We start from the raw sequence: 57671 nt of genomic DNA on the forward strand, positions 1-57671 counted from the left end.
GCTGGTCCGGCTGCCGCTGGAGCGCGGTCTGTGGATCGACAGCGGCCGGACCGCGTCGTCCGACGGTTCGCTCACCGACGCGCACGCCATGCGGCGTCTGGCCATGGAGACGGCGGTCGCGCACGCGGCCCGGCTCCTCGCCGTGTACCCGGCGGGTGAGTTCACCGTCCACGTCATCGACCCGGCCGGTTCGGGAGCGCAGCCGCTGGTTCCCCTCGTCCAGACCGGTGTTCTCGCGTCCCCGCCCGCGCTCGGCGCCGCAGGGGTGGCCGATGTGCTGGCCCGGCTCACCCAGCGGGTCGACCTGGTGCAGATGGCGGTGCGGGGCGGCGCCGCCGACTCCCTCCCGCCGGGCTTCGACACCTCGCAGCAACTGCTGATCGTCAACGACTTCCCGCACGGCTTCGACGACCGGGCCGTGAACCAGCTGCGCTACCTCGCCGACGAGGGCCCCGCCTTCGGCGTCCACCTGATGATGGTGGCCGACCGGGAGGAGTCCTCAGCCTACGGGCCGTTGCTCGACCCGCTGTGGCGTTCGCTGCTGCGACTGACCCCGGTGGCCGACGACCACCTCGCCGACCCTTGGGTCGGTCACGCCTGGACGTACGAGCCCTCGCTCGTGCCGCCGGGCAGCCAGGTCCTCCAGCAGGTGCTCACCCAGGTCGCGGCGGCCCGCACCAAGTACACGTAAAGCGCTATGACCAGGGATTTTGGCCTTTCTTTTGCCAAGCACTTTACCTGTTCTTGGTGATTGCGGTACTGTTGTCGGCACGGAGGGGAGTACTCCCTGTCTGCTGCGGCGTACCCGTCAATACGGATCAGGCCAGATCCCGGGGCGTCGGCCCATCCTTGGGTGGAAGAGACCTCCGGCAGCGACGACGCTGACATTTGCCGTTAACGACTGCCGGAGGCGCAGTGGATGTTTCCGTGACCCTATGGGTCCTGACGATCGTGGGCCTCGCCGCCCTGATCGCGGTCGATTTCTTCATCGGCCGCAAGCCGCACGACGTGTCGATCAAGGAAGCCGGGATCTGGACGATCGTCTGGATCGTCCTGGCCGCGCTCTTCGGACTCGGCCTGCTCTTCTTCGCCGGTGGCCAGCCCGCCGGTGAGTTCTTCGCGGGCTTCATCACCGAGAAGTCACTCAGCGTCGACAACCTCTTCGTCTTCGTCCTGATCATGGCGAAGTTCGCGGTGCCGTCGCAGTACCAGCAGCGGGTGCTGCTGATCGGTGTCCTCATCGCCCTGGTCCTGCGGGCCATCTTCATCGCCGCCGGCGCCGCGATCCTCGCCAGCTTCGCGTGGGTGTTCTACATCTTCGGCGCCTTCCTCATCTGGACCGCCTGGAAGCTCATCCAGGAGGCCCGCGCGGACGAGGACGACGAGGAGTGGGAGGAGAACAAGCTCCTCAAGGCCGCCGAGCGCCGCTTCGGTGTGGCCGACCGCTACCACGGCACCAAGCTGTGGATCCAGGAGAACGGCAAGCGGGTCATGACCCCGATGCTGGTCGTGATGCTCGCGATCGGCACCACCGACGTCCTGTTCGCCCTCGACTCCATCCCCGCGATCTTCGGCCTGACGCAGGACCCGTACATCGTCTTCACCGCCAACGCGTTCGCGCTGATGGGTCTGCGCCAGCTGTACTTCCTCATCGGCGGCCTGCTGAAGAAGCTGGTCCACCTCAGCTACGGCCTGTCGATCATCCTGGGCTTCATCGGCGTGAAGCTGGTGCTCCACGCGCTGCACGAGTCCGGGGTGCACGTCCCCGAGATCAGTATCCCGGTCTCGCTCGGCGTGATCTGCGCCGTCCTGATCGTCACCACGATCACCAGCCTGCGGGCCTCCAAGAAGCAGGCGGCGGCCGAGGCGGCTCAGGAGCAGAGCGGAAGCGCTCCGAAGGACAACATCGACGTCTGACCATGTCGGACGTAGGAACAACCCTCACCGGGACCGGTGCGCGGCGCATGCCGCCCACCGGTCCCGGTGCTTGCTGTGCGCACCAGCGAGGATCCCGAGACCGGCAGGACGGCGGAGCAACCGGGCGTGCTCTGCGTCGGCGGACGGGTGTACACCAACTGCGACCTCGTGGACGCGCGCGAACTCACGTAGCCCCGCAGTCCGCTCGACGGCCCCGGCCGAAGGGGGTGCGGGCCCGTCGAGCGTCTGCGACGATCACCTCATGACCGCTCGGCGCAGGCCGCTCACGGCGCAGTGGACGACCCTGGTGCCGTTGCTCGCGGTCGTGCTGCTGGTCCTCACCTGGGGGCGCGACCTGCCCGGCGTGATCGTCGCGCTGGTGACCCTCGTCCTCGCGGGAGCCGTCCTGGCCGCCGTGCACCATGCCGAGGTGGTGGCGCACCGGGTCGGCGAACCCTTCGGCTCCCTCGTGCTCGCCATCGCGGTCACGATCATCGAGGTCGCCCTCATCGTCACCCTGATGGCCGACGGTGGCGACAAGACCTCGACGCTCGCCCGCGACACGGTCTTCGCGGCCGTGATGATCACCTGCAACGGCATCGTCGGCCTCTGCCTCATGGTCGCCTCCCTGCGACACGGCACGGCCGTCTTCAATCCCGAGGGCACCGGCGCCGCGCTCGCGACCGTCGCGACCCTGGCGACGCTCAGCCTGGTCCTGCCGACGTTCACCACGAGCAAGCCCGGCCCGGAGTTCTCCACCGTCCAGCTGACCTTCGCCGCGCTCTCCTCCCTGGTTCTGTACGGCCTCTTCGTCGCGACGCAGACCGTGCGGCACCGGGACTACTTCCTGCCGATCACCCGGCACGGCGAAGTGATCACCTCCGAGGAACACGCCGAGGCACCGACCGCCCGCACCGCGCTGATCAGTCTCGGCCTGCTGGGCCTGGCGCTGATCGGCGTGGTGGGACTGGCCAAGGGGGTGTCGCCCACCATCGAGTCCGGGGTGGAGGCCGCCGGTCTGCACCAGGCCGTCGTCGGTGTGATCATCGCGTTGCTGGTGCTGCTTCCGGAGACCATCGCCGCGCTGCGCTCCGCCCGTCGCGACCGGGTGCAGACCAGCCTGAACCTCGCCCTCGGCTCGGCCATGGCCAGCATCGGACTGACCATTCCCGCGGTCGCGCTCGCGTCCGTGTGGCTCTCCGGCCCGCTGGTGCTCGGCCTCGGCGCCACGCACATGGTGCTGCTCGCCCTGACCGTGGTGGTGGCCTCGCTGACCGTCGTGCCGGGCCGGGCCACGCCCCTCCAGGGCGGGGTCCATCTGGTGCTGTTCGCGGCGTATCTGGAGCTGGCCGTCAACCCGTAGCCGCCTCCGCCCCCGCCGCCGCCGGAACCGGGCGGGTCTCCGGCAGCAGCGCGAAGCACCCCAGGCTGAGCAGCGCGATCGCCGTCAGATAGGCGGCCACGCCCCAGGGGACCCGCCCGCCCTGCTCGGCCAGCGCCGTCGCCACGATCGGGGTGAGCGCGCCTCCGATCACCCCGCCGAGGTTGTAGCCGACGGCGGCGCCCGTGCAGCGCACCCGCGGCGCGTACAGCTCGGGCAGATACGCCGCGATCACGGCGAACATCGTGATGAAGGAGAGCATCGCCCCGAGGAAGCCGAGGAACATCGGCAGCGGATCGCCGGTGGCGAGGAGCGCGACCATCGGGAACATCCACAGGGCGGCGGCCGCGCACCCGGCGAGGCACAGCGGGCGCCGGCCGTAGCGATCCCCGAGCACCGCCGCCAGCGGCGTGAGCGCGCCCTTCACCACCACCGCGGCCATGATGCAGGTCAGCATGACGCTGCGGCTCACGCCGAGCTTTTCCGTGCCGTAGGCGAGCGACCAGGTCGTCACGGCGTAGAAGATCGCGTAGCCGATCGCGAGGGCCCCGCCGGTCAGCAGGAGCAGGCGCCAGTGGTCCCGCAGGACCTCGGCGAGCGGCACGCGCGCGTGGTCGTCGATCTCGAGGAAGCGAGGGCTCTCGGCGAGCGAGGAGCGCAGCCACAGCCCGACGAGGGCCAGCACCCCCGCCGCCCAGAACGGCACGCGCCACCCCCACGCCGCGAACTGCGCCTCGGACAGCGTCGACGACAGCCCCAGCACCACACCGTTGGCGAGCAGGAAACCCAGCGCCGGCCCGACCTGAGGGAAGCTCGACCACAGCCCGCGCCGGCCGGCGGGCGCGTGTTCCACCGTCAGCAGCACCGCCCCGCCCCACTCCCCGCCGAGCCCGAGCCCCTGGAGGAAGCGCAGGACCAGGAGCAGCAGGGGAGCGGCCACACCGATCGTCCCGTACGTCGGCACACAGCCCACCGCGACCGTGGAGGCGCCGGTGAGCAGCAGGGAGGCCACCAGGACCGGCCGCCGCCCCCGCCGGTCCCCGATGTGCCCGAACAGCACCGACCCCAGCGGCCGTGCCACGAAGCCCACGCCGAAGGTGGCGAAGGCGGCCAGCGTCCCCGCCACCGGCGAGAAGGTCGGGAAGAACAGCGGCCCCAGGATCAGGGCCGCCGCCGTCCCGTAGACGAAGAAGTCGTAGAACTCGATGGCCGTGCCGGCGAGCGAGGCGGCCGCGAGGCGCGGCATGGAGGGTGCCCTCACGGTGCGTACGTCGTGCATACCGCGTCAACTACCCACGGTGACGGCGGGTTACGGGGGCGCGTGGAGGGCTTGGGGGGTCCTCAGTACGTGACCGTGATGCGCCGGGCCGGGCCGTCCACCCGCACGGTGCCCCCGTCGGGATCACCGTGATAGACCGGCTGTGAGCAGCGGTCCGCCACGGGCCGCGCGACCCCGAACGGACCGGAGGAACCGTGCCCCGCACCCTGGCCAACGCCCCGATCATGATCCTCAACGGCCCCAACCTGAATCTGCTCGGCCAGCGCCAGCCGGAGATCTACGGCTCCGACACCCTCGCCGACGTCGAGGCCTTGTGCGCCAAGGCGGCGGCCGCGCACGGCGGTACGGTCGACTTCCGCCAGTCCAACCACGAGGGCGAACTGGTCGACTGGATCCACGAGGCGCGGCTGAACCACTGCGGGATCGTCATCAACCCCGGCGCCTACTCGCACACCTCCGTCGCCATCCTGGATGCGCTCAACACCTGCGACGGCATGCCGGTGTTGGAGGTCCACATCTCCAACATCCACAAGCGTGAGTCGTTCCGGCACCACTCCTACGTGTCGCTGCGCGCCGACGGGGTCATCGCGGGCTGCGGGGTGCAGGGGTACGTGTTCGGCGTGGAGCGTGTCGCCGCGCTGGCGGGCGTGGGCAAGGCCGACACATGAGCCGCTGCCGGTAAGCCCCGCTCGCCCTGGCGGTCACCCCTTACAGCCGCCCCGCCTCCACGACCCGCCGCAGGAAGCGCCGAGTGCGCTCCCGGCGCGGCTCCCCGAAGACCTGCTCGGCCGTGCCGCGTTCATGCACCACACCGCCCTCCAGGAAGCAGACCTGGTCGGCGACCTCCCGCGCGAAGCCCATCTCGTGCGTGGCCAGCACCATGGTCATCCCCTCGTCCTTCAGCCCGCGGACGACGGTGAGGACCTCGCCCACCAACTCGGGGTCGAGGGCGGCGGTGATCTCGTCGAGCAGCAGCAGCCGGGGCCGGACGGCCAGGGCGCGGACGATCGCCGCCCGCTGCTGCTGGCCGCCGCTCAGCCGGTCCGGGTACTCTCCCGCCTTCCCACCGAGCCCGAGCCGCTCCAGCAGCTCACGCGCGCGTGCCTCGGCCTCGGCACGGGGCACGCCGTGCACCCGGCGCGGAGCGAGTGTGATGTTCTCCAGGACCGTCATGTGAGGGAACAGGTTGTACGCCTGGAACACCACGCCGATCCGGCGGCGCACGGTGTCCTGGTCGACGCGGGGGTCGGTGATCTCCTCGTCGTCCAGCCAGATCGCCCCGTCGTCGATCTCCTCCAGCAGGTTCGCGCATCGCAGCAGCGTGGACTTGCCGGAGCCGGAGGCGCCGATCAGCGCGGTGACCGTGTGCGGCGCGACCTCCAGGTCGACGTCCCGCAACACGACCGAGCCACCGAAGGTCTTGCGGACGGACTCCATCCGCAGCACGGGCGTCTCGCTCATGTGGCTCCTCCCTGAGCACGACGGCGGTCCATCCGTGCGGTCACCCAGTCCGTGAAACGGGTCATCGGGATGGTCAGCGCGACGAACACCAGACCGGCGACGATGTACGGCGTGTAGTTGAGGCTGCGGCCGACGATGATGTCGGCGGCCCGTACGGCGTCCACCGCCCCGCCGATCGACACCAGCCCGGTGTCCTTCTGCAACGACACCAGGTCGTTCAGCAGCGGCGGCACCTGGCGGCGCACGGCCTGAGGCAGCACCACGTACCGCAGGGCCTGCCGGTTGCTCAGCCCGAGCGAGCGGGCCGCGGCGCGCTGCGAGGGATGCACGGACTCGATCCCGGCCCGGAACACCTCGGCGACGTACGCCGAGTACGTGAGGGTGAGCGCCGTGCCGCCGAGGAGCACCGGGTCGACGGTCACCCCCTGGAGCCGCAGCGCCGGGACACCGAGGACCACGATCATCAGGTTGATGATCAGCGGGAGTCCCCGGAAGAAGTCGGTGTACGCGGCGGCCAGGGCCCGCAGCGGGAAGAACACCGGCCCGCGCAGGGTACGCGCGACGGCGATCAGCATGCCGAGGACGAGCACCGCGGCCCCGCAGACGAGCAGCAGCCGGACGTTCAGCCACAGCCCTTCGAGGACCTTCGGGAAGGCCTCGCGCGCGTACCCCCAGTCGAAGAAGGTCTCCCTGGTGCGCGGCCAGCCCGGGGCGTTGACCACGACCAGGTAGAGGACGGCTCCGGTGACGAGGGTCGAGAGGGCGGCGACCGCCGTGGCGCGGCGAGCCCGGGCGCGCTTGTACCGCTCGCGCTCGATCCGCCGCTGCGACGGGGCGTACGCGTCGCGCACGCCTTCCTTGCCGGAGTCCGCCCCGGGCTCCTCTTCGGTGACCGTCACTTGAGGACCGGAGCGTCGACGGCGTCCGACAGCCACTGCTTCTCGATCTTCGCGAGCGTGCCGTCCTTCCGGAGCGCGTCCACGGCGCCCGTCACGCACGAGGTGAGGGCGCTGCCCTTGTCGAGCACCAGACCGAACTGCTCCGGTGTGCCGCCCTGGTTCTCGAACTGGCCGACGATCGTCGCGTTCGTGACCTCGGCGCCGGTGATGTAGAAGGCGGTCGGCAGGTCGACCACGATGGCGTCGACCTGGCGGTTCTTCAGCGCGGACTTGGCCTGGTCGTTCTTGGCGAAGGCGGCGGCCTCCTGGGCCGGTTTCACCACGTCCTCGATGTAGTCGAGGCTGGTGGTGCCGACCTGGGCGCCCAGCTTGAGGCCCTTGAGACCGGCGATGCTCGTGGCCTTCGAGGCCTTGGTGCCCTTGAGCGCGACGACGGCCTGGCGCACGTCGTAGTAGCCGGACGAGAAGTCCACCGCCTTCTTCCGCTCGGCGCTGACGGACACCTGGTTGATGTCGAAGTCGAAGGTCTTCTCGCCGGGCGCGAAGGCCTTGTTGAACGGGACGGTCTGCCAGACGACCTTGTCCTTGCCGTAGCCGAGCTGCCGGGCGACGGCGTACGCGACCGCCGACTCGAACCCCTTGCCGTTCGCGGGGTCGTCGTCCTTGAACCAGGGTTCGTAGGCGGGTTCGTCGGTGGCGATGGTCAGCCTGCCCGAGGCGTGGGTGGCCAACTCGCCCTTCTCGCACGTGTGTGCGCCGGACGCCGACGGCCGGTCCGAGGCCTCCGGCTGCGGCGCACAGCTCACGGCGGCGGCGAGGAGGACGACGGCCGGGGCAGCGCGGCGCAGGGCACGCGGGGCAGGATGCATGGCGGGAGATTGGCAGGTCACGGCCCCGTTTGTCGAGGTCACGGCAACAGATGTCCGGATGGTGGGAACGGGTGTTTCATTGATGTGAACACCCCCGGCGCACCGCCGTGTTCGGGAGGTGCCGGGGCCGCCGGCCGAGGGCGGGGATCGACAGGCCGGCGGCCCATCCGCCCAGGAGCCGTCATCCTGCGCGGGGCTCCTTCCAGTTGACCGCTCAACCGGGGGAGAGGGGAGCGCATGTGCGACCCCGGCGTGTGCGAACGATTCACACGGGGCGCGTTGCGCGGCTCACCGCTCGACGCGCACGCGCCCCGCGCAGTCCTTCACCACCCGCGTGCGTGCCATTCCGGAAGCTGCGGGCGCTCCGCGCCCAGCGAGGTGTCGTTGCCGTGCCCCGGGTAGACCCACGTCTCGTCCGGCAGCACGTCGAAGATCTTCGTCTCCACATCGTGGATGAGCCTGGCGAACGCCTTGGGATCCTTGTGGGTGTTGCCCACACCGCCCGGGAAGAGACAGTCCCCGGTGAACACATGGGGATGCCCGTGCGGGTCGTCGTAGACGAGAGCGATCGAGCCGGGTGTGTGCCCGACCAGATGGCGCGCGGTGAGTTCCACGCGCCCCACCCGGATGGTGTCCCCGTCGTCGACCGGCACATCGGTCCGTACGGGGATGCCCTCGGCGTCCTCGCGGCCCGCGTACGTGCGGGCACCGGTGGCCGCCACGACCTCGGCGAGCGCCTGCCAGTGGTCGCCGTGCCGGTGGGTCGTGACGACGGACGCGATGCCGTCGTCGCCGATCATGCCCAGCAGGGTGTGCGCCTCGTTCGCGGCGTCGATCAGCAACTGCTCGTCCGTCGCCCGGCAGCGCAGCAGATAGGCGTTGTTGTTCATCGGACCCACCGCGATCTTGGTGATCATCAGGTCCTTGAGCTCGTGCACGTCGGCAGGTCCGCCGACCGTCACCTCGCCGCTGTACGTCATGTCCGCCAGCCTATAGCGGGGGCAGCGCCGGAAGCGGGCCGCCGTCCACCGTCAGCGCGGACCCGTCGCGACGTCCGGCCAGCCAGCCGAGCAGCTCCGCCGGCGAGCCGGTGACGATCACCTCGGTCCCGTCCCCCGCCTCCCGTCCGGTGCTCCACGCGCGCGTGCCGTCCGTGACGCGGGTGTGCGGCACGTCGGGGTGCCCGGCGAACCGGTCGGCCAGGAAGCCGATCTCCCGCTCGGTGAAGTCCTTCGGCAGATCCTCCAGCTCGTACCCGATCCCCAGGTCCACGTGGTGCAGCTCCACCTCCACCCACCGCCGGAACGGCACCCGGGACGCGGAGTCCGTGACGCCGTTGCGCAGCTCCACCGTCCGCGACCAGTCCGCCGGAGCGGCCCCGATCTCCTGGAAGCGGGCCGCGCTCTCGCGCAGGTCGGTGAGCTGGGTGTCGAGGGGGCGCGGGGCGTCCCGCTCGATGTCGCTGTCCCGGGCCTCGGCGGAGACGTACATGGGACGGCCGGCGAGGACGTTCACGAGGGCGTCGGCGTTGCGGGCGAGGTGGGCCAGGACATGGCCGCGGGTCCAGCCGGGCAGGCGTGACGGCTCCGTCACAGACGCGTTGTCCAGTTTGCCGACTGCGAGGAGCAGCCGCTCGGTCGCGTCACGTACAGACTCCAGGTCATGCGCGTGATCAATCATGGTGCTGACCCTAGCCCCGCCACACCTTCGGGTGAAGGTGGTGAACGAGTGCCGTAAATCGAATGCGCGTGCTATATGGTCGGACGTGGCGTCGGGCATGCTGGAGAGCCGGGGTTTGTTGGCAACCCGTGAATCCGACCGGCGTTGTCAGTGGCTCCCCCTAGTCTGAGAAAGACGGGGGCCCCGCCCCTGTCACTTCTCTCAAGAAAGGTGCGGACCGGCGTGGCCGACCGTCTCATCGTTCGTGGAGCGCGCGAGCACAACCTCAAGAACGTCTCGCTCGACCTCCCGCGCGACTCGCTCATCGTCTTCACGGGCCTGTCGGGGTCGGGCAAGTCCTCGCTGGCCTTCGACACCATCTTCGCCGAGGGGCAGCGGCGCTACGTGGAGTCGCTCTCCTCGTACGCCCGGCAGTTCCTCGGCCAGATGGACAAGCCGGACGTCGACTTCATCGAGGGCCTCTCCCCGGCCGTCTCCATCGACCAGAAGTCGACCTCGCGCAATCCGCGCTCCACGGTCGGCACCATCACCGAGGTCTACGACTACCTGCGCCTGCTCTTCGCGCGCATCGGCAAGCCGCACTGCCCCGAGTGCGGCCGCCCGATCTCGCGCCAGTCGCCCCAGGCCATCGTCGACAAGGTCCTGGAGCTGCCCGAGGGCAGCCGCTTCCAGGTGCTGTCGCCGCTGGTGCGCGAGCGCAAGGGCGAGTTCGTGGACCTCTTCGCCGACCTCCAGACCAAGGGCTACTCCCGCGCGCGCGTGGACGGCGAGACCATCCAGCTGTCGAACCCGCCGACGCTGAAGAAGCAGGAGAAGCACACCATCGAGGTGGTGGTCGACCGCCTCACGGTCAAGGAGGGCGCCAAGCGCCGCCTCACCGACTCCGTCGAGACCGCCCTCGGCCTGTCCGGCGGCATGGTCGTGCTCGACTTCGTCGACCTCCCCGAGGACGACCCCGAGCGCGAGCGCATGTACTCGGAGCACCTGTACTGCCCGTACGACGACCTCTCCTTCGAGGAGCTGGAGCCCCGCTCCTTCTCCTTCAACTCGCCCTTCGGCGCCTGCCCGGACTGCTCCGGCATCGGCACGCGCATGGAGGTCGACCCGGAGCTGATCGTCCCGGACGAGGACAAGAGCCTCGACGACGGCGCCATCCACCCCTGGTCGCACGGCCACACCAAGGACTACTTCGGCCGCCTCATCGGCGCCCTCGCCGACGCCCTGGGCTTCCGGACGGACATCCCCTTCGCGGGCCTGCCGCAGCGCGCCAAGAAGGCCCTGCTGAACGGCCACAAGACCCAGGTCGAGGTCCGCTACCGCAACCGGTACGGGCGCGAGCGCCGCTACACCACGGCCTTCGAGGGTGCCATCCCCTTCGTCAAGCGCCGGCACAGCGAGGCCGAGAGCGACGCCAGCCGCGAGCGCTTCGAGGGCTACATGCGCGAGGTGCCCTGCCCGACCTGTGAGGGCACGCGACTGAAGCCGATCGTCCTCGCGGTCACGATCATGGACAAGTCCATCGCGGAGGTCTCCGCGATGTCCATCAGCGACTGCGCGGACTTCCTGGGCGAGCTGAAGCTCACCGCCCGCGACAAGAAGATCGCCGAGCGCGTCCTGAAGGAGGTCAACGAGCGGCTGCGGTTCCTGGTCGACGTCGGCCTGGACTACCTCTCGCTGAACCGCGCGGCGGGCACCCTCTCCGGCGGCGAGGCCCAGCGCATCCGCCTGGCCACCCAGATCGGATCCGGCCTGGTCGGCGTCCTGTACGTCCTCGACGAGCCGTCCATCGGTCTGCACCAGCGCGACAACCACCGCCTGATCGAGACCCTGGTCCGGCTGCGCGACATGGGCAACACGCTCATCGTCGTCGAGCACGACGAGGACACCATCAAGACCGCCGACTGGATCGTCGACATCGGCCCCGGCGCCGGTGAGCACGGCGGCAAGGTCGTGCACAGCGGCTCCCTGAAGGAGCTGCTCGCCAACGCCGAGTCGCAGACCGGTCAGTACCTGTCCGGCAAGAAGGCCATCCCGCTGCCCGACATCCGGCGCCCGCTGGACCCGTCCCGGCAGCTCACGGTGCACGGTGCCCGGGAGAACAACCTCCAGGACATCGACGTCTCGTTCCCGCTGGGCGTCTTCACCGCCGTCACCGGTGTCTCCGGCTCCGGCAAGTCGACCCTGGTCAACGACATCCTGTACACGCACCTGGCCCGCGAGCTGAACGGCGCGAGGAGCGTGCCCGGACGGCACACGCGCGTGGACGGGGACGACCTCGTCGACAAGGTCGTGCACGTCGACCAGTCGCCCATCGGCCGCACCCCGCGCTCCAACCCGGCCACGTACACCGGCGTCTTCGACCACATCCGCAAGCTGTTCGCCGAGACCACCGAGGCGAAGGTCCGCGGCTACCTGCCCGGCCGCTTCTCCTTCAACGTCAAGGGCGGCCGCTGCGAGAACTGCTCGGGCGACGGCACCATCAAGATCGAGATGAACTTCCTCCCGGACGTCTACGTCCCGTGCGAGGTCTGCCACGGCGCCCGGTACAACCGGGAGACCCTGGAGGTCCACTACAAGGGCAAGTCCATCGCCGACGTCCTCAACATGCCGATCGAGGAGGCCACCGACTTCTTCGAGGCCGTTCCCTCGATCTCCCGCCACATGAAGACCCTGAAGGACGTCGGCCTCGGCTACGTCCGGCTCGGCCAGTCCGCGACCACCCTGTCCGGCGGCGAGGCCCAGCGCGTCAAGCTCGCCAGCGAACTCCAGCGCCGCTCCACCGGCCGCACGGTCTACGTCCTGGACGAGCCGACCACCGGTCTGCACTTCGAGGACATCAGCAAGCTGCTGACGGTCCTGTCCGGACTGGTCGACAAGGGCAACACGGTCATCGTCATCGAGCACAACCTCGACGTGATCAAGACCGCCGACTGGATCGTCGACATGGGCCCCGAGGGCGGTGCCGGCGGCGGTCTGGTCGTCGCCGAGGGCACACCCGAGCAGGTGGCGGGGGTCCCGGCCAGCCACACCGGCAAGTTCCTGCGCGAGGTCCTCGGCGCCGACCGGGTCAGCGACGCGTCCTCGGTGAAGGCCCCGCGCAAGAGGACGGCGAAGAAGACCGTCCCGGCACAGAAGACCGCCGGCACTACGGTCAACAGCACCGCCGGCAAGAAGGCGGCGGCCAAGACCACGAAGACGGCCGCGAAGAAGACGACGCGGGCGGCCAAGGGCTGAGAGCACCGGCGACGCGCCGGGTCCCCCAGGTGACCACCTGGGGGACCCGGCGCGTCGGCGTGTGTCCGTCAGCCGTTCTTAGGCTCCACGAACTGCATGTCGAGCTGGATCTTCACCACTTCGCCGAGCAGACCCGGGGCGAAGTCGAGCCCGAACTCGCTGCGGCGGATCTCGCCCGTCGCCTCGAACCCGGCGTGCCGGCTGCCGTCCATGGGCACCTCGACCAGCCCGCCGAACTCCACGGCGAGCGTCACCGGCCGGGTGACCTCGCCGATCGTGAGCTCGCCCTCCATCGTCCAGTCCTCACCCGCGCCCGACACCCGCGTCGAGCGGTACGTCATCGTCGGGCGCTTCGCCACGTCGAGCAGGTCGGGGGCGAGCACATGCGCGTCCCGGTCGGCGTTGCCGGTGTCGATCGAGGCCAGGTCGACGGTCGCGGAGATCCGCACGTCCTCGATCCGTTCCCCGACGAACAGTTCTGCCTCCAGCCGCTCGAAGCGCCCCCGCACCTTGGCGATGCCCAGGTGGCGGACGGTGAAGTTCACGGAGGAGTGGAACGGGTCGAGGGCCCACTCGCCCGGGGCCAGCGGCAGGGCGGTGGCGGAAGCGGCGGTGGCGGTGTCATTCGTCATGCCCTCCACCCTGAGGCCCGCGCGGCCCGTGAGGGAGACCGGCCGGAGCCTGGTAGTGGCAGGGCCACGATCCGTGTCCGCGCCCGATGTACGTTCGCCGGGTGAGCGACAACGAGTTGGGCACGTTCCTGCGCACCTGGCGTGAAGCCGTCAGCCCCGCCGAAGTGGGCCTGCCCACCGGAGCACGGCGCCGCACCCCGGGGCTGCGGCGCTCCGAACTGGCCACGCTCGCCGGCATCAGCGTCGAGTACCTCACCCGGCTGGAACAGGGCCGCGACCGCAACCCGTCCGCCCAGGTGCTCGGTGCCCTGGCCGACGCCCTGAACCTGTCCCTGACCGACCGGGTGCTGCTGCGCCGCCTGACCAAGGAAGCGGACGGCGGCGATCCGCTGATCTGCGCTGCGGCCCCGTCCCTCAGCCACACGGCGCGCCCCACCGTACGGGCCGTACTGGACCGCCTGGAGCCGGCCCCGGCCGTGGTGGTCAACTGGATCGGCGACGTCCTCGCGCACACGGCCGGCTACGAACGGCTGGTCGGTCCCGTCGGCCTGCTCGACGACGAGCGGCCCAACCTGCTCCGGTACCTGTTCACCGACGCACGGGCCCGAGACGCCTACCGCGACTGGGACCGGGTGGCCGACGACCTCGTCGCCCGGCTCCGGCACGGAGTCCCCCTGCGCGACCCCTACCTCGCCGAGCTGGCCGACGAGCTGACGGTGACAGCGGGGGCGGACTTCGCCGACCGCTTCGCCGACCTGGCCCTGACGCCGCGGCGGACGGGCACCCAGCATCTCGAACACCCGGAGGCCGGCTCGCTGAGGCTGCTCCACGAGACGCTCTCGCTGCCCGACGAGGGACAGACCGTCGTCGTCCACCTGCCGGCGGACGAGGCCACGGCCGCCGCCCTGGACCGCCTCGACGGCCGCCGCCCCGGCGCGCTGAGGGCGGTGGGCGAGACGGGCTGAGCGACGCGGGCCAGGGCGGACCATTGCCCGGACCCGGCTCGCGTCAGCCGTCCAGCTCGTGGGCGTACGGAGGTTCCGCGCCCGCCCGGGAGCAGGTGATCGCCGCCGCTCGGGCCGCGAAGCCCAGCAGTTCCGGCCAGCCGTCGGACCCCAGCGCGGCCAGGGCCTGCCGGCTGAGAGCGTCCCGCACGGCCAGCCCGTGCAGCAGCGCGGCGTTGACGGTGTCACCGGCCCCGATCGTGTCCACGACCTCCACCCGCTCGCCCGGCACGGTGTACTCACCGCCGTCGGCGGTGTAGGCGGTCAGGCCCTCACCGCCCCGGGTGATCACGACCGCCGCCGGGCCGGCCGCCAGCCACTCCTGCGGCGTGCCGCCGAGCCACTCGGCGTCCTCCGCCGACAGCTTCAGCAGCGACACCGACGGCAGCCAGCTCTTGAACCGCGCCCGATAGGCGTCCGCGTCCGGGATCAGCCCGGCCCTGATGTTCGGGTCGAGCGCGGTGAACACGCCCTGCCCGGCCGCCGTGCGCATCAGCTCCTCATACGCGCTCGCCCCCGGTTCCAGCACCAGCGAACAGGTGCCGAAGGAGACCGCCCGGGTTCCGGGCGGCAGCGCGGAGGGCGCCGTGAACTCCCGGTCCGCCGTCCCGTCGACGTAGAAGGAGTACGCCGCCGAGCCGTCCTCGCCGACCGTGGCGACGGCGAGTGTCGTGGGCTCGGAGCCCCGCTGCACCGACGACACGTCCACTCCGGTCCCGCGCAGCCGGTCCAGCAGAGCCTCCCCGAAGGCGTCGTGGGACACCCGGGAGCAGAAGGCGGCGGGGGAGCCGAGGCGGCCCAGCGCCACCGCCGTGTTGTAGGGGCCGCCGCCGAGCGCCGGCTGGAGCGCCGCCAGGGCCCCCGTGCCCCGCGGTACCAGGTCGATCAGTGCCTCACCGGCGACGACGATCACGACAGGGTTCCTTCCTCGGAGGGTTCGGGGCAGCCGCACGAGGTGCGGTGGACGAAGGTGCAGGGCAGCCGCACGGTCCGCGCGGGCCGGTCCGGCTCGGCGAGGCGCTCCAGGAGCACGCGTACGGCCCGGGCGCCGATCTCCTTGCTGGGCTGCCCGATCGCGGTGAGCCGGGGCGAGAAGAGGTCCGCCCAGGCGAAGTCGTCGAAGCAGCACAGCGCGATGTCGCCGGGCACGGAGAGGCCGTGGGAGCGCAGGGCACGCAGCACGCCGATGGTCATCGCGTTGTTGCCGGTGACCAGCGCGGTCGGCGGCACGGCGAGGGACAGCAGGGCGGCGGTGGCCTGTTCGGCGCCGGCCGACTCCGAGTCGCCGTGCACCAGGAGCCGCTCCTCGTAGGGGAGCCCCGCGAAGGCGAGGCCGCTCCGGTATCCGGTGATCCGCTCACTCGTGGTGCTGAGCCCGGGCAGCCCCGCCACCAGCCCGATCCGCCGGTGGCCGAGCCCCGCGAGGTGGGTGACCAGCCGGGACGTCGGTTCGGTGTTGTCGGCGCAGACCTGGTCGAAGCGCGGGCCGCCGTCCGTCTCCGGGGTGCCCACGAGCCGGTCGAGGAACACGGCGGGCACGTCGTGCCGCCCCAGGTAGGCGAGCAGCCCGCGCGGTTCCGCGGAGGGCGCCACGATCATGCCGTCCACCCGGCGCTCGTGCAGCAGCTGGACGACCTTGCGTTCGTGCTCCGGGTCGTCGTGCGGATCGGCGATGAGCAGGCTGTAGCCGGCCTCCAGCGCGGCGGCCTCGACGCCCTGGAGGATCTCCGTGAAGTACGGGTTGCTGATGGCCGACACCGCCAGCCCGATGGAGCGGGTGCGGGACGTCACCAGGGAACGGGCCAGCGTGTTCGTGGTGTAGCCGAGCTCCTCCACGGCGTCCAGGACCGCCTGGCGGGTGTGCGGCAGCACCGGCCGTGTGCCGTTCAGCACGTGCGACACGGTGGCCACCGAGACACCGGCGCTCCGTGCGACGTCGGCCATGGTCGCCATGGCGTTCCCTTCCTCGCTTCCCGGCGAGGAACGTACCGCATCCCCGACCGGACGTAAACGTTTGCGCAAGCGTTTACGTCCGGCAGATCCCCCGGGGCCGGGGGAGACCCTGAGGTGACCGTGGGGAGACCCGGGGGGAGGGAGACCCCCCGGGGGTGAGGGAGACCCGGGGAGGGGGCACAGATGCCGACCCCGGCCCCGGCCGGCTACTCCCAGTCCCAGCCGATCCCCACGAACCCGGCCCGCACCCGCGGCTCGACCAGGTGCACCGACCGATGCCGCCCGCTCAGCGGCAGCTCGTGGCACCCCGTGCGCGGGGCCGCCGTCGTCTGCTGGGCGAACCGGTGGCAGCGCAGCGGGACGGCGGCCGCGTCGAAGCACACCTGGAGCGCGTACTGGCCGCCGGGGGAGTCGAAGCCGCGGACGTACTCGCGTGACACGCCCGCCGTGCCGTCCTCGACCCCGAAGCGGAACAGGAACGTGTCCCCGGCCCGCAGACGGGTGTCGAAGAGCAGCTCGGCCGCGAGCAGACCGGTGTCGTCGTGCCAACGGACACGTCCCGTCCGGCAGTTCTCCAGGGAGTGCACCCGCATGCGCTCCGGCACGGCTCCGCGGTCGCCGTGGTGGACGGCCACGAAGCGGTCGACGCCGTCCCGGTGGGCGCGCACGATGTGGTGCGACTCGCGCTCGGCCAGCTCGCGCCGTGCGCCGATCCGGAGCCGCTCGTGGTGCCCGAGGGTGTGCAGGCCGCCGTCCGGCGGGCAGTCCAGCTCGGCCAGCAGCTGGTCCAGGACCCCCGAGGCCTCGACGAGGGAGCGGTAGGACCGGGCCGACGACCGCTGCCCGGACGGGCTCTCGCCGGACTCGGCGAGCAGCCGGAGCAGCGACTCCTCGGGCAGCTCCAGGATCTCCTCCAGCGCCCGTACGGCCCGCAGCGACTCGGGGCGCTGCGGGCGCCTGGCGCCCTGCTGCCAGTAACTCAGGCTGGTGACGCCGACCTTCACGCCGTGGCGGGACAGATGGTGCTGCACGCGTTGCAGTGGCAGCCCGCGGGCGGCTATCGCGGCACGCAGGGCGACGTGGAAGGGGCCACCTCGCAGGGCCGAGTCCAGTTCCGTGGTGGCGACGTCCGCGTGCTGGGGGGCGAGCGGCATGCAGGGGCCTCTTCTCTGAGTCGGCAACGGCTGGTCAGACCGTTCACGCGGGGCGGTCCCAGCGGCGCAGGGCAGGCCTTCACATCCGTACGCCGTCGTTCAGCGCCCCGAGTTCCCCCGCATTGAAGCGTGTTGACCTGATCCCGACAACACCTGATGCCGGACAGTGACGTACTCCCGGCCGGGCCGCCCGGGCATGCGAAACGCCCGGGGCGGGCACCCCGGGCGTTTCGCGGCAGACCGGTGAGCTTCTAGGAGGGGTCGTTTCCGCCCTGGTCCCGGAGGGCCAGACGCTTGGCCCGCGCGATGTCGGGATCGCGCGGGTCCAGGGCGTCGCGCAGCGCCAACGGCTCGTCCGTGTACCGGCGGGCACGGGCCGTCCGCCGGGTTTTCTCGATCCGCATCCGCTTCATCCGCGCAGCCCTCCGACCCGTGGCCCGCCCGTTCCGCACCGGGAACGGCGGTCCGCACCGACAACCTGTGCCTGCACCGGGACGGGCTCTGTCCGCCGGACGTCGCCGTGTCCCGTGGGTGAGCCACATTCCCGCTCCCGGCGGGCCGTAACCCCGAGGCGGGGCATGCCGTTGGAAACTGCCGCGCCACGGGGCCCGTGATCGTGTCCCGCGGCCCCGCCGGACTGTCGGTGCTCGCCAGTAGGGTGTGAGACATGGCCGACCCCTCCAGCTACCGCCCCAAACCGGGTGAGATCCCCGACTCACCGGGGGTCTACAGGTTCCGCGACGAGCACCGCCGGGTGATCTACGTCGGGAAGGCGAAGAGCCTGCGCCAGCGCCTGGCGAACTACTTCCAGGACCTGGCGGGCCTGCACCCCCGCACTCGCTCCATGGTCACCACGGCCGCGTCCGTGGAGTGGACGGTGGTGTCCACGGAGGTCGAGGCGCTCCAGCTGGAGTACTCGTGGATCAAGGAGTACGACCCCCGGTTCAACGTCAAGTACCGCGACGACAAGAGCTACCCGTACCTCGCGGTGACGATGAACGAGGAGTACCCGCGCGTTCAGGTGATGCGCGGTCACAAGAAGAAGGGCGTCCGGTACTTCGGTCCGTACGCGCACGCCTGGGCGATCCGGGACACCGTCGACCTGCTGCTGCGCGTCTTCCCCGTGCGCACGTGCTCGGCCGGCGTCTTCAAGAACGCCGCCCGCACCGGCCGCCCCTGCCTCCTCGGGTACATCGGCAAGTGCTCGGCCCCTTGCGTGGACCGGGTCTCCGCGGAGGAGCACCGCGAACTGGCCGACGAGTTCTGCGACTTCATGACCGGCCGGACGAACACGTACATCCGCCGCCTGGAGAAGCAGATGGGCGAGGCGGCCGAGGAGATGGAGTACGAGCGCGCGGCTCGGCTGCGCGACGACATAGAGGCCCTGAAGAAGGCCATGGAGAAGAACGCGGTCGTGCTGGCCGACGCGACCGACGCCGACCTGATCGCGGTCGCCGAGGACGAGCTGGAGGCGGCCGTCCAGATCTTCCACGTACGCGGCGGGCGGGTCCGCGGCCAGCGCGGCTGGGTCACCGACAAGGTGGAGGAGATCACCACCGGCGCCCTCGTGGAACACGCGCTCCAGCAGCTGTACGGCGAGGAGACCGGCGACGCCGTCCCCAAGGAGGTCCTGGTCCCCGCCCTGCCCGACCCCGTGGAGCCCGTCCAGGAGTGGCTCGCCGGGCGGCGCGGCTCCGGAGTCTCCCTGCGCGTCCCGCAGCGCGGCGACAAGAAGGCCCTCATGGAGACGGTGCAGCGCAACGCGCAGCAGGCGCTCGTGCTGCACAAGACCAAGCGCGCCTCCGACCTGACCACGCGCTCGCGCGCCCTGGAGGAGATCGCCGACGCGCTCGACCTGGACAGCGCCCCGCTCCGGATCGAGTGCTACGACATCTCCCACCTCCAGGGCGACGACGTCGTGGCCTCCATGGTCGTCTTCGAGGACGGCCTCGCCCGCAAGAGCGAGTACCGCCGCTTCCAGATCAAGGGCTTCGCCGGTCAGGACGACGTCCGCTCCATGCACGAGGTGATCACCCGGCGCTTCCGGCGCTATCTCGCCGAGAAGGAGAAGACGGGCGAGTGGACGGACGGCGAGAACGCCGAGACCACCCCCGGAAACGGCGAGAGCCCCCTCACCGGCACGGACCTCGCCGGCCCCACGAACACCCTCACCGAGGACGACGGCCGCCCCAAGAAGTTCGCCTACCCGCCCCAGCTCGTGGTCGTCGACGGCGGCGCACCCCAGGTCGCGGCCGCCCGCCGGGCCCTGGACGACCTCGGCATCGACGACATCGCCGTGTGCGGCCTCGCCAAGCGCCTGGAGGAGGTCTGGCTGCCCGGCGACGACGACCCGGTGGTCCTGCCCCGCACCAGCGAGGGCCTGTACCTGCTCCAGCGCGTCCGTGACGAGGCCCACCGTTTCGCGATCACCTACCAGCGCACCAAGCGGTCCAAGCGCTTCCGGTCCAGCCCCCTGGACGACGTCCCGGGCCTCGGGGACACCCGCAAGCAGGCACTTCTGAAGCACTTCGGTTCGTTGAAGAAACTGCGATCCGCCACCATCGACCAGATCTGCGAGGTCCCCGGCATAGGCCGCAAGACCGCCGAGACGATCGCGGCGGCCCTCGCCCAGGCGGCTCCGGCCGCACCCGCCGTCAACACGGCGACTGGGGAGATCATGGAAGAGGAACCCGGCACGATGGGTTCCAGTGGGGAACCCGTGAGGACAGGAGCCCCGGACGAACGACGGGGGCAGGAGACATGAATGTGAACGAGCAAGACGGCCGCACAGAGCAAGCCGGAGACGGAGCACAGGTGAGTACGGGCACGCCCAATGAGAAGGCCACGGTCCCGGACGCGGCCATCCCCGAGCTGGTGATCATCTCCGGCATGTCCGGGGCGGGCCGCTCGACGGCCGCGAAGTGCCTGGAGGACCTCGGCTGGTTCGTCGTCGACAACCTGCCGCCCGCGCTGATCCCCACCATGGTGGAGCTCGGCGCCCGCTCCCAGGGCAACGTGGCCCGCATCGCCGTCGTCGTCGACGTCCGAGGCCGCCGCTTCTTCGACAACCTCCGCGAGTCCCTCGCCGACCTGGAAGCGAAGAACGTCACCCGGAGGATCGTCTTCCTGGAGTCCTCCGACGAGGCCCTGGTGCGCCGCTTCGAGTCGGTGCGCCGCCCGCACCCCCTCCAGGGCGACGGCCGCATCGTCGACGGCATCGCCGCCGAGCGCGAGCTCCTGCGGGAGCTGCGCGGCGACGCCGACCTGGTGATCGACACCTCCAGCCTGAACGTGCACGAGCTGCGCGCCAAGATGGACGCCCAGTTCGCCGGCGAGGAGGAGCCGGAGCTGCGGGCCACGGTCATGTCCTTCGGCTACAAGTACGGCCTGCCGGTCGACGCCGACCTGGTCGTCGACTGCCGCTTCCTGCCGAACCCGCACTGGGTCCCGGAGCTGCGCCCCTTCACGGGCCTCAACGAGGAGGTCTCCGGGTACGTCTTCAACCAGCCCGGCGCCAAGGAGTTCCTCGACCGCTACACGGAGCTCCTCCAGCTCGTCGCCACCGGCTACCGCCGTGAGGGCAAGCGCTACGTGACCATCGCCGTGGGCTGCACGGGTGGCAAGCACCGCTCGGTCGCCATGTCGGAGAAGCTGGCGGCCCGGCTCGCGGCCGAGGGCGTGGAGACGGTGGTCGTCCACCGGGACATGGGACGCGAATGACACGACGTACTCCCCGGCTGAGCCGGCTGCGCCGGGTGATGCCCGAGGGCAACACCTCAGGCAAGGGCAGCCGGCCCGCCGAGGCCCGGGGCGGCAGACCGCGCCGCCGGGGCGCCCAGCCCAAGGTCGTCGCCCTCGGCGGCGGCATGGGCCTGTCCGCCTCGCTCGCCGCGCTGCGCCGGATCACCGGCGACCTCACCGCCGTCGTCACCGTGGCCGACGACGGCGGCTCCAGCGGCCGGCTCCGTGACGAGCTGGGCGTGCTGCCGCCCGGCGACCTGCGCAAGGCACTGGCCGCGCTGTGCGGCGACGACGACTGGGGCCAGACCTGGGCCCGCGTCATCCAGCACCGCTTCCAGTCCCAGGGCGCCCTGCACGAGCACGCGGTGGGCAACCTGCTGATCGTCGCCCTGTGGGAGCAGCTCGGCGACCACGTCCAGGCCCTCGACCTGGTCGGACGCCTGCTGGGCGCCCAGGGGCGCGTGCTGCCCATGTCCGCCGTGCCGCTGGAGCTCCAGGCCCTGGTCAAGGGCCACGACCCGGACCGCCCGGACGAGGTCGACACCGTCCGCGGCCAGGCCACCGTCGCCCTCACCCCGGGCGAGGTGCAGTCCGTGCACCTGGTGCCGAACGACCCGCCGGCCGTGCCCGAGGCGGTCGACGCCGTCCTGGACGCGGACTGGGTGGTGCTGGGACCCGGCTCCTGGTTCTCCTCGGTCATCCCGCACCTGCTGGTGCCCGAGCTGCTGGACGCGCTCACGCAGACCAAGGCCCGCCGGGTACTCTCCCTGAACCTCGCCCCGCAGCCCGGAGAAACCGAGGGCTTCTCCCCGCAGCGTCATTTGGAGGTTTTGGGACGACACGCCCCTAAACTCGCCCTGGACGTGGTGCTGGCCGACGAGGCCGCCGTGCCCGACCGTGACTCCCTGACCGATGCCGCCAAGCGGTTCGGGGCCGCGGTCGAGCTGGCGCCGGTGGCCCGGCCCGACGGCACCCCGAGGCACGACCCGGAGCTGTTGGCCGCCGCGTACGACCGTATTTTTCGGATGCATGGAAGGATCGGCCCATGGCGATGACGGCAGCGGTGAAGGACGAGATCTCCCGGCTCCCCGTCACCCGGACCTGCTGCAGAAAGGCGGAGGTCTCCGCCATCCTGCGGTTCGCCGGCGGCCTCCACCTGGTGAGCGGTCGGATCGTGATCGAGGCGGAGCTGGACACCGCCATGGCGGCCCGCCGCCTCAAGCGGGACATCCTGGAGATCTTCGGACACAGCTCCGAGCTGATCGTGATGGCACCGGGCGGACTGCGCCGCGGCTCGCGCTACGTGGTGCGGGTCGTCGCGGGTGGTGATCAGCTGGCCCGCCAGACCGGCCTGGTCGACGGGCGGGGCCGCCCGATCCGCGGCCTGCCCCCGCAGGTGGTCTCGGGGGCCACCTGCGACGCCGAGGCCGCCTGGCGCGGAGCCTTCCTGGCGCACGGCTCGCTCACCGAGCCCGGCCGCTCCTCCTCCCTCGAGGTGACCTGCCCGGGCCCCGAGGCCGCGCTCGCCCTGGTGGGCGCGGCCCGCCGCCTGTCGATCGCCGCCAAGGCCCGCGAGGTGCGCGGCGTGGACCGGGTCGTCGTCCGCGACGGCGACGCGATCGGGGCCCTGCTCACCCGCCTCGGTGCCCACGAGTCGGTGCTGGCCTGGGAGGAGCGCCGGATGCGCCGCGAGGTGCGCGCCACGGCGAACCGGCTTGCCAACTTCGACGACGCCAACCTGCGGCGTTCGGCCCGCGCGGCCGTCGCCGCCGGTGCCCGCGTCCAGCGCGCCCTGGAGATCCTCGCCGACGACGTCCCCGAGCACCTCGCCGCCGCCGGCCGGCTGCGCATGGAGCACAAGCAGGCCTCCCTGGAGGAGCTGGGCGCGCTCGCCGACCCGCCGCTGACCAAGGACGCCGTCGCCGGCCGGATCCGCCGCCTGCTCGCCATGGCCGACAAGCGCGCCTCCGACCTCGGCATCCCGGGCACGGAGGCCAACCTCGCCGACGAGGAGCTCGCCGACAACCTCGTGGGCTGATCCCACGGCCCGTCAAAAAGCCGGGGTCGACGCCCACTTGGGTGATCGGCGCCGGCTTTTGCGTGTCGTTCGGGCGCTCTTGACTCGATCATGGACTGTCATGAGCCTGGCATCTGTTCGCTGCTGTGGCGGACCCAGGCTAGGGGGGTTCATGAGACGAAGAGCGAGATCGATCCTCGCTGTCGGCGCGCTCCTGATCGGCGGAGCGAGCATCGCACCCATCGCCCAGGCACAACCGGACAGCACAGCCCCGTCCGACCCGGACGAAGTCAAGGTCTTCCGCGCCGACGTCACCCGGCAGCAGGTACCCCTGCTGCTCGCCGCCGGCCAGGACGGCCACGAACTCAGCGAGCGGGTACCCGCCAAAGGCACCGCCACCGTCGAGGTCTACCTGACCGACCGGCAGGCGAAGAAGCTGGAGCAGCAGGGCGTCGACCTCACCGAGCACGACCTCTCCAGCAGGGCCAAGGCCCGCGTCGGGAACGCCGCCGAAGGCGTGTTCCGCCCCTACAGCGGCAAGGGCGGCCTGAAGGAGGAGATCCTCGCGGCCGCTCAGGACAACCCCGGCCTCACCAAGGTCGTCTCCATCGGCAAGACCGTCAAGGGCCAGGACATCCTTGCGTTGAAGCTCACCCGGGGCGCGAAGAAGGCGAAGGACGGCTCCAAGCCGTCCGTCCTCTACATGTCCAACCAGCATGCGCGCGAGTGGATCACGCCGGAGATGACCCGGCGGCTGATGCACCACTACCTGGACAACTACAAGAAGGACCGGCGGATCAAGAAGATCGTCGACTCCACCGAACTGTGGTTCGTCCTCTCGGCCAACCCGGACGGCTACGACTACACCTTCGCCGACGACGACAACCGCATGTGGCGCAAGAACCTGCGCGACATGAACGGTGACGGCGTCATCGGCACCGGCGACGGCGTCGACCTCAACCGCAACTTCTCCTACAAGTGGGGCTACGACGACGAGGGCTCGTCCCCCAACGCCACCAGCGAGACCTACCGCGGCCCGGGCCCGGCCTCCGAGCCGGAGACCCAGGCCCTGCACGCCTTCGAGAAGCGGATCGGCTTCACGTACGGCATCAACTACCACTCCGCCGCCGAACTGCTGCTGTACGGAGTCGGCTGGCAGGTGGCCACGCCGACCCCGGACGACGCCCTGTACGAGGCGCTCGCCGGCACGCCCGAGAACTCCGCGATCCCGGGTTACCACCCGCAGCTCTCCTCCGAGCTGTACACCACCAACGGCGAGGCGGACGGCCACGCGGCCAACGTCAACGGCATCGCGATGTTCACCCCCGAGATGTCGACCTGTCAGTCGGCCTCGAACGCCGACCCGAACGACGAGTGGAAGGCGGCCGACTGCCGGTCGGTCTTCACCTTCCCGGACGACGAGAAGCTGATCCAGCAGGAGTTCGCCAGGAACATCCCGTTCGCGCTCTCCGTCGCCGAGTCCGCGTCCCACCCCGACCGGCCGTCCTCGTCCGTGGGACTGAGCGCCGCCGACTTCACCCCGGCCGCGTTCCCGACGTCGTACGCCCGCGGCGGTGACCAGGAGGTCTCCGTCGTCGCGCGGAAGTCGCTGCGCGACAAGGAACTGAGGTACCGCGTCAACGGCGGCCGCACCGAGGACATGGCGCTCCGGCCCTGGAAGGGCGGCGAGACCTACGGCGGTGAGGACAACCTCTACTTCGACGAGTACCGGGCCAAGGTCAAGGACGCCGATCCCGGCGACCGGGTCGAGGTGTGGTTCACCGCGAAGACGAGGAACGGCAAGAAGGTCTCCAGCGAGCGCTTCGCCTACTCCGTCGCCGAGCGGCCCCGGGCGAACACCCTCGTCGTCGCCGAGGAGGGCGCGACCGCCACACAGGCGCAGAAGTACGTCGACGCGCTCAAGGCCAACGGCCGCAAGGCGGTCGTCTGGGACGTCGCCCGGCAGGGCGCACCCGACGCGCTCGGCGTGCTGAGCCACTTCGACACCGTCGTCCACTACACGGGCGCGAGCGTCCCCGGCAACGCCACCCAGCTGCAACTGCGCGCCTTCCTCAACGCGGGCGGCAGGCTGATCGAGGCCGGTGAGCAGGCCGGCGGCAGCGTCGACCTCGGCGGTGGCGCCCTGTCCAACGACTTCAGCCAGTACTACCTGGGCGCCTACAGCCGCACCACGGCCGCCGGAGCCACCGGCTTCACCGGCTCCGGAGAGCTCAGCGGCTTCACGGGCCCGCTCGCCGACGCGCCCGGCAACCCGCTGGACAAGGCGGGCCGGTACAACGTCACCTCCGACGAACTGCCGGCCGAGCAGTACCCGCGGTTCGCGAGCAAGGGCGCCGGACAGTTCGCCGGGGCGGTCAACCCGTACGGCCCGTACGCGGGCTCCTCGATGGCCGCCGCCGTCCACACCGACGACGCCTACAAGCGCCTCACCCGCACCGTGGACCTCACGGGTGTCACCGCGGCCGACCAGCCGACCCTGCGCACCCAGCTGATGTGGAACACCGAGTCCGGCTACGACAACGTCCTGGTCGAGGCCCACACCACGGGCGCCGACGACTGGACGACCCTGCCCGAGAAGGGCGGCGCCACCAAGGCCACCGTGCCGACGGAGTGCGAGGGCGGCTTCTACGTCCGCGAGCACCCCTGGCTGAAGCACTACCTGACCCAGTCGGACAGCGGCTGCACCGCGACCGGCAGCACCGGGCAGTGGCACAGCATCACCGGCTCCTCCGGCGGCTGGCAGCAGGTGACCTTCGACCTGAGCGCGTACGCCGGCAAGTCGGTCGAGCTCTCGATCAGCTATGTCACCGACCCGGGCACCGGCGGCTACGGCGTCCTCGCCGACGAGGCCTCGCTCGTCGTCGGAGGCACGGCGAAGGAGACCGAGGGCTTCGAGACCTCGCTCGGCGCCTGGGAGGCGTCCGGACCGCCCGCGGGCAGCCCGGCCGTCCTCAAGGGCTGGGCCCGCACCGGGGCCCTGTTCCAGACGTACGGCGCGGTCACCACGGACGACACCGTGCTGCTGGGCTTCGGCCTGGAGCACGTCGTCACCGCGGCCGACCGCGCGGCACTGATGAGGAAGGCACTCGCCTCCCTCGACGTGTGACCCTCCGTCCCTCGACGTGTGACCTCCCGGGACCAGGGAACTCTCGGTCAACAGGCACCACGCCGGGTAGCGAAATCGAGTGATCTTGCTCTCGGTGGCGGGCGGTCCGTACCCCTACTGGCCGGTACGGACCGCCCTGCCGTGTATGGGGCATCTGGATGTCACCACCTGGGCCTCAGGGAGGTAGGGTCGGAGGCGGTCGGGGACATCCCAAACAGAGCTCGCCGGCACCTCATGGCCGGCGTACCAACGAGGAGATCGGTTCGTGACGATCCGCGTAGGCATCAACGGCTTCGGCCGCATCGGGCGTAACTACTTCCGCGCGCTCCTGGAGCAGGGTGCAGACATCGAGATCGTGGCTGTCAACGACCTGGGTGACACCGCGACCACCGCTCACCTGCTGAAGTACGACACCATCCTGGGCCGCCTCAAGCAGGAGGTCTCGCACACCGAGGACACCATCACCGTCGGCGACAAGACCATCAAGGTCCTCGCCGAGCGCAACCCCGCGGACATCCCGTGGGGCGAGCTGGGCGTCGACATCGTCATCGAGTCGACCGGCATCTTCACCAAGAAGGCCGACGCCGAGAAGCACATCGCGGGCGGCGCCAAGAAGGTCCTCATCTCGGCTCCGGCCAAGGACGAGGACGTCACCATCGTGATGGGCGTCAACCAGGACACGTACGACGCGGCCAACCACCACGTCATCTCCAACGCCTCCTGCACCACCAACTGTGTGGCGCCCATGGCGAAGGTCCTCGACGAGAACTTCGGCATCGTCAAGGGCCTGATGACGACGGTGCACGCGTACACCAACGACCAGCGCATCCTGGACTTCCCGCACAAGGACCTGCGTCGCGCGCGTGCCGCCGCCGAGAACATCATTCCGACCACGACCGGTGCCGCCAAGGCCACCGCGCTGGTCCTGCCGCAGCTCAAGGGCAAACTGGACGGCATCGCGATGCGCGTCCCGGTCCCCACCGGCTCGGTCACCGACCTCGTCCTGGAACTCGGCCGCGAGGTCACCAAGGAAGAGGTCAACGCCGCCTTCCAGAAGGCCGCCGAGGGCGAGCTGAAGGGCATCCTCGAGTACACCGAGGACCCGATCGTCTCCTCCGACATCGTCAACGCCCCGGCGTCCTGCACCTTCGACTCCTCCCTGACCATGGTCCAGGAGGGCAAGAACGTGAAGGTCATCGGCTGGTACGACAACGAGTGGGGCTACTCCAACCGCCTCGTCGACCTGACGGTCTTCGTCGGTAACCAGCTCTGATCGAATAGACCAGGCACCACGATGTGAGAGCAGGGCTCGGGCAGCGCACGGTCGCGCTGTCCGAGCCCTGATTCACGTACAGATCAGAGCTGTTCGATCACGAGCGCTTTCGAGCGATCACGAGCTCTTTCAGGAGTCCCTGCATGAAGACGATCGACGAACTCCTCGCCGAAGGAGTGGCGGGCAAGCGGATCTTCGTCCGCGCCGACCTGAACGTGCCGCTGGACGGCACCACCATCACCGACGACGGCCGCATCCGCGCCGTGCTGCCCACCGTCAAGGCTCTCGCCGACGCGGGCGCCCGCGTGGTCGTCGCCTCGCACCTGGGCCGCCCCAAGGGCGCCCCGGACCCGGCCTTCTCCCTCGCCCCGGCCGCCACGCGCCTCGGTGAACTCCTCGGCGCGGACGTGCCGTTCGCCACCGACACGGTCGGCGAGTCCGCACGCGCCACGGTCGGCGGCCTCGCCGACGGCCAGGTCGCGGTCGTCGAGAACCTGCGCTTCAACGCCGGCGAGACGAGCAAGGACGACGCCGAGCGCGGCGCCTTCGCCGACCAGCTCGCGGCCCTCGCGGACGTTTACGTCGGCGACGGCTTCGGCGCGGTGCACCGCAAGCACGCCTCCGTCTACGACCTCCCGGCCCGCCTGCCGCACGCCGCCGGTTACCTGATCGCCACCGAGGTCGGCGTCCTGAGGAAGCTCACCGACGACGTCAAGCGGCCCTACGCCGTCGTCCTGGGCGGCGCCAAGGTGTCCGACAAGCTGGCCGTCATCGACCAGCTGCTCGGCAAGGCCGACCGCCTGCTCATCGGCGGCGGCATGGTCTTCACCTTCCTCAAGGCCAAGGGTCACGAGATCGGCTCGTCCCTGGTCCAGGAGGATCAGCTCCCGGTCGTCCGGGAGTACATCGAGCGCGCCGAGAAGAACGGCGTCGAGCTGGTCCTGCCCGTGGACGTCGTGGTCGCGCCGGAGTTCCCGGACCTCAAGACCAAGGCCCCGGGCCGGCCCAGCACCGTGGCCGCGGATGCCATGCCGGCCGGCCAGATGGGCCTGGACATCGGCCCCGAGTCCCGCAAGCTGTACGCCTCGAAGATCGCCGACGCCGCCACCGTCTTCTGGAACGGCCCCATGGGCGTCTTCGAGCACCCCGATTTCGCCGAGGGCACCAAGGCGGTCGCCCAGGCTCTCCTCGACTCCCGGGCCTTCACGGTGGTCGGTGGTGGCGACTCCGCCGCCGCCGTCCGCATCCTGGGCTTCGACGAGAACGCATTCGGCCACATCTCGACCGGTGGCGGCGCCTCCCTCGAATACCTCGAGGGCAAGACGCTCCCCGGCCTCGCCGCACTGGAGGACTGACCCTTTATGAGCACGCGCACGCCGCTGATGGCGGGCAACTGGAAGATGAACCTCAACCACCTCGAGGCCATCGCCCACGTCCAGAAGCTCGCCTTCGCCCTGGCCGACAAGGACTACGAGGCCGTCGAGGTCGCCGTCCTGCCGCCCTTCACCGACCTGCGCTCCGTGCAGACCCTGGTCGACGGCGACAAGCTGAAGATCAAGTACGGCGCCCAGGACATCTCGGCGCACGACGGCGGCGCCTTCACCGGCGAGATCTCCGGGCCCATGCTGGCCAAGCTGAAGTGCTCCTACGTCGCCGTCGGCCACAGCGAGCGCCGCCAGTACCACGACGAGACCGACGAGATCGTCAACGCCAAGGTCAAGGCCGCCTACAAGCACGGCCTGACCCCCATCCTGTGCGTCGGCGAGGAGCTGGAGGTCCGTGAGGCGGGCAACCACGTCTCCCACACCCTCACCCAGGTCGAGGGCGGTCTGAAGGACCTCTCCGCCGAGCAGGCCGAGACCGTCGTGATCGCCTACGAGCCCGTGTGGGCCATCGGCACCGGCAAGGTCTGCGGCGCCGGGGACGCCCAGGAGGTCTGCGCGGCGATCCGCGGCAAGATCGCCGAGCTGTACTCGCAGGACCTGGCCGACAAGGTCCGCATCCAGTACGGCGGCTCCGTGAAGTCCGGCAACGTCGCCGAGATCATGGCCCAGGCCGACATCGACGGCGCCCTGGTCGGGGGTGCCTCGCTGGACGCCGACGAGTTCGTCAAGATCGTGCGCTTCCGCGACCAGTGAGTATGCGGTAGCGGCGATCCGTCGTACCCTTGCGGGGTCCAGTACTGTGCTGGGCCCCGCGTCGTCCATCCGAATCCGAGGAAGTTGGTCCAGCCGTGGTTTTGGGGTTCTCGATCGCCCTGATCGTCTTCAGCCTGCTGCTGATGCTGCTGGTGCTGATGCACAAGGGGAAGGGCGGCGGCCTCTCCGACATGTTCGGTGGCGGCATGCAGTCCTCCGTCGGCGGCTCCTCGGTCGCCGAACGCAACCTCGACCGGATCACGGTCGTGGTCGGTCTGCTGTGGTTCGCGTGCATTGTCGTGCTCGGCATCCTGATGAAGATGAACAACTGATCGAGCCGCAATCCGCACGGACCTGTACGTAAGGCCCCATGTTGGGTACGCGCAGCTGAGCGCGGCCTATCATGGGGCTTGCGTCTAGGTGTGAGGGTTGTAACTCCAATCACTGGACGCGCGTTGGGCCTTACGTAGACTGAGGCGCTCGCGGCGAAGCGGAACGCCGACTCGCTTCGCGGCACCATCACGCAGGGAGTTACGACCGTGGCAAGTGGCAACGCGATCCGGGGAAGCCGGGTCGGGGCGGGGCCGATGGGCGAGGCCGAGCGCGGCGAGTCCGCGCCGCGGCTGCGCATCTCCTTCTGGTGCTCCAACGGACACGAGACCCAGCCGAGCTTCGCCAGCGACGCGCAGGTGCCCGAAACCTGGGACTGTCCCCGCTGCGGCTTCCCGGCCGGCCAGGACCGGGACAACCCCCCGGACCCGCCGCGCACCGAGCCCTACAAGACGCACCTGGCGTACGTACGCGAGCGGCGCAGCGACGCGGACGGCGAGGCGATCCTCGCCGAGGCGCTCGCCAAACTGCGGGGCGAGATCTAGACGTCGACACCGGCCGGGCACCATCGGGTGCCCGGCCGGAGCTGCTATCCCCACGGGCGTGACCGCCGCTCGCGGACCGATTGTCAGTGGTGCCCTCTACGGTTTGTGCATCGGGCGGACCGTGAGGGGGAAACAGTGTCGACGGTCGAGGTGGGGGACGTGCGCGCGCCCGCGTGGCGCGGTGGCTTCGGACGGCTGTGGAGCGCGGCCGTGCTGTCCAGCTTCGGAGACGCGCTGCGTACGGCCGCCCTGCCCCTGCTGGCCGTCACACTGACCGACGATCCGCTGCTCGTCGCCTCGGTCACAGCCTGCGGCTATCTGCCCTGGATCGTCTTCGGGCTGCTCGGCGGGGCCGTCGCCGACCGCGTGGACCAGCGGCGCGCCATGTGGACGGTCGACGTGCTGCGCGGTCTGCTGGTCGCCGCCTTCGCGGTGGCCGTCGCCCTCGGGCATGCCTCGATCGCCCTGCTGATCGTGCTGGCCTTCACGCTGACCGCGCTCCAGACCCTCTTCGACAACGCTGCCACGGCGCTGCTGCCCGCCCTGGTCGACCGGGACGCCCTCGGCAGCGCCAACGCCCGGCTGATGACCGGACAGCGCGTCGCCGGCGGCCTGCTGGGCGGCCCCGTCGTGCCGCTGCTGCTGGTGGCCGGGACCGCCGTCCCCTTCGCGGCCGACGCCGTGACCTTCCTCGCGGCCGCGGCCCTGGTGGCCTCCCTGCGCACGCCGCCGCCCGAGCGGAAACCGCGCCCCGCGGGCAGCACCCTGCGCCGGGAGATCGCCGAGGGGCTGCGCGCCCTGGTCCACGACCGGGCGCTGCGCGCCCTGTGCACCGCCACCGCCCTGTGCAACATCGGTATGGGCGCCCTCGTCGCCACCCTCGTCGTCCTGGTGACCGGCTGGCTGGACGCCGGCAACGCCGGATACGCGGCGGCCATGACCGCGTACACCGCCGGCAGCCTGGCCGGGGGAGCGCTGGGCGGCCGGCTCGTCGACCGGGTGGGCCGGATGCGTGCGGTGCTGGTCGCCGGGGTGGTGCAGACCGGGACGCTCGTCGTCATGGGGGCGGTGCGCAGCCTGGCCGTGCTGGTCGCCGCGCTGGCCGTCTTCGGGTTCATGGGGATGGTGTGGAACGTGAACACCACGACGCTGATGCAGCAGCGCAGCCCCGCCGGAGTGCTGGGCCGGGTCAGCTCCGCCTTCCGTACGCTCGCCGTCGCGGGCGCGCCCGTGGGCGCGTTACTGGGCGGAGCCGTCGCCTCCTTCTGGGGCGACAACACCCCGGCACTGCTCGCCGCGACTTTCTTCGCCCTGTCCGTCACCGCGCTGATACCCGCGCGCCGGCCGGACGTACCTGTTGTTGCGCCGGAGGACGGAGCGACGACAGTTCACGGCAACCGCTGATCAATTAGGTTGGGTCCGGCAGCGGGGCAGGTACGCAGCAGCACAGGCAAGGAAGAAGGCTGAAGTCTTAGATGAACGCAGACGGCCGTACCAGGCTCAACCAGACGCCCGAGTGGACGGCACTGGCCAAGCACCGCGAGGAGCTGGGCGACGTCCAGCTGCGCGAGCTGTTCGCCGCCGACTCCGGCCGCGGCACCGGCTACACCCTCAGGGTCGGTGACCTGTACGTCGACTACTCCAAGCACCTCGTCACCGACGACACCCTGCGGCTGCTGCGCGAACTGGCCGCAGCCACCGACGTGTTCGGGCTCCGGGACGCCATGTTCCGTGGTGAGAGGATCAACACCACCGAGGACCGGGCTGTGCTGCACACCGCCCTGCGGGCGCCGCGGGACGCGGTGGTCGAGGTCGACGGCGAGAACGTGGTGCCGGGCGTGCACGCCGTGCTCGACAAGATGACCGAGTTCGCGGACCGGGTGCGTTCCGGCGAGTGGACCGGCCACACCGGCAAGCGCATCCGCAACGTCGTCAACATCGGCATCGGCGGCTCCGACCTCGGGCCCGCGATGGCGTACGAGGTGCTGCGCGCCTACACGGACCGCTCGATGACGTTCCGCTTCGTGTCGAACGTGGACGGCTCCGATCTGCACGAGGCGGTCCGCGACCTGGATCCGGCGGAGACGCTGTTCATCGTCGCCTCCAAGACCTTCACCACCATCGAGACGGTCACCAACGCCACTTCCGCACGCGGCTGGCTGCTGGAGGCCCTCGGCGACGAGGCCGCCGTCGCCAAGCACTTCGTCGCCCTGTCGACGAACGCCGAGAAGGTCGCCGCGTTCGGCATCGACACGGCCAACATGTTCGAGTTCTGGGACTGGGTCGGCGGCCGCTACTCGTACGACTCCGCGATCGGCCTGTCCCTGATGATCGCCATCGGACCGGACCGCTTCCGGGAGATGCTGGACGGCTTCCGCATCGTCGACGAGCACTTCCGCACCGCGCCCGCCGAGGCCAACGTGCCGCTGCTGCTGGGCCTGCTGGGCATCTGGTACGGCAACTTCCACGACGCCCAGTCGCACGCGGTGCTGCCGTACAGCCACTACCTGTCGAAGTTCACCGCCTACCTCCAGCAGCTCGACATGGAGTCCAACGGCAAGTACGTCGACCGGGACGGACGCGAAGTGGAGTGGCAGACCGGGCCGGTGGTGTGGGGCACGCCCGGCACCAACGGGCAGCACGCCTACTACCAGCTCATCCACCAGGGCACGAAGCTGATCCCGGCGGACTTCATCGGCTTCGCCCGGCCGGTCGCCGAGCTGAGCGACGAACTCAAGGCGCAGCACGACCTGCTGATGGCCAACTTCTTCGCCCAGACGCAGGCGCTCGCCTTCGGCAAGACTCCGGAGGAGGTGCGGGCCGAGGGCGTCCCGGAGGAGCTGGTGCCGCACAAGACGTTCCGGGGCAACCACCCGACGACCACGATCCTGGCGCCCGAGCTGACGCCGTCCGTCCTGGGCCAGCTGGTCGCCCTCTACGAGCACAAGGTGTTCGTGCAGGGCGCGGTCTGGAACATCGACTCCTTCGACCAGTGGGGCGTCGAGCTCGGCAAGGTCCTCGCCAAGCGGGTCGAGCCCGCGCTGACCGAGGGCGCCGAGGTCGAAGGCCTGGACGCCTCCACGAAGGCTCTGGTGGCGGCCTACCGGGAGCTGCGCGGCCGGGAGTGACGGCTCTTCCGGACAGCGGACGCGGACGGCGGGGCGCCGTCCGCGTCCCGTAGACTCCGGGCGATCATGACAGCGAGTGCTCGGGGGAGCGCGAAGTGGCACGCACACGCGGAAGTTGGACGGGCGGCACTCTGACGGTCCGGTCCCTGTTGAAGCCCCAGGACGTGGCTAGGGCCGTGTTCCACCCGGCGTGGATACCCCAGCCGCTCGACCCGTCCGTGGAGCAGCTCAAGAAGTTCCGGGTCATCGCCGGGGCAGTCGCGTCCCTCGGCGTCTACACCTTCGTCCAGGGCGGCTTCGACTTCACGGAGCTGCTGGAGAACGCGATGACCGCCTCGGTCGTCCTGCTCTTCCTCACACCGCTGACCGTCGGGGCGATGCTCTACGTCTGGCGGCGCACCGGCACCGTCGGGCAGTTGCGGGTACCGCTCCTCAACTCCCTCAAGCTGCTCCTGCTGTTCGTCGGTTGTGTCGCCGCCCTGCTGGTGCTGGTGCGGACGACGAACGGGACGGGAAACCCGATCGTGATCATCGGGGTCGGGATGACGATGATGTGGATGCTCGTCTTCACGGCGTACGGAGCGGTGCGGGTCTCCGGGAACTTCTTCGGCACGGCTGCCGTGCACCGCTGTCTGCCGCCGCTGCTCGCCGTGGTGACCAGCTGGCTGATGGCCGTCCCGGACCTGGTCACCGGTGATCTGCACGGGCTCAGCCTCACGCTGGGCGTCGTCTTCATCCTCGGCGCTCCGGTGACGGTCACCGCGATCGCGTTGCTGGAGATGGGGCGGCTGAGGCGGCGGTACGGGATCCGGCTGAGGGCACACCCGGCGACCTTGGCACCGACCCCCGGACCCGTCCCACCGACGGCCCCGCCCGTTCCGCCGGGGATGCCCCCGGCGGGGCAGCCGTACCTGCCTCCGCAGGGGAATCCGTACAACAACCCGTACACCAACCCGTACGGCAACCCCTACGTACCCCACCCGCAGCCGCAGCCGCCTTACAACCCGCACCCGCAGCCGCCGTACAACCCGCAGCGGCCCTCCGGCGGTTGACCGGCGAAGCCGTCGAGGCCGAGGTCAGGCGACCGCGCTCAGCGTGTCCGCGAGGCGGCGGCGGGCCGCCCGGGTCGCGGGTACGGCCGCCAGTGCCGCCGCGCACAGCACCGCCGCCGCGCCGAGCAGCAGCATGAGCGGGGCGGACGGGCCCTGCGCGATGCCCGCGCCGATACCGCTCCATCTGCCCTGCGCGTCGATCAGCCAGTGGGCGAGGGGCAGGCCCAGCGCCGTGGCGGCCAGGACTGCCGCGAGTGCCGTACAGCCGGTGGCCGTGACCGTGATCGCTGTGATCTGCCGGGGAGACAGGCCGATGGCCTTCAGTGCCAGCAGGTCCTGTTCGCTCTCGCGGACGGTGCCGCCGATCGCGGTCAGCAGCTCGATGAGCCCGATCAGGGCGAGGACGGCGATCAGCCCGGCGACGACGGCGCGCAGCGGGGAGAGCCCGTCGGCCGGGTTGGTCACGGTGTGCACGTCCAGGTGCCCGCGCCCGGCCGTGGCCAGCCGGTCCGCCACGTCCCGTGGCTCGGCACCGGGGTCCAGGCGCAGCTCGTAGAGGGTCGGGCGGAGCCCGGGGTCGTTCGCGCGGAGGGTGTCGAGGGACGTGGAGATGACCCGGCCGGCGTTCTCCGGCTCGATGCTTCGGCCCACGATGTGCAGGATCTGCGGCTGGTCCCCGACGGTCATCCGCACCCAGTCGCCGACGCGCACGTCCAGCAGGTCGAGCAACCCCTGCCCGGCCACGGCCTCGTCGGCGCCGCGGGCCGGGCGTCCCTCGGCGAGGGTGTACGGGTAGGGCTCCCGGTCGGTACCCAGGCCGCGCAGGGCGATGGTCGCCGTCTGGCCCGGGACCAGGGCGGCCGTCTCGACGCCGGGGTAGGCGGCGGCCACCTCCGGGTCGCGTTCCAGCAGCGCTCGGGTCTGCCGCTCACCGAGGCCGGCGTCGGCGCGGACGCTGAGCGCGGTCGGCAGGCCGATCTGCTCGGGCCTGCTGTGGAAGCGGTCGATGGTCGTCCACGCGCTCATCGCCACCACGATCAGCAGCAGCGGCAGCGTGAGGCGGGCGACGGTGGCGAGGGACCGGGGGCGGCGGGTGAACGCCTTGTGCCAGCCCAGCACCAGTGCGGGCGGAACGCGCGCGCCGAGGGCGCGGCGTGCCGTGCCGGAGAGCCGGCCGGTCCGGGGAGCAGCGGGCGGCAGCCCGAGGAGTCGGCGCGGGCCGCTCGCCCGCCGTCCACCGTGCGCGGCCGTCCCGGGCCGTCGGCCGAGGATCCGGCCCGTCGCCCCTGACCACCGCCCGTCCCGTGCCACGGCGGGCCGCTGTACCGGAACCGGTGGCACACGTCCCGCCCGCCATGCGGCCAGACCGGTGGTCGCGCCGATGAACAGCACCGCGCCGACCGGTATCACCACCAGCGCCAGGGTGTGCCCGGGCAGCCCCTGCCACACGCCGACCGCGTCGCCGAGCCGCCCCGGGATCCGGCTGCCCAGCACTTCGGCGAGTCCGGCGGCGGCCACGGCGCCCAGCAGGGCGTAGGCGAGGTGCTGGAGCAGGAAGACACGGACCACCTGGCCGGGGGTGAAGCCGATCGCCTTCAGCACGGAGAGGTCCCGCAGATGGCCGCGGATGCGGGTGCTGATCGCCCCGTGCACGGCGAGCCCGGCGGCGACCAGCGCGCCCAGCCCGAACAGGCCCAGCACCTGGCCGAGGAGCCGGTTGTCGCCCTGGGCCTCGGCACGCGCCTGCTGCCAGGTGGACACCTCTCCGATGGCTCCGGCCCCCAGCACGGTCACGGCACGCTGGACGACGTAGGACGTGTCGCCGGGATCCGTCAGCCGCAGCCCGATCACCTGGCCGCCGGGGTCCGCCACGGCCGACGGCAGCGCCCACACCAGGCCCGGCTGCTCACCGGGCCGGTAGCGCGGTTCGGCGCTGTCGGCCAGGCCGACGACGGTCAGCCGCCGGGCGGTGCCGGGCACGGTGAGGGTGTCGCCGGGCTCCGCCAGCAGCGCGCGGGCGAGGCGGCTCTCCAGGACCACACCGTTCGGGGTGGCGCGGTCCAGCCAATGGCCGGAGACGAGCGGCGGGCGGCCGACGGACGGCCGTTCCGGAGTACCGCGCAGCTCCACGGCGGCGCGGCTGCCGCGCGAGGCGACCGTGGTGGCGGCGGTGGGGTAGGGGCCGGCGACGGAGTCGACGCCGTCCAGCCCGGCCAGCTCGCCGGTGTCGGCGTCGGCGTCGGTGTGCAGCCACACATGCGCGCCGTGCGACTGCGTGAACACGCGCTGCCAGGGGTTGGTGGCGTACCCGAACAGGGCCGTGGCCAGCAGCAGTGAGGCGACGATGCCGGCGGTGGCGAGGACGAGGAACAGCGCCTCGCCGCGGTGCGTGCGCAGATCGGAGTGCGCCCAGCGCAGGGTGGCTCGCACGGGCCTCAGCCTCTCGGCCCGCGGCGGGCGCGGTGGTCGTACACCCGCATGTCAGTCCTTGAGTTCCAGTACACCGGAGATGCCGGGCCGGCGCGGGGGTGTGCCGCCGTCGAGCTCCGCGTCGTCGGCGATCCGTCCGTCGAAGAAGCTGATCACCCGGTCCGCGGCACTCGCCAGCCGCGCGTCATGGGTGACCAGGAGGATCGTCTGACCGCGCTGGTGGAAACGGGACAGCAGCCGCATCACCTCACGGGTGCCCTTGCTGTCCAGGCTGCCCGCCGGCTCGTCGGCCAGCAGCAGCGGAGGATGGTTGACCAGGGCCCGGGCGAGGGCGACCCGCTGCTGCTCGCCGCCGGACAGCTCGCCCGGCATGCTGCGCTCCTTGCCCGTCAGGCCCAGTTCGGCCAGCAGCTGCTCCCGCTCGGCCCGCGCCTGCTTCGGCGCGGCCCCGGCCAGCAGGGCGGGCAGCTCCACGTTGTCGGCGACGGACAGGTTGGACACCAGGTTGAAGAACTGGAAGACGATCCCGATCCGCTTGCGGCGCTCCACCGCCCAGCGGGCCTCGCCGTAGGTGTCCGTGCACTCGCCGGCGAGCCAGATGCTGCCCGCGTCCGGTCGCTGGAGCCCGCCGAGCAGATGCAGCAGCGTCGACTTCCCCGCGCCGGACGGACCGGTGATCGCCACGAACTCGCCGGGCCGTACGCACAGGTCGACCCCGCGCACGGCATGGGCGGGCGCGCCCTCGCCGTGGTGCGTCTTCACCAGTCCCTCGGCGCGCAGCACAGGAGTGGGACGGTCGTCGCTCACTCCGACTCCTCCAGCTCTTCCTGGCACCGTTCCAGCCAGTCGAGGTCGGCTTGCAGGTGCAGCATCGCGCCCTCTATCAGCAGGTGGGCGATGCGGTTGTCGCGGTCTTCGGCGGCGGCCAGCCTGGACAGCTGCCGCATGGTGTTCAGGTACTGACGCCGCTGCTGGTTGATCAGGGAGATCTGGTCGGCGAGCCCCGTCTGCGGAGCGAGGGCCAGCTTCATGAAGAACTCGTCCCGTACCCGCGGCTCGTCCTCGGGCTCCTCGAACCAGACGCGCAGCGCCTCGCGCCCGGCTTCGGTGAGGTGGTAGACCTTTTTGTTGGGCCGGCTGGACTGCGTCACGTCCTCGCCCTCGATCAGTCCCGACTTCTCGAGGCGGCCGAGGGTCACATAGATCTGGCCGACGTTCGGCTGAGGGTACGCGGAGCCCAGCAGTTGCTCAAGGTCCTGCTTGAGCTCGTAGCCGTGGGCGGGGCCGCGGGCGAGGAGAGCCAGGAGGGGCAGGCGCACGCGTGCAGTCCTCCTGTCCGGTCCAATGTGCTCCAGGCCCTAGTATCGCCCATACCTAACAGGTATACATGGCCTCTGATTGCGGGCAAGGGTGCCCGCCGCCGGTGTACAGGGAGGAACCTATGCGGTGGATCCATGCCGCCGGTAGGGGCCTCCTCGTTCTCATCGTGGTGCTGACCGGCTACGTCGCCGCCGGAGCGCAGGCCGGTGAGCCCGCGCGGGGCGGCCGCGGCCCTCTCACCCTCGCCACCGCCGGAGACCTCACCGGCTACCTCGGCCCCCTGCTGGAAGGCTGGAACCGCACCCACCCCGGCGAGAAAGTCACCCTCGTCGAGCTGCCCGACTCGGCCGACGAGACCCAGGCGCAGATGGTCACCGACCTGCGCGACGGCGACCGCAGCCGGTTCGACGTGCTCAACATCGACGTCAACTGGACCTCGGAGTTCGCCGCTGCGGGCTGGATCCGGCCCCTGCCCCGCGACCGCTTCCCCCTGAAGACCTTCCTCCAGCCGGTCGTGGACACGGCGACCTACGACGGACAGCTCTACGCCGTCCCGTACGTCACCAACGCGGGCCTGCTCCTCTACCGCAAGGACGTGCTCGCCGAGGAGGGCGTCCCGCCGCCGCGCACCTGGGCGGAGCTGGAGCGGTACGCGAAGACCCTCGCGCCGAAGTACGGCCTCGACGGCTACGCCGGGCAGTTCCTGCCGTACGAGGGCCTCACCGTCAACGCGGCCGAGGCCGTCTACTCGGCGGGCGGCTCGATCCTCGGCGACGAGGGGGAGCGCGTCACCGTCGACTCGGCGGCGGCCCGCGAGGGCATCGGGTTCCTGGCCCGCGGCGTGCGCGAGGGCTGGATCCCGAAGGAGGCGCTGACGTACAAGGAGGAGGAGTCCAAGCAGGCCTTCCAGGACGGCCGGCTGCTCTTCCTGCGGAACTGGCCGTACGCGTACGTCGGCGCCTCCGCGCAGGGCTCGAAGGTCGCCGGGAAGGTCGGCGCGGTACCGCTGCCGGGACCGGACGGGCCGGGCAAGAGCGTCCTCGGCGGCTCCAACCTCGCCGTCAGCACCCACACCCGGCATCCCGACTCGGCCGCCCGTCTGCTCGCCTACCTCACCGGTGAGGACGTCCAGCGCCAGGTCCTCACACGCGGCGCGCTGCCGCCCGTACGCGCCGATCTCTACCAGGACCCGGCGCTCATCCGCAGGTTCCCCTACCTGCCGACCCTGCGCGAGAGTGTGCTCTCCGCCGAGCCGCGCCCCAAGAGCCCGCGCTACGACCAGGTCAGCCTGGTCGTGCAGGCGGTCGTGCACGACGCGATGGCGGGGCACGAGACGCCCTCGGCCGCGGTGCGGCGACTGGCCCGCGAGCTCGCCGCGGTCTCCCGTCGCTAGTCTCTCCGACGGGCCTCCTAGTTACTTGTTAGGTAACGCCGACGTCTCATCTAGGTGCGCGATGCCCCAGTAAGTCCGTATTTCAGCGCCCAACCTGCCACGAGACTCTGTGCTTTTCATTGACACCCTCTCGACACGCCTACTTAACATGCATGCATAACCGCTGCCCTCCTCAGAGACAGGTCGATGGGTTGAACAGGCACCACTGGTGGCGTGACGCAGTGATCTATCAGGTGTACGTCCGCAGCTTCCTGGACAGCACCGGCGACGGCATCGGCGATCTCGCCGGCGTCCGGGCCGGACTGCCCTACCTGAAGAAGCTCGGCGTCGACGGGATCTGGCTGAGCCCCTTCTATCCCTCGCCGCAGCACGACCACGGCTACGACGTGGCCGACTACTGCGACGTCGACCCGCTCTTCGGCGACCTCGCCGAGTTCGACCTGCTGGTGGGCGCCGCGCGCAGGCTCGGTGTGAAGGTGCTGCTCGACATCGTCCCGAACCACTGCTCCAGCGAGCACCCCTGGTTCCGCGAGGCCCTCGCCGCGCCTCCCGGCAGCGCGGCCCGCGCCCGCTTCCACTTCGCCGACGGCCGCGGCCCGGACGGCGACGAGCCGCCCAACAACTGGCACGCGATGTTCGGCGGCCCGGCGTGGAGCCGGGTGACCGAGGCGGACGGGCGGCCCGGCCAGTGGTACCTGCACATGTTCACGCCCGAGCAGCCGGACTGGAACTGGCGTGACCCGGAGGTCGTCGCCGAGTTCGACCGGGTGCTGCGGTTCTGGCTGGACCGGGGTGTCGACGGCTTCCGTATCGACGTCGCCGCCGGCCTCTTCAAGCACCCGGAACTGCCCGACTCCGACGACCCGGAGGCCGACGCCCGCACCCGCGACTCGGTCAACCCGCTCGCCTGGAACCAGCCCGAGGTGCACGACGTGTGGCGGCGCTGGCGCTCCATATGCGAGGAGTACACCGAGCGCGACGGCGCCGAGCGCCTGCTCGTCGGCGAGGTCTCCGTCCCGACCGCCCGCGAACACGCCCGGTACGTCCGCTCCGACGAGCTCCACCAGGCCTTCTTCTTCGACCTGCTCAGCGCCCCCTGGGACCCCGACGCCTTCCGGAAGGTCATCTCGGAGGCCATGCAGGACATCGCCGGGACCGGCTCGACGGTCACCTGGGTCCTCAACAACCACGACCAGGTCCGCACGGTCACCCGCTACGGCGAACCCGCAACCGAGGGCAGCGGCCTCGGCGCCGCCCGCGCCCGCGCCGCCGCGCTGCTGATGCTGGCCCTGCCAGGAGCCGCGTACATCTACCAGGGCGAGGAGCTCGGTCTGCCCGAGGTCGTGGACCTGCCCGACGACGTGCTCACCGACCCGATCTTCCGCCGCACCGGCAGCCGGGCCCGCATCCGCGACGGCTGCCGCGTGCCGCTGCCCTGGTCGGGGCAGGCCTCGCCGTTCGGCTTCACCCCCGGCGAGGAGAGCGCCAAGCCGTGGCTGCCGCAGCCCGAGTACTTCGCCGAGTACGCCACCGACCGCGCCCTCGCCGACACCCGCTCCTTCTGGCACCTGTACCGCGACGGCCTCCAACTGCGAGGCACCCTGCCCCAGTTGGGCGAAGGCACGCTGCGCTGGCTGGACGCCCCGCCCGGCGTCCTGGCCTTCGCCCGCGGCGACGACCTGGTGTGCGCCGTCAACTTCGGCACGGCCCCCACACCCGCGCCGGTCTCCGGCACCCCCCTGCTCGCCAGCGGCCCCTGCCCCGACGGGGTACTGCCCGGCTCCACGGCCGCCTGGTGGATCAGTTCCTGAACTCCCCGCAAGTCAACTCCCCGAAGGGACATCAACGATGATGCGACGACGTACCACCCTGCTCACCGGCTGCACCGCCCTCGTCCTGGCACTCGGCGCGACCGCCTGCGGCGGCGGCCCCGTCGCGGCCGGCGGCGGCGACAAGGCGCTCAGCGGCCAGACGGTCACCGTGGCCGGCGTCTGGTCCGGCACCGAGCAGAAGAACTTCCAGAAGGTGCTGGACGCCTTCACCGAGAAGACCGGCGCCAAGACGCAGTTCACGTCCACCGGCGACAACGTCTCCACCGTCGTCGGCAGCAAGATCGAGGGCGGCAACGCCCCCGACGTCGTGATGGTCCCGCAGGTCGGCGTGCTCAAGCAGTTCGCCGGCAAGGGCTGGCTGAAGCCGCTGTCGAAGAAGACCGAGCAGTCCGTGGACGCGGGGTACGCCCCCGTGTGGAAGAAGTACGGCAGCGTCGACGGCACCCTCTACGGCCTGTACTTCAAGGCCGCCCACAAGTCGACCGTCTGGTACAGCCCCGACGCCCTCACCCAGGCCGGCGTCAAGCCGCCGAAGTCGTACGACGAGATGCTGAAGGCCGGGAAGACCGTGTCCGACTCCGGGCTCGCCGCGTTCTCGGTCGCCGGGCAGGACGGCTGGACCCTCACCGACTGGTTCGAGAACGTCTACCTGTCCCAGGCCGGACCCGAGAAGTACGACGCCCTCGCCGCCCACAAGCTGAAGTGGACCGACGCGTCGGTCGTCGACGCCCTCACCACGCTCGGCAAGCTCTTCAAGGACAAGCAGCTCATCGCGGGCGGCCAGAAGGGCGCCCTGAACACCGACTTCCCCGGCTCGGTGGAGAAGGTCTTCGGACCGAAGCCCGAGGCCGGCATGGTCTACGAGGGTGACTTCGTCGCCGGCGTCGCCAAGGACCAGTTCGGCAAGACGGTCGGCAAGGACGCGAACTTCTTCCCGTTCCCGGCGGTCGCCGGCGGCGAGGCCCCCGTGGTCAGCGGCGGTGACGCGGCCGTCGTCCTGAAGGACGGCAAGAACCAGAAGGCCGCCCAGGCCCTCCTGGAGTACCTGGCCACCCCCGAGGCCGCGGCCGTGTGGGCCGAGGCCGGCGGCTTCCTCTCCCCGAACAAGGAACTCGACCCCGCCAAGTACGGCGACGACGTCACCCGCGCCACCGCCCAGTCCCTCGTCCAGGCCGGGGACTCGGTCCGCTTCGACATGTCCGACCAGGCGCCCGCGGCCTTCGGCGGCACGAAGGGCGCCGGCGAGTGGAAGCTGCTCCAGGACTTCCTGCGCGACCCCTCCGACCCGAAGGGCACCGCCGCGAAGCTGGAGGCCGCGGCGGCCAAGGCGTACCAGGACTGATACGCCATGACAGCGACCCTCGTGAAAGAGACGAGCCCCCCGCCGCCCGGCACGGTCGCCGACCGCACGCGGCGCCTGCGCCGGCGCGGCAAGGTCGTCGCCCTGCTGTTCGTGCTGCCCGCGCTGCTGCTGCTCGGCGCGCTCGTCGTCTACCCCGTGCTGTTCAGCATCGGCCGCAGCTTCTTCGACGCCTCCGGAACGACCTTCGTGGGCGGCGACAACTACGCCGAGATGTTCAGCGACCCGGCGACCCTCAACGCCGTGCGCAACACGGCCATCTGGGTCGTCGTGGCACCGGCGCTGCTGACCGGCCTCGGGCTGATCCTGGCCGTGCTGGTCGAGAAGGTCCGCTGGGCCACGGCCTTCAAACTGCTCCTGTTCATGCCGATGGCGGTCTCCTTCCTCGCCGCCGGCATCATCTTCCGGCTCGCCTACGACGAGGATCCCGACAAGGGCGTCCTCAACGCCGCGGTGGTCTCCGTCCACGACGCGTTCGAGGGCTCCTCGTCCTACCCGACGGCCCGGGCGCGTGACGGGCAGGGGCTGACGAAGGAGAAGGACGGGTCGTACCGCACCAGCCAGAGCGTGTCGCCGGGCAACGCGGTGGCGCTCGGTCTGGTGGGGGTGCTGCCCGACGACCTGCCGGGCGGCACGAAGCCCGCGTACGCGGCGGCGGGACAGAAGGCCGCCCCGGACGAGCTGCGCGGCGTGGTCTACCTGGACTTCACCCCCGGCGGGGGAGGGGAGCAGGGCAAGGTCGACCGGAAGGAGAGCGGACTGCCTCAGATGAAGGTCGAGGCGGTGCGCGACGGCAAGCCGGTCGCCACGACGACCACCGCGTCCGACGGCTCCTTCCGCTTCGAGGGCCTCGAACCGGGCTCCTACGCGGTGCAGTTGCCGTCGTCCAACTTCGCCCCGCCCTACGAGGGCGTCTCCTGGCTCGGACCGGCGCTCGTCACCCCGGCGATCATCGGCGCGTACCTGTGGATCTGGACCGGCTTCGCCATGGTGCTGATCGGGGCGGGTCTGGCGACGCTGCCCCGGGACGCGCTGGAGGCCGCGCGGATGGACGGCGCGAACGAGTGGCAGATCTTCCGGCGGATCACGGTCCCGCTGCTGGCACCGGTACTGACAGTCGTCTTCGTGACGTTGGTGATCAACGTGATGAAGGTCTTCGACCTCGTCTACATCATCGCGCCCGGGCCGGTGCAGGAGGACGCGACCGTGCTCGCGACGCAGATGTGGCTGGTGTCGTTCGGCGGCGGCAACAACCAGGGCCTCGGCAGCGCGCTCGGTGTGCTGCTCCTGCTGCTGGTGGTCCCGGCCATGGTGTTCAACGTCCGCCGCTTCCGAAGGAGTCAGCGATGAACGCGGTCCGGCGCGGACTGGGCAACGGGGTCGTCCAGGCCTTCCTCGTGGTGGTCGGCCTGGTGTGGATGACGCCGCTGGCAGGACTGTTCCTGTCCTCGCTGCGGTCCGCCGAGGACACGGCGGAGGGCGGCTGGTGGACGGTGTTCTCCAGCCCCGGGCAGCTGTCCTTCGACAACTACTCGGAGCTGCTGGGGAACTCCGGGATCACGCAGGCGTTCTGGAACACCGTGCTGATATCGGTGCCGACGACGGTGCTGGTCGTGGTGATCGCGGCGCTCGCGGGCTATGCCTTCGCGTGGCTGGACTTCCCCGGGCGGGAGGCGATCTTCCTGCTGGTGGTCGCGCTGCTGGTGGTGCCGGTGCAGATCGGGCTGCTCCCGGTCGCCAAGCTCTTCGGGCAGCTGGGGCTGTTCGGCACGATCCCGGGTGTCGTGCTGTTCCACGTGGCCTACGGCCTGCCGTTCGCGGTGTTCCTGCTCCGGAACTACTTCTCGGAGATGCCCAAGGAGATGCTGGAGGCCGCGCGGATGGACGGGGGCAGTGAGTGGCGTATCTTCACGCGGCTCGTGCTGCCCGTGGGGCGGCCCGCGATCGCCTCCCTGGCCATCTTCCAGTTCCTGTGGGTGTGGAACGACATGCTGGTGGCGTTGCTCTTCGCGGACAGTTCCTCGCAGCCGCTGACGGTGGAACTGCAGTCGCAGATCCGGCAGTTCGGCAGCAACATCGACGTCCTGGCCCCGGGGGCGTTCGTGTCCCTGGTCGTCCCTGTCGTCGTGTTCTTCGCGTTCCAGAAGCACTTCGTGCAGGGCGTGATGGCCGGGTCCGTCAAGTAGCCGATGTACCAGAGGGCTCCGCACCCCGGACCCCCGCCTGTGCCCACCCGCCACCCGAAACTGCCCTCGAAGGGGGCAACTCGCGAGTCCAGCCTCCTGGCTGACTGCTTCGGGTGGTGGGTGGGCGAAGGCCGTGGGTCCAGGGGGCGGAGCCCCCTGGTATGCCTAAGCAGAAGCGGGCGGATACAAGGAACGCGGCAGTTGGGAAGCCGCCGCCCCGTCCAGCAGCCACAGCGTCCGGCCGCGGCCGTACGCCCCGGCCGCAGGCGCCTGGATCTCACCCGCTCCCGACAGAGCGATCGCCGCCGCCTGTGCCTTGTCCTCACCCGCGGCCAGGAGCCACACCTCCCGCGCCGCCCGGATCGCCGGCAACGTCAGCGTCACCCGGGTCGGCGGCGGCTTCGGCGCGCCGTGGACGCCGACGACCGTACGGTCCGTCTCACGCACCGCCGGCAACTCCGGGAACAGCGAAGCGACATGGGTGTCCGGCCCGACGCCCAGCATCAGCACGTCGAACGTGGGCACGGGCCCGTGGTTCTCCGGACCCGCCGCCGCTGCCAGCTCCTCCGCGTACGCGGCGGCCGCCGCGTCCACGTCGTCCCCGTAGGGGCCGTCCGACGCCGGCATCGCGTGCACCCGCTTCGGATCGAGCGGCACCGAGTCCAGCAGAGCCTCCCGCGCCTGAGTGACGTTGCGCTCCGGGTCGCCCTCGGGGAGGAAACGCTCGTCGCCCCACCAGAGGTCCAGCCGGCCCCAGTCGACGGCGTCTCGAGCCGGGGCGGCCGCCAGCGCGGCCAGCAGGCCGTTGCCGTTGCGGCCGCCCGTCAGGACCACGGACGCCGAGCCCCGGGAGGCCTGCGCGTCCACGATCCTGGTGATCAGCCGGGCCGCCGCGGCCTGCGCCATCAGCTCCTTGTCGCGGTGCACGACCAGCTGCGGTGCCGTACTCACTTCGTCGTCGCCTTCCGTACCGGCTCCAGCTCGGGCGGTTCCGCCTTCACCGGTGCCTGCGCCGTCGCTTCCGCAGCGGGTGCTTTCGCAGCCTTCTCGACGGGAGCGGGGAGCGCGAGCCGTCCCCCTTCACCGCCTCGCTCGCCACTTTTGGGCTCTCCTTTGGCCACCGACTCCTGCGACCCCCTCTGCACCGGAGCCGACCAGGAGGACTTCAGCCGGTCCACCCCGTAGCGCAGCGCCGACGCGTACGTGTCGTCCGGGTCCAGTCGCCGCAGCTCCTCCGCTATCAGCTCGGCCGTGTCCCGGCGCTTGAGCGCCACTCCACGGTCCGGCTGGCCGTCGATGGAGAGGGTGGCCAGGGAGCCGTCCGCGCGGTCCAGGGTGATCGGGCCGCAGTTCGTGTCCATGCGGACCGCCGTCAGACCGGGGCCGCCGGACAGCGAGCGCTTGACGGGGACGTCCAGCCGGTCCGCGAGCCACATCGCCAGCAGCTCACAGCTCGGGTTGAACTCCTCGCCCTCCACCTCGACGGCCCTGACCTCGCAGGCGACCTGGTCGAGAGCCGCCGCCAGCATCGAGCGCCAGGGCGTGATGCGGGTCCACGACAGGTCCGTGTCGCCGGGGGTGTAGGTACCGGACCGGGTGGCCAGGTCCCGTACCGGCTGCTCGGAGGCGTACGTGTCGGTGACACGGCGCTGCGCGAGGGCCCCCAGGGGGTCCTTCGCCGGGTCGAGCGGCGCGTTCACCGGCCACCACACCACCACGGGGGCGTCCGGCAGCAGCAGCGGCAGCACCACCGACTGGGCGTGGTCGGCCACCTCGCCGTACAGCCGGAGCACCACCGTCTCGCCCGAGCCGGCGTCCGCACCCAGCCGGACCTCCGCGTCCAGGCGGGACTGCGTACGGTCGCGAGGCGAGCGGGAGACACGCTTGATGACCACGAGCGTGCGCGAGGGATGCTCGTGCGAGGCGTCGTTCGCCGCCTTCAGCGCGTCGTACGCGTTCTCCTCGTCCGTCACGATGACCAGCGTGAGCACCATGCCGACCGCCGGGGTGCCGATCGCCCGGCGTCCCTGCACCAGCGCCTTGTTGATCTTGCTGGCGGTGGTGTCCGTGAGGTCTGTCTTCATGGCCGGCGCCAGCTCCGTCCGTGTCGCTCGAGCATTTCGTCCGCCTCGGCAGGCCCCCAGGTACCGGCCGGGTACTGGGCGGGCTTGCCGTTCTTGTCCCAGTACTCCTCGATCGGGTCGAGGATCTTCCAGGACAGCTCGACCTCCTCGGTGCGCGGGAAGAGGTTCGAGTCACCGAGGAGAACGTCCAGGATGAGACGCTCGTACGCCTCCGGGCTGGACTCCGTGAACGACTCGCCGTAGGCGAAGTCCATGGACACGTCCCGGATCTCCATCGACGTGCCGGGGACCTTCGAGCCGAAGCGGACCGTCACGCCCTCGTCCGGCTGGACGCGGATGACGATCGCGTTGGAGCCCAGCTCCTCGGTGGCCGTGGAGTCGAAGGGGGAGTGCGGGGCCCGCTGGAACACGACCGCGATCTCGGTGACGCGGCGGCCCAGACGCTTGCCGGTGCGCAGGTAGAAGGGGACGCCCGCCCAGCGGCGGTTGTCGATCTCCAGCTTGATCGCGGCGTAGGTGTCGGTCTTGGAGGAGGCGTTGATGCCGTCCTCCTCCAGGTAGCCGCGCACCTTCACGCCGCCCTGCCACCCGGCCGTGTACTGGGCGCGCACGGTGTCCCGGCCCAGGTCCTTGGGCAGCTTCACCGCGCCGAGCACCTTGGTCTTCTCGGCGGCCAGCGCGTCCGCGTCGAAGGAGGAGGGCTCCTCCATGGCGGTGAGCGCCAAGAGCTGGAGGAGGTGGTTCTGGATGACGTCACGGGCGGCGCCGATGCCGTCGTAGTACCCGGCGCGGCCGCCGATGCCGATGTCCTCGGCCATGGTGATCTGCACATGGTCCACGAGGGACCGGTTCCAGATCGGCTCGAACATCGTGTTGGCGAAGCGCAGCGCCAGGATGTTCTGGACGGTCTCCTTGCCGAGGTAGTGGTCGATCCGGAAGACCTGCTCCGGGGCGAACACCTCGTGGACGACCTTGTTGAGCTCCTCGGCCGACTTCAGGTCGTGACCGAAGGGCTTCTCGATGACCGCGCGCCGCCAGGAGCCGCCCTGCTGCTCGGCGAGCTGGTGCTTCTTCAGCTGCTGGATGACCACCGGGAAGGACTTCGGCGGCACCGAGAGGTAGAAGGCGAAGTTGCCGCCCGTGCCCTGCGCCTTGTCCAATTCCTCGATCGTGGAGCGCAGCCGCTCGAACGCGTCGTCGTCGTCGAACGTGCCCTGCACGAACCGCATGCCCTGGATGAGCTGCTGCCAGACCTCCTCGCGGAAGGGCGTGCGGGCGTGCTCCTTGACCGCGTCATGGACCTCCTGCGCGAAGTCCTCGTGCGCCCACTCACGGCGTGCGAAACCGACCAGTGAGAAGCCCGGCGGCAGCAGACCCCGGTTGGCCAGGTCGTACACGGCCGGCATGAGCTTCTTGCGTGACAGGTCGCCCGTGACGCCGAAGATGACCAGGCCCGACGGCCCCGCGATACGCGGGAGCCGTCGGTCCGCCGGGTCACGCAGCGGATTGCTGCTCGACACCTGTTCAGCCCTCCGAGGGGGCGAGGCGCTGAAGCTCGGCCTCGGTCGACTTCAGCAGGTCGGTCCAGGAGTCCTCGAACTTCTGGACGCCCTCCTCCTCCAGCAGCCGGACCACGTCGTCGTACTTGATCCCGAGCTTCTCGACCGCGTCGAGGTCGGCGCGGGCCTGCTCGTAGGTGCCGGCGATGGTGTTGCCGCGGATCTCGCCCTGCTCCTCCGTGGCGAACAGGGTCGCCTCCGGCATGGTGTTCACCGTGTTGGGCGCGACCAGTTCGTCGACGTACAGGGTGGGCTTGTACGCCTTGTCCTTCACGCCGGTGGACGCCCACAGCGGACGCTGCTTGTTGGCGCCCGCCTTCTCCAGGGCGCTCCAGCGGTCCGAGGAGAAGACCTCCTCGTACGCCTGGTAGGCCAGACGGGCGTTGGCGACACCGGCCTTGCCGCGCGCGGCCTTGGCCTCGTCGGTGCCCAGCGCGTCGAGCCGCTTGTCGATCTCGGTGTCCACGCGGGACACGAAGAACGACGCCACGGAGTGGATCTGCGACAGGTCCAGGCCGCGCTCCTTGGCCTTCTCCAGGCCGGTCAGGAACGCGTCCATGACCAGGCGGTAGCGCTCCAGGGAGAAGATCAGCGTGACGTTGACGCTGATGCCCAGCCCGATGGTCTCGGCGATGGCCGGGATGCCCGCCTCGGTCGCCGGGATCTTGATGAGCGTGTTGGGCCGGTCCACCAGCCAGGCGAGCTGCTTGGCTTCGGCGACCGTGGCCCGCGTGTTGTGCGCCAGGCGCGGGTCGACCTCGATCGAGACCCGGCCGTCCTGGCCACCGGTGGCGTCGAAGACCGGGCGCAGGATGTCGGCGGCGTCACGGACGTCCGCCGTCGTGATCATGCGGATGGCCTCTTCGACGGTGACCTTGCGGGCGGCGAGGTCGGTCAGCTGCGTGTCGTAGCCGTCGCCCTGCGAGATCGCCTTCTGGAAGATCGACGGGTTGGTGGTGACGCCCACGACGTGCTGCTGGTCGATCAGCTCGGCGAGGTTGCCGGACGTGATCCGCTTGCGCGACAGGTCGTCCAGCCAGATCGCCACGCCTTCCTCGGAGAGGCGCTTGAGTGCGTCTGTCATGGAAATTCCATCTCCTACGTGTCGTATATGAGCGTCAGCGCTGAGCCGCGGCGATCGATTCCCGCGCGGCGGCGGCCACGTTCTCGGGAGTGAAGCCGAACTCGCGGAAGAGGACCTTGCCGTCGGCCGAAGCACCGAAGTGCTCCAGGGAAACGATGCGGCCGGCGTCCCCCACGTACTTGTGCCACGTGAGACCGACACCGGCCTCCACCGCGACACGGGCCCGGACGGACGGCGGCAGGACGCTGTCCCGGTACCCCTGGTCCTGCTGCTCGAACCACTCCACCGACGGCATCGAGACCACGCGGGTGGGCACGCCGGCGCCCTGGAGCTGCTCGCGCGCCTCGACGGCGACGTGCACCTCCGAGCCGGTGGCGATCAGGACGACCTCCGGCTCACCGCCGTCGGCCTCGAACAGGACGTAACCACCCTTGGCCGCGTCCTCGTTGGGCTCGTACGTCGGCACACCCTGACGCGTCAGCGCCAGACCGTGCGGCTGGCCCTTGCCGAACTCCTTCGTCCAGCGCCGGAGAATCTCCCGCCAGGCGATGGCGGTCTCGTTGGCGTCCGCCGGGCGCACGATGTTCAGGCCCGGGATCGCCCGCAGCGACGCCAGGTGCTCGATCGGCTGGTGGGTCGGGCCGTCCTCGCCGAGGCCGATGGAGTCGTGCGTCCACACGTACGTCACCGGCAGGTGCATCAGCGCCGACAGCCGCACCGCGTTGCGCATGTAGTCGGAGAAGACCAGGAACGTGCCGCCGTAGATCCGGGTGTTGCCGTGCAGCGCGATGCCGTTCATCTCGGCGGCCATCGCGTGCTCGCGGATACCGAAGTGGATCGTGCGGCCGTACGGGTTCGCCTCCGGCAGCGGGTTGTCCGCCGGGAGGAAGGAGCTGGTCTTGTCGATCGTGGTGTTGTTGGAGCCCGCCAGGTCGGCCGAGCCGCCCCACAGCTCGGGGATGATCCCGCCGAGCGCCTGGAGGACCTTGCCGGAGGCGGCACGCGTGGCCACGCCCTTGCCGACCTCGAAGACCGGGATCTTCTCCTCCCAGCCCTTGGGCAGCTCACCCTTGGCGATCCGGTCGTACTCCGCGGCGCGCTCGGGGTTGTTGTCCCGCCACTGCTGGTACGCCTTCTCCCACACCGCACGGGCCGCCTGGCCCCGCTCCAGCGCCTTGCGGGTGTGCGTGATGACCTCGTCGGCCACCTCGAAGCTCTGCTCCGGGTCGAAGCCCAGGACCCGCTTGGTGGCGGCGACCTCGTCGTCGCCCAGCGCCGAGCCGTGCGCGGCCTCGGTGTTCTGCGCGTTCGGGGCCGGCCAGGCGATGATCGAGCGCATCGCGATGAACGACGGCTTGTCCGTGACGGCCTTGGCCTTCTGGATCGCCTCGAAGATCGCGGCCGGGTCCAGGTCGCCGTCGGCCTTCGGCTCCACGCGCTGCACGTGCCAGCCGTAGGCCTCGTACCGCAGAGCGGTGTCCTCGGAGACGGCCGTCTCGGTGTCGCCCTCGATCGAGATGTGGTTGTCGTCCCACAGCAGGATCAGGTTGCCGAGCTTCTGGTGGCCCGCGAGCGACGAGGCCTCGGAGGAGATGCCCTCCTGGAGGCAGCCGTCACCGGCGATGCAGTAGATGAAGTGGTCGAACGGCGACTCGCCCTCGGCGGCCTCCGGGTCGAACAGACCACGCTCGTAGCGGGCGGCCATCGCCATGCCCACCGCGTTCGCCACACCCTGCCCGAGCGGGCCGGTCGTGGTCTCCACACCGGTCGTGTGCCCGTACTCGGGGTGGCCGGGGGTCTTCGAACCCCAGGTGCGGAAGGACTTCAGGTCGTCCAGCTCCAGGCCGAAGCCGGCCAGGTACAGCTGGGTGTAGAGGGTCAGGGACGAGTGGCCGGCGGACAGCACGAAGCGGTCCCGCCCGACCCAGTCGGCGTCCGCCGGGTCGTGCCGCATCACCTTCTGGAAGAGGGTGTAGGCGGCAGGCGCCAGGCTCATCGCCGTACCCGGATGGCCGTTACCGACCTTCTGTACGGCATCGGCGGCCAGGACACGCGCGGTGTCGACGGACCGCTGGTCCAACTCGGTCCACTCGAGGTCTGTGGTGGTCGGCTTGGTGCTCACCCTGGGTCAGGGCTCCTCTCCACATGTCGGATGCCGGTGTATCGGGGCGCCCACCGGCCGCAGTCGAGCCTACCCCTGTGAGACGTGCGTTCTTTCGAGTCACTCAAGAGTGCCGGGGCTCTTCCCGATCCGCCTCCTGACTGGGCCGTATCGCTTTCGACAGGTGAATACGGAGCCGCTCATCCGGGTGCTCAATCGAGCTTCCACGCGCCCTTCGGAAGTCCCCCGCCAACACGACCCGACCCCCGCGAATGTCCGAGTCTGGGCAACGTCTAAAGTGGCGTGGTACGCGCGAGCCTTTACCGGGACTTCACACGGGTGAGGCTCGCTGGGATGTCTCTGTAGGGGTGTGCGTGACGGCCGTTGAATCCCGTCCAGCGGGTGGGGGCACCGCCCATGCCCTTAAGGCTATGGGGGAGACCGAGACGGACCAGAGCCCGGCCCACCGGCCGCTCGGGGCCCGTGTCATGGCTTTCGTGGCTCTCACCAAGCCGCGGATCATCGAGCTGCTGCTGATCACGACGGTGCCGGTGATGTTCCTGGCCGAGCAGGGCGTGCCGGACCTGACGCTGGTGCTGCTGACCTGCGTGGGCGGTTACCTGTCGGCGGGCGGCGCCAACGCGCTCAACATGTACATCGACCGCGACATCGACGCGCTGATGGACCGCACCTCGCAGCGCCCGCTGGTCACCGGCATGGTCAGCCCGCGCGAGTGCCTCGCCTTCGGCATCACCCTGGCGGTCGTCTCCACCTTGCTCTTCGGCCTCACGGTCAACTGGCTCTCGGCCTGGCTCTCCCTCGGCGCGCTCCTCTTCTACGTCGTCGTCTACACGATGATCCTCAAGCGCCGTACCTCGCAGAACATCGTGTGGGGTGGTATCGCCGGCTGTCTGCCCGTGCTGATCGGCTGGTCCTCGGTCACGAACTCCATGTCGTGGGCGCCGGTCATCCTGTTCCTCGTCATGTTCTTCTGGACGCCGCCGCACTACTGGCCGCTGTCCATGAAGGTCAAGGAGGACTACGCGCGCGTGGGCGTGCCCATGCTGCCGGTGGTCGCCTCCAACAAGGTGGTCGCCAAGCAGATCGTGATCTACAGCTGGGTCATGGTCGCCGTCTCCCTCCTGCTGACCCCGCTCGGCTACACGGGCTGGTTCTACACGGCGGTCGCGCTGCTGGCCGGCGGCTTCTGGCTCTGGGAGGCGCACGGCCTGCAGAACCGCGCCAAGGCGGAGATCACGGGCGCGAAGCTGAAGGAGATGCGGCTGTTCCACTGGTCGATCACCTACGTGTCGATCCTGTTCGTCGCGGTAGCGGTGGACCCGTTCCTGCGCTGACGTACATCACAGGGCCCTGCCCTCGCCAGTCGATCTACCCGTGAGTAGCATCCTGGTCATGGCAGACACGCAGCAGGTTGACCCGAAGGCCGAGCGCAAGGTCGCCCGGCTCGCCAAGCAGATCACCTCCTTCTCCAAGGCCCACGGCGGCGCCGAGGGCCAGGTCGCCTACCTCGGCGAACGCGGCGCCCGCATCGTCCTGGTCGGCGAGGACGGCGGCTGGGGCGACCTGGTGGCCCCCTCTTACGAGATCGCAGAGAAGGCCGTGGAGAAGTCGGGCATCACGGCCCACGAGTCCTTCGACGGCGACTTCGCGGCAAAGGTGAAAACGGGCCCCTACGAGTGGTCGCGCATGGCCGGTATCCAGGTGGGCGGCCCGTCCAACGGCTGAGCAGCTCGCTTTTGTGGGGGCGCGGGGAACCGCGCGACAAGCCACACTCCGCCCGCGGCCGCCGATTCACCCGCACCCCCCACCGGGACCGCGACCTCAACCCGGTTCACCCGTTAGGACCCTTAGAACAACAGGGTCCACACCGGGGAGCCCGGATGATCGAAACGCCGTCCCTAGTGGACCAGTACTGCCACGGAGTACTCCGCACAGAGCTGGGCCTCGGCACCTTCGAGGCCCACCTCTCCCGCACGGAGGGCCCACCCGCCCCCGGCACCACCCTCTTCGACACCCAGACCGGCTTCGCCGTGCGGCGCTGGTGCCCACCCCTGCTCGGCCTCGAACCGCACTGCACACCCGCCCGCTACCTCGCCCGCCGCCGGGAACTGGGCGTCCTGGACTCCGCCCGCCGGCTCCTGCGCGGCAGCGGCATCACGACGTACCTGGTCGACACGGGGCTGCCCGGCGATCTGACGGAACCCGGCGAGCTGGCCTCCGCCGGAGCCGCCGAGGCCCACGAGATCGTGCGGCTGGAGCTGCTCGCCGAGCAGGTGGCCGACACCTCGGGGACCGTCGAGTCCTTCCTCGCCAACCTCGCCGAGTCCGTGCACGCCGCCGCCGCGAACGCCGTCGCCTTCACCTCCGTCGCGGGCGTACGGCACGGCCTCGCCCTCGCGCCGGAACCGCCCGGGCCGGGGGAGGTGCGGGGGGCCGCCGGCCGCTGGCTCGCGGGGCGCGGTGTCGGCGGGGAGCTGAGCGATCCCGTGCTGCTGCGGCACCTGCTGTGGAGCGCCGTCGCCTCGGGCCGGCCACTCCAGCTGCACGCGGGGCTCGGTGCGCCGGGGCTGCGGATCGACCGTACGGATCCGGTGCTGCTGACGGACTTCGTGCGGGCCACGGCCGGTCTCGGCACCGACCTCGTCCTGCTGCACGGCTACCCGTACCACCGGCACGCCGCCCACCTCGCCGGCGTCTTCCCGCACGTCTACGCCGACTGCGGCGCCGCCCTGGTCCGCACCGGCGCCCGGGCCGCGACCGTCCTCGCGGAGATCCTGGAACTGGCCCCCTTCGGCAAGATCCTCTTCTCCAGCGGCGCCCAGGGGCTGCCCGAACTGCACGTGGTGGCCGCACGCCTGTTCCGCGAGGCCCTCGGCCGGGTGCTCGGCACCTGGGTCGCCGAGGGCGCCTGGTCGCTCTCCGACGCGCAGCGGGTCGCCGGGATGCTGGCGTCGGGGAACGCGCGCCGGGTGTACGGGCTCGAAAGGCCCTAGGCCTTGGTCAGGGTCGCCTCGGTGGCGGGGCCGGGCAGGTCGGCCACGACCTGCGGCCGTTCGCGCAGCGACAGCACCACCCGCAGCACCCAGATCCACATCACGGCCGAGCCCAGCATGTGCAGGCCGACCAGGACCTCGGGCAGGTCCGTGAAGTACTGGACGTAGCCGATGACGCCCTGCGCGAGCAGGACCAGGAACAGCTCACGGGTGCGGTTGAGCGGGCCGCGCGGCGCGTCGACCGCCTTGAGGACGAACCACAGGGCGAACGTCAGCGTCACCACGATCCACGCCAGCACGGCGTGCAGCTTGCTCACCGTCTCCCAGTCGACCGGCATCCGCTCGACCTCGCTGGAGTCACCGGCGTGCGGACCCGCCCCGGTGACCACCGTGCCGACCAGGATGAGCAGGACGGCGGCCGCGACCAGGAACCAGACCAGCTGCTGCACGGCCTTGCCGACCAGCGGGCGCGGCGGGGCGTCGCCCTCAGGGACGCGCTGCCACATCACCGTCGCCACCGCGATCAGCGCCGAGGTCGCCACGAAGTGGGCGGCGACCGTGTACGGATTGAGGCCGACCAGCACCACGATGCCGCCGAGCACCGCGTTGCTCATCACGATCCAGAACTGCGCCCACCCCAGCCGGACCAGGCCGCGCCGGTACGGCTTCTGCGAGCGCGCGGCGATGATCGCCCAGCCGACGGCGGCGCACAGCACGTACGTCAGCATGCGGTTGCCGAACTCGATGGCGCCGTGGAAGCCCATCTCGCTGGTGGCGGTGAGCGAGTCGGTGGTGCACTTGGGCCAGGTCGGGCAGCCGAGGCCCGAGCCGGTCAGCCGTACGGCACCGCCGGTGATCACGATGAGCACCGACATCACGACGGCGGACAGGGCCGCGCGCCGGACCGTCCGGGGTTCCGGGGTCCAGCGGTCGGCGATGAAGGCGAGCGGGTTGCGCAGGGCCGCCCTGGCGTCGGCGCGGGTCACTTTTGGCACGCGTCCCATCGTAGGGCGCCGCTTGTGCACGCTTTCACGAGGGTCGGTCATGGGCTCACTCCCAGCGGAAGAACCGTCCGGCCGCGGCCAGTCCCACGACCGCCCAGACACCGAGGATCCCCAGGTCGCCCCAGGGCATCCCGGCGCCGTGCCGGAGCACGTCCCGCAGACCGTCGGACAGCGCGGAGATGGGCAGCAGGCCGAGCACGTCCTGCGCGCCGGAGGGGAACCGGTCGAGCGGGACGATGACCCCGCCGCCCACGAGCAGCAGCAGGAACACCAGGTTGGCGGCGGCGAGCGTCGCCTCCGCCTTCAGGGTCCCGGCCATCAGCAGACCGAGCCCCGAGAAGGCCGCCGTGCCGAGGACCAGGAGCAGCAGGACGGCGAACGGGTTGCCGTGCGGCGACCAGCCGAGCGCGAAGGCGATGACCGTCAGCAGCACTACCTGGAGCACCTCGGTGACCAGGACGGACAGTGTCTTCGCCGTCATCAGGCCCCAGCGGGGCAGGGGCGAGGAGGCGAGCCGTTTCAGGACGCCGTAGCGGCGCTCGAAGCCGGTCGCGATCGCCTGCCCGGTGAACGCGGTCGACATCACCGCGAGCGCGAGGACGCCGGGCGCGAGGAAGTCGACCGCCTCGCCCGCACCCGTGTCGACGATGTCCACGGTGCTGAAGAGCACCAGGAGCAGGGTCGGGATGACGACGGTCAGCAGCAGCTGCTCGCCGTTGCGCAGCAGCATCTTCGTCTCGAGCGCGGCCTGGGCCGCGATCATGCGGGCGAGGGGCGCGGCCCCCGGCTTCGGCGCGTAGAGGCCGGTGGCGGTCACGAACGCAGCTCCTTACCCGTGAGCTCCAGGAAGACGTCTTCGAGGGTGTGCCGCTCCACCGAGATCTTCTCCGGCATCACCCCGTGCTGGGCGCACCAGGAGGTGACCGTCGCGAGCAGCTGGGGGTTGACCTTGCCGACCACCCGGTACGAACCCGGGGTCAGCTCGGCGGCCGAGGAGTCGGCGGGCAGCGCCTTGAGCAGGGAGCCGACGTCCAGTCCGGGGCGGCCGGAGAAGCGGAGCGTGTTCTCGGCGCCGCCGCGGCACAGCTCCTCCGGCGACCCCTGGGCGATGACCCGGCCGGCGTCGATGATCGCCACGTCGTCGGCGAGCTGCTCGGCCTCGTCCATGTAGTGCGTGGTGAGGATCACCGAGACACCGTCGGCGCGCAGGTCCCGGACCAGGTCCCAGGTGGCACGGCGGGCCTGCGGGTCGAGCCCGGCGGTCGGCTCGTCCAGGAACACCAGCTCGGGGCGTCCCACCACGGCCATCGCGAGGGCGAGCCGCTGCTGCTGCCCGCCCGACAGCCGCCGGTACGTCGTACGGCCGCAGGAGCCGAGCCCGAGGCGTTCGATGAGCGCGTCCACGTCCAGCGGGTGCGCGTGCAGCTTGGCGACGTGACGGAGCATCTCGTCGGCCCGGGAGCCCGAGTAGACCCCGCCGGACTGGAGCA

49 protein-coding genes (2 of these 49 cut by a window edge) are annotated in these 57671 nt (G+C 70.8%); 27 read left to right on the top strand and 22 right to left on the bottom strand.

What is annotated here, in order from left to right; genetic code table 11:
- The 3 genes from ABEA82_RS33260 to ABEA82_RS33270 all read left to right on the top strand — a co-directional run.
- Positions 1–691 carry the final stretch of a TerD family protein gene (locus tag ABEA82_RS33260; RefSeq protein ID WP_345665449.1) on the top strand. Its footprint begins 1325 nt before the window's first position, so the window shows 691 of its 2016 coding nt (coding positions 1326–2016); its start codon lies off the left edge, out of view; the stop codon is at positions 689–691.
- A 224-nt stretch (positions 692–915) separates the two neighbouring features.
- Positions 916–1917 (top strand): TerC/Alx family metal homeostasis membrane protein, encoded by a 1002-nt coding sequence (locus tag ABEA82_RS33265; protein WP_345665450.1) that lies wholly within the window; start codon positions 916–918, stop codon positions 1915–1917.
- Positions 1918–2179: 262 nt separating this feature from the next.
- Positions 2180–3280, top strand: coding sequence for a calcium:cation antiporter (locus tag ABEA82_RS33270; protein WP_345665451.1), 1101 nt, complete (start codon positions 2180–2182; stop codon positions 3278–3280).
- On the opposite strand, the gene ABEA82_RS33275 is transcribed toward ABEA82_RS33270, so the two are convergent.
- Positions 3270–4544: an MFS transporter gene (locus ABEA82_RS33275; RefSeq protein WP_345665452.1), complete on the bottom strand. Its 1275-nt coding sequence runs from the start codon at positions 4542–4544 to the stop codon at positions 3270–3272. The two genes, ABEA82_RS33270 and ABEA82_RS33275, sit on opposite strands and share 11 nt — an antisense overlap.
- Before the next feature lie 227 nt (positions 4545–4771).
- On the opposite strand from ABEA82_RS33275, the gene aroQ reads away from it, so the two are divergent.
- Positions 4772–5245, top strand: a complete 474-nt coding sequence (gene aroQ / locus ABEA82_RS33280) for a type II 3-dehydroquinate dehydratase (protein WP_345665453.1) — start codon at positions 4772–4774, stop codon at positions 5243–5245.
- Positions 5246–5285: 40 nt separating this feature from the next.
- On the opposite strand, the gene ABEA82_RS33285 is transcribed toward aroQ, so the two are convergent.
- From ABEA82_RS33285 to ABEA82_RS33305, 5 genes are all read right to left on the bottom strand, one after another.
- On the bottom strand, positions 5286–6038 hold the full coding sequence (locus tag ABEA82_RS33285) for an amino acid ABC transporter ATP-binding protein (RefSeq protein ID WP_345665454.1): 753 nt from the start codon (positions 6036–6038) through the stop codon (positions 5286–5288).
- Positions 6035–6937: an amino acid ABC transporter permease gene (locus ABEA82_RS33290; protein ID WP_345665455.1), complete on the bottom strand. Its 903-nt coding sequence runs from the start codon at positions 6935–6937 to the stop codon at positions 6035–6037. Before ABEA82_RS33290 ends, ABEA82_RS33285 begins: the two co-directional genes overlap by 4 nt.
- Positions 6934–7806 carry an ABC transporter substrate-binding protein gene (locus ABEA82_RS33295; RefSeq protein WP_345665456.1) on the bottom strand — a complete coding sequence of 291 codons (873 nt, stop codon included), beginning with the start codon at positions 7804–7806 and terminating at the stop codon, positions 6934–6936. Before ABEA82_RS33295 ends, ABEA82_RS33290 begins: the two co-directional genes overlap by 4 nt.
- Positions 7807–8129: 323 nt before the next feature.
- Positions 8130–8786 (bottom strand): MBL fold metallo-hydrolase, encoded by a 657-nt coding sequence (locus ABEA82_RS33300; protein WP_345665457.1) that lies wholly within the window; start codon positions 8784–8786, stop codon positions 8130–8132.
- 10 nt (positions 8787–8796) lie between these two features.
- Entirely contained in the window at positions 8797–9486 is a 690-nt protein-coding gene (locus ABEA82_RS33305) for a maleylpyruvate isomerase family mycothiol-dependent enzyme (RefSeq protein ID WP_345665458.1), read from the bottom strand.
- A 222-nt stretch (positions 9487–9708) separates the two neighbouring features.
- Here ABEA82_RS33305 and uvrA point away from each other — a divergent pair, with 222 nt between their 5' ends.
- The gene (uvrA, locus tag ABEA82_RS33310) at positions 9709–12720 is read left to right on the top strand and encodes an excinuclease ABC subunit UvrA (RefSeq protein WP_345665459.1); all 3012 of its coding nucleotides are present in this window, start codon (positions 9709–9711) and stop codon (positions 12718–12720) included.
- Positions 12721–12788: 68 nt separating this feature from the next.
- Here the strand turns inward: uvrA and ABEA82_RS33315 are convergent, their stop codons facing one another.
- Entirely contained in the window at positions 12789–13352 is a 564-nt protein-coding gene (locus ABEA82_RS33315) for a YceI family protein (RefSeq protein ID WP_345665460.1), read from the bottom strand.
- Positions 13353–13453: 101 nt separating this feature from the next.
- Here ABEA82_RS33315 and ABEA82_RS33320 point away from each other — a divergent pair, with 101 nt between their 5' ends.
- The gene (locus ABEA82_RS33320; RefSeq protein ID WP_345665461.1) at positions 13454–14317 is read left to right on the top strand and encodes a helix-turn-helix domain-containing protein; all 864 of its coding nucleotides are present in this window, start codon (positions 13454–13456) and stop codon (positions 14315–14317) included.
- Between the two features lie 43 nt (positions 14318–14360).
- On the opposite strand, the gene ABEA82_RS33325 is transcribed toward ABEA82_RS33320, so the two are convergent.
- The 4 genes from ABEA82_RS33325 to ABEA82_RS33340 all read right to left on the bottom strand — a co-directional run bounded on the left by ABEA82_RS33325 (position 14361) and on the right by ABEA82_RS33340 (position 17867).
- Positions 14361–15269 (bottom strand): carbohydrate kinase family protein, encoded by a 909-nt coding sequence (locus ABEA82_RS33325; protein WP_345665462.1) that lies wholly within the window; start codon positions 15267–15269, stop codon positions 14361–14363.
- Positions 15266–16309 carry a LacI family DNA-binding transcriptional regulator gene (locus tag ABEA82_RS33330; RefSeq protein WP_345665463.1) on the bottom strand — a complete coding sequence of 348 codons (1044 nt, stop codon included), beginning with the start codon at positions 16307–16309 and terminating at the stop codon, positions 15266–15268. The genes ABEA82_RS33325 and ABEA82_RS33330 overlap by 4 nt, the downstream gene beginning before the upstream one ends.
- A 206-nt stretch (positions 16310–16515) precedes the next feature.
- A complete protein-coding gene (locus ABEA82_RS33335; RefSeq protein ID WP_345665464.1) occupies positions 16516–17463 on the bottom strand; it encodes a hypothetical protein in 948 nt (315 codons plus the stop codon).
- A gap of 251 nt (positions 17464–17714) precedes the next feature.
- A complete protein-coding gene (locus tag ABEA82_RS33340) occupies positions 17715–17867 on the bottom strand; it encodes a hypothetical protein (protein WP_345665465.1) in 153 nt (50 codons plus the stop codon).
- Between the two features lie 263 nt (positions 17868–18130).
- Between ABEA82_RS33340 and uvrC the strand changes: the two genes are divergently transcribed.
- The 13 genes from uvrC (at position 18131) to ABEA82_RS33405 (ending at position 34814) form a co-directional block, all read left to right on the top strand.
- Positions 18131–20227: an excinuclease ABC subunit UvrC gene (gene uvrC / locus ABEA82_RS33345; protein WP_345665466.1), complete on the top strand. Its 2097-nt coding sequence runs from the start codon at positions 18131–18133 to the stop codon at positions 20225–20227.
- On the top strand, positions 20224–21183 hold the full coding sequence (rapZ, locus tag ABEA82_RS33350) for an RNase adapter RapZ (protein WP_345665467.1): 960 nt from the start codon (positions 20224–20226) through the stop codon (positions 21181–21183). Before uvrC ends, rapZ begins: the two co-directional genes overlap by 4 nt.
- A complete protein-coding gene (locus ABEA82_RS33355) occupies positions 21180–22259 on the top strand; it encodes a gluconeogenesis factor YvcK family protein (RefSeq protein WP_345665468.1) in 1080 nt (359 codons plus the stop codon). The genes rapZ and ABEA82_RS33355 overlap by 4 nt, the downstream gene beginning before the upstream one ends.
- The gene (gene whiA, locus ABEA82_RS33360; protein WP_345665469.1) at positions 22250–23242 is read left to right on the top strand and encodes a DNA-binding protein WhiA; all 993 of its coding nucleotides are present in this window, start codon (positions 22250–22252) and stop codon (positions 23240–23242) included. The genes ABEA82_RS33355 and whiA overlap by 10 nt, the downstream gene beginning before the upstream one ends.
- Positions 23243–23393: 151 nt before the next feature.
- On the top strand, positions 23394–26348 hold the full coding sequence (locus ABEA82_RS33365) for a M14 family metallopeptidase (RefSeq protein ID WP_345665470.1): 2955 nt from the start codon (positions 23394–23396) through the stop codon (positions 26346–26348).
- 265 nt (positions 26349–26613) lie between these two features.
- Positions 26614–27621 (top strand): type I glyceraldehyde-3-phosphate dehydrogenase, encoded by a 1008-nt coding sequence (gene gap, locus ABEA82_RS33370; protein WP_345665471.1) that lies wholly within the window; start codon positions 26614–26616, stop codon positions 27619–27621.
- A gap of 143 nt (positions 27622–27764) precedes the next feature.
- Positions 27765–28976 carry a phosphoglycerate kinase gene (locus ABEA82_RS33375; RefSeq protein WP_345665472.1) on the top strand — a complete coding sequence of 404 codons (1212 nt, stop codon included), beginning with the start codon at positions 27765–27767 and terminating at the stop codon, positions 28974–28976.
- A 6-nt stretch (positions 28977–28982) separates the two neighbouring features.
- Positions 28983–29759, top strand: coding sequence for a triose-phosphate isomerase (gene tpiA / locus ABEA82_RS33380; protein WP_345665473.1), 777 nt, complete (start codon positions 28983–28985; stop codon positions 29757–29759).
- Positions 29760–29860: 101 nt separating this feature from the next.
- Complete coding sequence (secG, locus tag ABEA82_RS33385) at positions 29861–30091, top strand: preprotein translocase subunit SecG (RefSeq protein WP_039932203.1); 231 nt, start codon at positions 29861–29863, stop codon at positions 30089–30091.
- 207 nt (positions 30092–30298) lie between these two features.
- Positions 30299–30634 carry an RNA polymerase-binding protein RbpA gene (locus ABEA82_RS33390; RefSeq protein ID WP_003976875.1) on the top strand — a complete coding sequence of 112 codons (336 nt, stop codon included), beginning with the start codon at positions 30299–30301 and terminating at the stop codon, positions 30632–30634.
- A 135-nt stretch (positions 30635–30769) separates the two neighbouring features.
- Positions 30770–32038, top strand: coding sequence for an MFS transporter (locus tag ABEA82_RS33395; RefSeq protein ID WP_345665474.1), 1269 nt, complete (start codon positions 30770–30772; stop codon positions 32036–32038).
- A gap of 71 nt (positions 32039–32109) precedes the next feature.
- Positions 32110–33762 carry a glucose-6-phosphate isomerase gene (gene pgi, locus ABEA82_RS33400; RefSeq protein WP_345665475.1) on the top strand — a complete coding sequence of 551 codons (1653 nt, stop codon included), beginning with the start codon at positions 32110–32112 and terminating at the stop codon, positions 33760–33762.
- A gap of 95 nt (positions 33763–33857) precedes the next feature.
- Positions 33858–34814 (top strand): hypothetical protein, encoded by a 957-nt coding sequence (locus tag ABEA82_RS33405; protein WP_345665476.1) that lies wholly within the window; start codon positions 33858–33860, stop codon positions 34812–34814.
- A 24-nt stretch (positions 34815–34838) separates the two neighbouring features.
- On the opposite strand, the gene ABEA82_RS33410 is transcribed toward ABEA82_RS33405, so the two are convergent.
- Genes ABEA82_RS33410 through ABEA82_RS33420 form a run of 3 tightly spaced genes read right to left on the bottom strand, consistent with a single transcriptional unit; the run spans position 34839 to position 38563 of the window.
- Positions 34839–37244 (bottom strand): ABC transporter permease, encoded by a 2406-nt coding sequence (locus ABEA82_RS33410; RefSeq protein WP_345665477.1) that lies wholly within the window; start codon positions 37242–37244, stop codon positions 34839–34841.
- Positions 37245–37295: 51 nt separating this feature from the next.
- The gene (locus tag ABEA82_RS33415; protein WP_345665478.1) at positions 37296–38051 is read right to left on the bottom strand and encodes an ABC transporter ATP-binding protein; all 756 of its coding nucleotides are present in this window, start codon (positions 38049–38051) and stop codon (positions 37296–37298) included.
- A complete protein-coding gene (locus ABEA82_RS33420) occupies positions 38048–38563 on the bottom strand; it encodes a PadR family transcriptional regulator (RefSeq protein ID WP_039932200.1) in 516 nt (171 codons plus the stop codon). The genes ABEA82_RS33415 and ABEA82_RS33420 overlap by 4 nt, the downstream gene beginning before the upstream one ends.
- Before the next feature lie 122 nt (positions 38564–38685).
- Here ABEA82_RS33420 and ABEA82_RS33425 point away from each other — a divergent pair, with 122 nt between their 5' ends.
- The 5 genes from ABEA82_RS33425 (at position 38686) to ABEA82_RS33445 (ending at position 45335) form a co-directional block, all read left to right on the top strand.
- The gene (locus ABEA82_RS33425; protein WP_345665479.1) at positions 38686–39957 is read left to right on the top strand and encodes an ABC transporter substrate-binding protein; all 1272 of its coding nucleotides are present in this window, start codon (positions 38686–38688) and stop codon (positions 39955–39957) included.
- Positions 39958–40109: 152 nt separating this feature from the next.
- Entirely contained in the window at positions 40110–41768 is a 1659-nt protein-coding gene (locus tag ABEA82_RS33430) for a glycoside hydrolase family 13 protein (protein ID WP_345665480.1), read from the top strand.
- 37 nt (positions 41769–41805) lie between these two features.
- Positions 41806–43131 carry an ABC transporter substrate-binding protein gene (locus ABEA82_RS33435; RefSeq protein ID WP_345665481.1) on the top strand — a complete coding sequence of 442 codons (1326 nt, stop codon included), beginning with the start codon at positions 41806–41808 and terminating at the stop codon, positions 43129–43131.
- A 6-nt stretch (positions 43132–43137) separates the two neighbouring features.
- Positions 43138–44499, top strand: coding sequence for an ABC transporter permease (locus tag ABEA82_RS33440; protein ID WP_345665482.1), 1362 nt, complete (start codon positions 43138–43140; stop codon positions 44497–44499).
- A complete protein-coding gene (locus ABEA82_RS33445) occupies positions 44496–45335 on the top strand; it encodes a carbohydrate ABC transporter permease (protein WP_345665483.1) in 840 nt (279 codons plus the stop codon). Before ABEA82_RS33440 ends, ABEA82_RS33445 begins: the two co-directional genes overlap by 4 nt.
- A 165-nt stretch (positions 45336–45500) precedes the next feature.
- Here ABEA82_RS33445 and pgl read toward each other — a convergent pair whose 3' ends face one another.
- Genes pgl through tkt form a run of 5 tightly spaced genes read right to left on the bottom strand, consistent with a single transcriptional unit; the run spans position 45501 to position 52184 of the window.
- Entirely contained in the window at positions 45501–46286 is a 786-nt protein-coding gene (gene pgl / locus ABEA82_RS33450) for a 6-phosphogluconolactonase (protein ID WP_345665484.1), read from the bottom strand.
- On the bottom strand, positions 46283–47419 hold the full coding sequence (gene opcA, locus ABEA82_RS33455; protein ID WP_345665485.1) for a glucose-6-phosphate dehydrogenase assembly protein OpcA: 1137 nt from the start codon (positions 47417–47419) through the stop codon (positions 46283–46285). Before opcA ends, pgl begins: the two co-directional genes overlap by 4 nt.
- Positions 47416–48939, bottom strand: a complete 1524-nt coding sequence (gene zwf / locus ABEA82_RS33460; RefSeq protein ID WP_345665486.1) for a glucose-6-phosphate dehydrogenase — start codon at positions 48937–48939, stop codon at positions 47416–47418. The genes opcA and zwf overlap by 4 nt, the downstream gene beginning before the upstream one ends.
- Positions 48940–48943: 4 nt before the next feature.
- Complete coding sequence (tal, locus tag ABEA82_RS33465) at positions 48944–50062, bottom strand: transaldolase (RefSeq protein ID WP_345665487.1); 1119 nt, start codon at positions 50060–50062, stop codon at positions 48944–48946.
- Between the two features lie 34 nt (positions 50063–50096).
- The gene (gene tkt, locus ABEA82_RS33470; RefSeq protein ID WP_345665488.1) at positions 50097–52184 is read right to left on the bottom strand and encodes a transketolase; all 2088 of its coding nucleotides are present in this window, start codon (positions 52182–52184) and stop codon (positions 50097–50099) included.
- A gap of 347 nt (positions 52185–52531) precedes the next feature.
- On the opposite strand from tkt, the gene ABEA82_RS33475 reads away from it, so the two are divergent.
- The 3 genes from ABEA82_RS33475 (at position 52532) to ABEA82_RS33485 (ending at position 55177) form a co-directional block, all read left to right on the top strand.
- Positions 52532–53518, top strand: a complete 987-nt coding sequence (locus ABEA82_RS33475; RefSeq protein ID WP_345665489.1) for a heme o synthase — start codon at positions 52532–52534, stop codon at positions 53516–53518.
- Between the two features lie 58 nt (positions 53519–53576).
- Positions 53577–53909: a hypothetical protein gene (locus tag ABEA82_RS33480; RefSeq protein ID WP_345665490.1), complete on the top strand. Its 333-nt coding sequence runs from the start codon at positions 53577–53579 to the stop codon at positions 53907–53909.
- Between the two features lie 155 nt (positions 53910–54064).
- Positions 54065–55177, top strand: coding sequence for an amidohydrolase family protein (locus ABEA82_RS33485; protein ID WP_345665491.1), 1113 nt, complete (start codon positions 54065–54067; stop codon positions 55175–55177).
- Here the strand turns inward: ABEA82_RS33485 and ABEA82_RS33490 are convergent.
- The 3 genes in view from ABEA82_RS33490 to ABEA82_RS33500 are tightly spaced (at most 50 nt apart) and all read right to left on the bottom strand, a layout consistent with a single transcriptional unit that may run on beyond the window.
- Positions 55174–56181, bottom strand: coding sequence for a COX15/CtaA family protein (locus tag ABEA82_RS33490; RefSeq protein WP_345665492.1), 1008 nt, complete (start codon positions 56179–56181; stop codon positions 55174–55176). The two genes, ABEA82_RS33485 and ABEA82_RS33490, sit on opposite strands and share 4 nt — an antisense overlap.
- A gap of 46 nt (positions 56182–56227) precedes the next feature.
- Positions 56228–56944, bottom strand: coding sequence for an ABC transporter permease (locus ABEA82_RS33495; RefSeq protein WP_345665520.1), 717 nt, complete (start codon positions 56942–56944; stop codon positions 56228–56230).
- A 50-nt stretch (positions 56945–56994) separates the two neighbouring features.
- On the bottom strand, positions 56995–57671 hold the 3' portion of the coding sequence (locus ABEA82_RS33500) for an ABC transporter ATP-binding protein (protein WP_345665493.1). The gene runs 247 nt beyond the window's last position; only the last 677 of its 924 coding nucleotides appear in the window; its start codon lies off the right edge, out of view; its stop codon occupies positions 56995–56997.

Origin of the sequence: Streptomyces venetus, assembly GCF_039540295.1 — a bacterium.
GTDB lineage: Bacteria > Actinomycetota > Actinomycetes > Streptomycetales > Streptomycetaceae > Streptomyces > Streptomyces venetus.

What these genes read in the sequence shown, in the direction of transcription:
- ABEA82_RS33300 (WP_345665457.1), bottom strand. Translation starts at nt 8,786, where the DNA reads ATGACGTACAGCGGCGAGGTGACGGTCGGCGGACCTGCCGACGTGCAC.
- pgi (WP_345665475.1), top strand. Translation starts at nt 32,110, where the DNA reads ATGAACGCAGACGGCCGTACCAGGCTCAACCAGACGCCCGAGTGGACG.
- whiA (WP_345665469.1), top strand. Translation starts at nt 22,250, where the DNA reads ATGGCGATGACGGCAGCGGTGAAGGACGAGATCTCCCGGCTCCCCGTC.
- ABEA82_RS33485 (WP_345665491.1), top strand. Translation starts at nt 54,065, where the DNA reads ATGATCGAAACGCCGTCCCTAGTGGACCAGTACTGCCACGGAGTACTC.
- ABEA82_RS33495 (WP_345665520.1), bottom strand. Translation starts at nt 56,944, where the DNA reads ATGATCGCGGCCCAGGCCGCGCTCGAGACGAAGATGCTGCTGCGCAAC.
- ABEA82_RS33355 (WP_345665468.1), top strand. Translation starts at nt 21,180, where the DNA reads ATGACACGACGTACTCCCCGGCTGAGCCGGCTGCGCCGGGTGATGCCC.
- ABEA82_RS33270 (WP_345665451.1), top strand. Translation starts at nt 2,180, where the DNA reads ATGACCGCTCGGCGCAGGCCGCTCACGGCGCAGTGGACGACCCTGGTG.
- ABEA82_RS33285 (WP_345665454.1), bottom strand. Translation starts at nt 6,038, where the DNA reads ATGAGCGAGACGCCCGTGCTGCGGATGGAGTCCGTCCGCAAGACCTTC.
- rapZ (WP_345665467.1), top strand. Translation starts at nt 20,224, where the DNA reads ATGAATGTGAACGAGCAAGACGGCCGCACAGAGCAAGCCGGAGACGGA.
- tpiA (WP_345665473.1), top strand. Translation starts at nt 28,983, where the DNA reads ATGAGCACGCGCACGCCGCTGATGGCGGGCAACTGGAAGATGAACCTC.
- ABEA82_RS33375 (WP_345665472.1), top strand. Translation starts at nt 27,765, where the DNA reads ATGAAGACGATCGACGAACTCCTCGCCGAAGGAGTGGCGGGCAAGCGG.
- ABEA82_RS33315 (WP_345665460.1), bottom strand. Translation starts at nt 13,352, where the DNA reads ATGACGAATGACACCGCCACCGCCGCTTCCGCCACCGCCCTGCCGCTG.
- ABEA82_RS33330 (WP_345665463.1), bottom strand. Translation starts at nt 16,309, where the DNA reads ATGGCGACCATGGCCGACGTCGCACGGAGCGCCGGTGTCTCGGTGGCC.
- ABEA82_RS33445 (WP_345665483.1), top strand. Translation starts at nt 44,496, where the DNA reads ATGAACGCGGTCCGGCGCGGACTGGGCAACGGGGTCGTCCAGGCCTTC.
- ABEA82_RS33430 (WP_345665480.1), top strand. Translation starts at nt 40,110, where the DNA reads ATGCATAACCGCTGCCCTCCTCAGAGACAGGTCGATGGGTTGAACAGG.
- ABEA82_RS33275 (WP_345665452.1), bottom strand. Translation starts at nt 4,544, where the DNA reads ATGCCGCGCCTCGCGGCCGCCTCGCTCGCCGGCACGGCCATCGAGTTC.
- ABEA82_RS33440 (WP_345665482.1), top strand. Translation starts at nt 43,138, where the DNA reads ATGACAGCGACCCTCGTGAAAGAGACGAGCCCCCCGCCGCCCGGCACG.
- uvrC (WP_345665466.1), top strand. Translation starts at nt 18,131, where the DNA reads ATGGCCGACCCCTCCAGCTACCGCCCCAAACCGGGTGAGATCCCCGAC.
- ABEA82_RS33425 (WP_345665479.1), top strand. Translation starts at nt 38,686, where the DNA reads ATGCGGTGGATCCATGCCGCCGGTAGGGGCCTCCTCGTTCTCATCGTG.
- ABEA82_RS33335 (WP_345665464.1), bottom strand. Translation starts at nt 17,463, where the DNA reads ATGCCGCTCGCCCCCCAGCACGCGGACGTCGCCACCACGGAACTGGAC.
- ABEA82_RS33490 (WP_345665492.1), bottom strand. Translation starts at nt 56,181, where the DNA reads ATGGGACGCGTGCCAAAAGTGACCCGCGCCGACGCCAGGGCGGCCCTG.
- tal (WP_345665487.1), bottom strand. Translation starts at nt 50,062, where the DNA reads ATGACAGACGCACTCAAGCGCCTCTCCGAGGAAGGCGTGGCGATCTGG.
- opcA (WP_345665485.1), bottom strand. Translation starts at nt 47,419, where the DNA reads ATGAAGACAGACCTCACGGACACCACCGCCAGCAAGATCAACAAGGCG.
- ABEA82_RS33480 (WP_345665490.1), top strand. Translation starts at nt 53,577, where the DNA reads ATGGCAGACACGCAGCAGGTTGACCCGAAGGCCGAGCGCAAGGTCGCC.
- ABEA82_RS33340 (WP_345665465.1), bottom strand. Translation starts at nt 17,867, where the DNA reads ATGCGGATCGAGAAAACCCGGCGGACGGCCCGTGCCCGCCGGTACACG.
- ABEA82_RS33365 (WP_345665470.1), top strand. Translation starts at nt 23,394, where the DNA reads ATGAGACGAAGAGCGAGATCGATCCTCGCTGTCGGCGCGCTCCTGATC.
- ABEA82_RS33295 (WP_345665456.1), bottom strand. Translation starts at nt 7,806, where the DNA reads ATGCATCCTGCCCCGCGTGCCCTGCGCCGCGCTGCCCCGGCCGTCGTC.
- ABEA82_RS33435 (WP_345665481.1), top strand. Translation starts at nt 41,806, where the DNA reads ATGATGCGACGACGTACCACCCTGCTCACCGGCTGCACCGCCCTCGTC.
- ABEA82_RS33305 (WP_345665458.1), bottom strand. Translation starts at nt 9,486, where the DNA reads ATGATTGATCACGCGCATGACCTGGAGTCTGTACGTGACGCGACCGAG.